This is a genomic window from Streptomyces silaceus (genome assembly GCF_001419745.1).
Lineage (GTDB): Bacteria > Actinomycetota > Actinomycetes > Streptomycetales > Streptomycetaceae > Streptomyces > Streptomyces silaceus.
Genome location: NZ_LIRJ01000019.1, coordinates 196 through 44,648 on the forward strand (window position 1 = coordinate 196; position 44,453 = coordinate 44,648).

Annotated in this window: 38 protein-coding genes, 1 pseudogene and 1 riboswitch; of the genes and pseudogenes, 25 read left to right on the forward strand and 14 right to left on the reverse strand. The window is 72.8% G+C overall.

What is annotated here, in order from left to right; genetic code table 11:
* The first annotated feature begins 1 nt into the window (after position 1).
* The 5 genes from AOK22_RS01655 (at position 2) to AOK22_RS01675 (ending at position 12,528) form a co-directional block, all read left to right on the forward strand.
* Positions 2-7,072 carry a non-ribosomal peptide synthetase gene (locus tag AOK22_RS01655; protein WP_244164660.1) on the forward strand — a complete coding sequence of 2,357 codons (7,071 nt, stop codon included), beginning with the start codon at positions 2-4 and terminating at the stop codon, positions 7,070-7,072.
* Positions 7,069-8,469, forward strand: coding sequence for an MDR family MFS transporter (locus AOK22_RS01660; RefSeq protein WP_055696715.1), 1,401 nt, complete (start codon positions 7,069-7,071; stop codon positions 8,467-8,469). The genes AOK22_RS01655 and AOK22_RS01660 overlap by 4 nt, the downstream gene beginning before the upstream one ends.
* Positions 8,470-8,619: 150 nt before the next feature.
* A complete protein-coding gene (locus AOK22_RS01665) occupies positions 8,620-9,480 on the forward strand; it encodes an ABC transporter ATP-binding protein (RefSeq protein WP_055696716.1) in 861 nt (286 codons plus the stop codon).
* Positions 9,477-10,457 carry an ABC transporter substrate-binding protein gene (locus AOK22_RS01670; RefSeq protein WP_055696717.1) on the forward strand — a complete coding sequence of 327 codons (981 nt, stop codon included), beginning with the start codon at positions 9,477-9,479 and terminating at the stop codon, positions 10,455-10,457. The genes AOK22_RS01665 and AOK22_RS01670 overlap by 4 nt, the downstream gene beginning before the upstream one ends.
* A gap of 4 nt (positions 10,458-10,461) precedes the next feature.
* Entirely contained in the window at positions 10,462-12,528 is a 2,067-nt protein-coding gene (locus AOK22_RS01675) for an iron ABC transporter permease (protein ID WP_055696718.1), read from the forward strand.
* Positions 12,529-12,616: 88 nt separating this feature from the next.
* On the opposite strand, the gene AOK22_RS01680 is transcribed toward AOK22_RS01675, so the two are convergent.
* The 3 genes from AOK22_RS01680 to AOK22_RS01690 are packed head-to-tail and all read right to left on the reverse strand — an operon-like array spanning position 12,617 to position 16,330.
* A complete protein-coding gene (locus AOK22_RS01680) occupies positions 12,617-13,507 on the reverse strand; it encodes a geranyl diphosphate 2-C-methyltransferase (RefSeq protein ID WP_055696719.1) in 891 nt (296 codons plus the stop codon).
* A gap of 4 nt (positions 13,508-13,511) precedes the next feature.
* The gene (locus AOK22_RS01685; protein ID WP_055696720.1) at positions 13,512-14,894 is read right to left on the reverse strand and encodes a family 2 encapsulin nanocompartment cargo protein terpene cyclase; all 1,383 of its coding nucleotides are present in this window, start codon (positions 14,892-14,894) and stop codon (positions 13,512-13,514) included.
* A 23-nt stretch (positions 14,895-14,917) separates the two neighbouring features.
* Positions 14,918-16,330 carry a family 2B encapsulin nanocompartment shell protein gene (locus tag AOK22_RS01690; protein WP_055696721.1) on the reverse strand — a complete coding sequence of 471 codons (1,413 nt, stop codon included), beginning with the start codon at positions 16,328-16,330 and terminating at the stop codon, positions 14,918-14,920.
* 430 nt (positions 16,331-16,760) lie between these two features.
* On the opposite strand from AOK22_RS01690, the gene AOK22_RS01695 reads away from it, so the two are divergent.
* From AOK22_RS01695 to AOK22_RS01705, 3 genes are read left to right on the forward strand one after another with little or no spacing between them, the layout of a single operon-like run.
* Entirely contained in the window at positions 16,761-18,146 is a 1,386-nt protein-coding gene (locus AOK22_RS01695) for an FAD-dependent oxidoreductase (protein ID WP_055696722.1), read from the forward strand.
* Positions 18,147-18,203: 57 nt separating this feature from the next.
* Complete coding sequence (locus AOK22_RS01700) at positions 18,204-19,151, forward strand: DUF1648 domain-containing protein (RefSeq protein WP_055696723.1); 948 nt, start codon at positions 18,204-18,206, stop codon at positions 19,149-19,151.
* Positions 19,152-19,153: 2 nt separating this feature from the next.
* On the forward strand, positions 19,154-19,540 hold the full coding sequence (locus AOK22_RS01705) for a GntR family transcriptional regulator (protein ID WP_055696724.1): 387 nt from the start codon (positions 19,154-19,156) through the stop codon (positions 19,538-19,540).
* A 26-nt stretch (positions 19,541-19,566) separates the two neighbouring features.
* On the opposite strand, the gene AOK22_RS01710 is transcribed toward AOK22_RS01705, so the two are convergent.
* Complete coding sequence (locus AOK22_RS01710; protein ID WP_055696725.1) at positions 19,567-19,986, reverse strand: TOBE domain-containing protein; 420 nt, start codon at positions 19,984-19,986, stop codon at positions 19,567-19,569.
* A gap of 368 nt (positions 19,987-20,354) precedes the next feature.
* Between AOK22_RS01710 and AOK22_RS01715 the strand changes: the two genes are divergently transcribed.
* The gene (locus tag AOK22_RS01715) at positions 20,355-21,104 is read left to right on the forward strand and encodes a dienelactone hydrolase family protein (protein WP_055696748.1); all 750 of its coding nucleotides are present in this window, start codon (positions 20,355-20,357) and stop codon (positions 21,102-21,104) included.
* 222 nt (positions 21,105-21,326) lie between these two features.
* Positions 21,327-21,695, forward strand: a complete 369-nt coding sequence (locus tag AOK22_RS01720; RefSeq protein ID WP_055696726.1) for a hypothetical protein — start codon at positions 21,327-21,329, stop codon at positions 21,693-21,695.
* Here AOK22_RS01720 and AOK22_RS01725 read toward each other — a convergent pair.
* Positions 21,658-22,893, reverse strand: a complete 1,236-nt coding sequence (locus AOK22_RS01725) for a cation:proton antiporter domain-containing protein (RefSeq protein WP_063795176.1) — start codon at positions 22,891-22,893, stop codon at positions 21,658-21,660. The two genes, AOK22_RS01720 and AOK22_RS01725, sit on opposite strands and share 38 nt — an antisense overlap.
* Before the next feature lie 221 nt (positions 22,894-23,114).
* Here AOK22_RS01725 and AOK22_RS01730 point away from each other — a divergent pair, with 221 nt between their 5' ends.
* On the forward strand, positions 23,115-24,131 hold the full coding sequence (locus tag AOK22_RS01730) for a DUF5954 family protein (RefSeq protein ID WP_055696727.1): 1,017 nt from the start codon (positions 23,115-23,117) through the stop codon (positions 24,129-24,131).
* A gap of 31 nt (positions 24,132-24,162) precedes the next feature.
* Here the strand turns inward: AOK22_RS01730 and AOK22_RS01735 are convergent, their stop codons facing one another.
* On the reverse strand, positions 24,163-25,008 hold the full coding sequence (locus tag AOK22_RS01735; protein ID WP_055696728.1) for a polysaccharide lyase family protein: 846 nt from the start codon (positions 25,006-25,008) through the stop codon (positions 24,163-24,165).
* Between the two features lie 225 nt (positions 25,009-25,233).
* On the opposite strand from AOK22_RS01735, the gene AOK22_RS01740 reads away from it, so the two are divergent.
* The 4 genes from AOK22_RS01740 to AOK22_RS01755 all read left to right on the forward strand — a co-directional run bounded on the left by AOK22_RS01740 (position 25,234) and on the right by AOK22_RS01755 (position 27,769).
* The gene (locus AOK22_RS01740; protein WP_055696729.1) at positions 25,234-26,037 is read left to right on the forward strand and encodes a GNAT family N-acetyltransferase; all 804 of its coding nucleotides are present in this window, start codon (positions 25,234-25,236) and stop codon (positions 26,035-26,037) included.
* Positions 26,038-26,121: 84 nt separating this feature from the next.
* Entirely contained in the window at positions 26,122-26,484 is a 363-nt protein-coding gene (locus AOK22_RS01745) for an SH3 domain-containing protein (RefSeq protein ID WP_208606358.1), read from the forward strand.
* A 98-nt stretch (positions 26,485-26,582) separates the two neighbouring features.
* Positions 26,583-26,726, forward strand: a riboswitch (cobalamin riboswitch).
* Positions 26,727-26,763: 37 nt separating this feature from the next.
* Positions 26,764-26,985: a CbtB domain-containing protein gene (locus tag AOK22_RS01750; RefSeq protein ID WP_055696730.1), complete on the forward strand. Its 222-nt coding sequence runs from the start codon at positions 26,764-26,766 to the stop codon at positions 26,983-26,985.
* Between the two features lie 22 nt (positions 26,986-27,007).
* On the forward strand, positions 27,008-27,769 hold the full coding sequence (locus AOK22_RS01755) for a CbtA family protein (protein ID WP_055696731.1): 762 nt from the start codon (positions 27,008-27,010) through the stop codon (positions 27,767-27,769).
* Here the strand turns inward: AOK22_RS01755 and AOK22_RS01760 are convergent.
* Positions 27,741-28,346 carry a histidine phosphatase family protein gene (locus tag AOK22_RS01760; RefSeq protein WP_055696732.1) on the reverse strand — a complete coding sequence of 202 codons (606 nt, stop codon included), beginning with the start codon at positions 28,344-28,346 and terminating at the stop codon, positions 27,741-27,743. The two genes, AOK22_RS01755 and AOK22_RS01760, sit on opposite strands and share 29 nt — an antisense overlap.
* Positions 28,347-28,515: 169 nt before the next feature.
* On the opposite strand from AOK22_RS01760, the pseudogene nrdD reads away from it, so the two are divergent.
* Positions 28,516-28,704: pseudogene (nrdD, locus tag AOK22_RS43940) on the forward strand (anaerobic ribonucleoside-triphosphate reductase); the annotation flags it as partial.
* Positions 28,705-28,753: 49 nt separating this feature from the next.
* On the forward strand, positions 28,754-29,083 hold the full coding sequence (locus AOK22_RS42395; protein WP_055696733.1) for a hypothetical protein: 330 nt from the start codon (positions 28,754-28,756) through the stop codon (positions 29,081-29,083).
* Here the strand turns inward: AOK22_RS42395 and AOK22_RS01770 are convergent.
* Positions 29,067-30,257: a cytochrome P450 gene (locus AOK22_RS01770; protein WP_055696750.1), complete on the reverse strand. Its 1,191-nt coding sequence runs from the start codon at positions 30,255-30,257 to the stop codon at positions 29,067-29,069. The genes AOK22_RS42395 and AOK22_RS01770 overlap by 17 nt on opposite strands.
* An 807-nt stretch (positions 30,258-31,064) precedes the next feature.
* Between AOK22_RS01770 and AOK22_RS42400 the strand changes: the two genes are divergently transcribed.
* The 3 genes from AOK22_RS42400 (at position 31,065) to AOK22_RS01785 (ending at position 33,548) form a co-directional block, all read left to right on the forward strand.
* On the forward strand, positions 31,065-32,159 hold the full coding sequence (locus tag AOK22_RS42400) for a helix-turn-helix domain-containing protein (RefSeq protein WP_055696734.1): 1,095 nt from the start codon (positions 31,065-31,067) through the stop codon (positions 32,157-32,159).
* On the forward strand, positions 32,159-32,647 hold the full coding sequence (locus AOK22_RS01780; protein ID WP_055696735.1) for a hypothetical protein: 489 nt from the start codon (positions 32,159-32,161) through the stop codon (positions 32,645-32,647). The genes AOK22_RS42400 and AOK22_RS01780 overlap by 1 nt, the downstream gene beginning before the upstream one ends.
* A gap of 97 nt (positions 32,648-32,744) precedes the next feature.
* Positions 32,745-33,548, forward strand: a complete 804-nt coding sequence (locus tag AOK22_RS01785) for an SAM-dependent methyltransferase (RefSeq protein ID WP_055696736.1) — start codon at positions 32,745-32,747, stop codon at positions 33,546-33,548.
* 5 nt (positions 33,549-33,553) lie between these two features.
* Here AOK22_RS01785 and AOK22_RS01790 read toward each other — a convergent pair whose 3' ends face one another.
* Together AOK22_RS01790 and AOK22_RS01795 are read right to left on the reverse strand one after the other, a co-directional pair.
* Entirely contained in the window at positions 33,554-34,468 is a 915-nt protein-coding gene (locus tag AOK22_RS01790; protein WP_063795177.1) for a helix-turn-helix domain-containing protein, read from the reverse strand.
* Positions 34,469-34,557: 89 nt separating this feature from the next.
* Entirely contained in the window at positions 34,558-34,794 is a 237-nt protein-coding gene (locus AOK22_RS01795; RefSeq protein ID WP_055696738.1) for a DUF397 domain-containing protein, read from the reverse strand.
* A 194-nt stretch (positions 34,795-34,988) separates the two neighbouring features.
* Here AOK22_RS01795 and AOK22_RS01800 point away from each other — a divergent pair, with 194 nt between their 5' ends.
* Complete coding sequence (locus AOK22_RS01800; RefSeq protein WP_055696739.1) at positions 34,989-35,534, forward strand: ATP-binding protein; 546 nt, start codon at positions 34,989-34,991, stop codon at positions 35,532-35,534.
* A 31-nt stretch (positions 35,535-35,565) separates the two neighbouring features.
* On the opposite strand, the gene AOK22_RS01805 is transcribed toward AOK22_RS01800, so the two are convergent.
* A complete protein-coding gene (locus AOK22_RS01805) occupies positions 35,566-36,411 on the reverse strand; it encodes a helix-turn-helix domain-containing protein (RefSeq protein WP_055696740.1) in 846 nt (281 codons plus the stop codon).
* 56 nt (positions 36,412-36,467) lie between these two features.
* On the opposite strand from AOK22_RS01805, the gene AOK22_RS01810 reads away from it, so the two are divergent.
* The 3 genes from AOK22_RS01810 to AOK22_RS01820 all read left to right on the forward strand — a co-directional run bounded on the left by AOK22_RS01810 (position 36,468) and on the right by AOK22_RS01820 (position 38,579).
* Positions 36,468-36,986, forward strand: a complete 519-nt coding sequence (locus AOK22_RS01810) for a phytanoyl-CoA dioxygenase family protein (RefSeq protein ID WP_079036272.1) — start codon at positions 36,468-36,470, stop codon at positions 36,984-36,986.
* A gap of 117 nt (positions 36,987-37,103) precedes the next feature.
* Positions 37,104-38,216, forward strand: coding sequence for a TolB family protein (locus AOK22_RS01815; protein WP_055696742.1), 1,113 nt, complete (start codon positions 37,104-37,106; stop codon positions 38,214-38,216).
* Between the two features lie 150 nt (positions 38,217-38,366).
* Positions 38,367-38,579, forward strand: coding sequence for a DUF4287 domain-containing protein (locus tag AOK22_RS01820; protein WP_055696743.1), 213 nt, complete (start codon positions 38,367-38,369; stop codon positions 38,577-38,579).
* A gap of 37 nt (positions 38,580-38,616) precedes the next feature.
* Here AOK22_RS01820 and AOK22_RS01825 read toward each other — a convergent pair whose 3' ends face one another.
* Together AOK22_RS01825 and AOK22_RS01830 are read right to left on the reverse strand one after the other, a co-directional pair.
* Entirely contained in the window at positions 38,617-41,331 is a 2,715-nt protein-coding gene (locus tag AOK22_RS01825; RefSeq protein ID WP_167357819.1) for a tetratricopeptide repeat protein, read from the reverse strand.
* A 77-nt stretch (positions 41,332-41,408) separates the two neighbouring features.
* Positions 41,409-41,831 carry a hypothetical protein gene (locus AOK22_RS01830; RefSeq protein ID WP_055696745.1) on the reverse strand — a complete coding sequence of 141 codons (423 nt, stop codon included), beginning with the start codon at positions 41,829-41,831 and terminating at the stop codon, positions 41,409-41,411.
* A gap of 168 nt (positions 41,832-41,999) precedes the next feature.
* On the opposite strand from AOK22_RS01830, the gene AOK22_RS01835 reads away from it, so the two are divergent.
* Positions 42,000-43,001, forward strand: a complete 1,002-nt coding sequence (locus AOK22_RS01835; RefSeq protein ID WP_055696746.1) for an AraC family transcriptional regulator — start codon at positions 42,000-42,002, stop codon at positions 42,999-43,001.
* A 46-nt stretch (positions 43,002-43,047) separates the two neighbouring features.
* On the opposite strand, the gene AOK22_RS01840 is transcribed toward AOK22_RS01835, so the two are convergent.
* Positions 43,048-43,899: an NAD(P)H-binding protein gene (locus tag AOK22_RS01840; RefSeq protein ID WP_055696747.1), complete on the reverse strand. Its 852-nt coding sequence runs from the start codon at positions 43,897-43,899 to the stop codon at positions 43,048-43,050.
* Between the last annotated feature and the right edge of the window lie 554 nt (positions 43,900-44,453).

Genomic DNA, 44,453 nt, shown 5'->3' on the forward strand with positions numbered 1-44,453 from the left:
CGTGTTCGAGCTCGAACACGTCGGCGTGGACGACGACTTCTTCGCCCTCGGCGGCGACAGCATCACCGCGATCACCATCAGCAGCCGGCTGCGCGCCAAGGGCCTCGAACTGCGCCCGCGCGACCTGCTGGCGCGCCGCAGCTTCGCCGCGCTCGCCGCCTCCGCCACCCCGGTCGAGGACGCCGCGGCCCCCGCGGACGACCCGACGGGCCCCGTGCCCGCGCCGCCCATCGTGCGCGGCCTGCTCGACCCGCACCCGGACGTCGACACCGTCGCCGGCTACGCCCAGTGGACCGCCCTGCACGTCTCGGGGCTCGCCCACGACGACCTCGTGGCCGGCGTGCGCACCGTGCTCGACCACCACGACGCGCTGCGTCTGCGCGTGGGCGACGGTCTGGAGGTGCTGCCCCGCGGGGCGGTGCCCGCCGTCGTCGACGAGGTCCACGGCGAGGACGTGACCGCCGTGGCCGAGCGCCTCGCGGGCCAGCTCGACCCCCGCTCGGGAGACCTGCTGCGCGCGGCCCTCGTCCGCACCGGCACCGACGCCGAGGACCGCCTGGTCGTCGTCGTGCACCACCTCGCCATGGACGGCGTGTCCTGGCGCGTCCTGCTGCCCGACCTCCAGACGGCCTGCGCCGGCGGCACCCCGGAGGCGCCCGGCGCGTCCTGGCGCCGGCACGCCACGCTCCTCGCCGAACAGGGCACCTCGGGCGCCCGGCGCGGCGAACTCGACCACTGGCGCGCCGCACTCGGCTCCGCCGCCCGCGTCGGCGACCGGCCGCTCGACCGGACGCAGGACACCGTCGCCACCGCCCACCGGTCGGTCACCGTGGCCTCCCCGGAGGTCACCGACGCGCTGCTGACCACCCTGCCCGCGGCCTACCGCGCGGGCGTCGACGAGGTGCTCCTCGCCGCGCTCGTGCTCACCCTGCGCGAGTGGGGCGTCGGCGGCGACGCGCTCACCGTCACGATGGAGGGGCACGGCCGCGAACACCTCGACCTGGCCCGCACGGTGGGCTGGTTCACCAGCGAGTACCCCGTACGCGTCCCCGCGGCCGGTGACACCGGACAGCTGATCCGCGCCGCCAAGGAGGCCCGGCGCGCCGTCCCCGACGGCGGTGTCGGCTACGGCGTCCTGCGCCACCTCGACCCGGTGGCGGGCCCCGAACTCTCCGCCACCCCGGTGCCGGACGTGCTCCTCAACTACCTGGGCCGGTTCGCCGCGCTGCCCGGCACCGGCTGGCGCCTGCCGGAGGAGGACGCCTTCGCGGTGACCGAACCCGACGCCAAGGCCCTGGAGCAGGTCCTCGCGCTGAACTGCTTCGTGCACGAGGAGGACGCGCCCCGCCTCGCCGTCGAGTGGACGGCCGCCACCAAGGTGCTCGGCACCGACGCCGTCGCCGCCCTGCAGGCGGCCTGGACCCAGGCCCTGGAGACGCTGGCTGCGCACGCCCGGCACACCACCGGCGGGCTCACCCCCTCCGACCTGCCGCTCGTCGACCTCGACCAGGCCGCCATCGACGCCCTGGAACGCACCGGGCCCCTCGCCGACGTCCTGCCCGCCACCCCGCTGCAGGTCGGCCTCTCCTTCCACACCCTGGTCCGCGACGACCAGGACACCGACGTCTATGTCGTCCAGGCCGTGACCACCCTGGTCGGCGAGCTGGACGCGGACCGCATGGCCGAGGCCGCGCGCGAACTCCTGCGCCGCCACCCGGCGCTGCGGGTGTACCTCGGCACCGCCGGGGACGACGTCGTGCAGGTCATCCCCGCCGAGGTCGCCCTCGACTGGCGCCAGGACGACCGCTTCGAGGACGCCGTACGCGCCGAACTGGAGCGCCCCTTCGACCCGGCACGGCCGCCGCTCATCCGCTTCCTGCTGTCCCGCGTCGGACCCGACGAGCACCGCCTCGTCATCACCAACCACCATGCGCTGCTGGACGGCTGGTCGATGCCGCTGGTCGGCCGCACCCTGCTCGCGATCTACGCCGAGCTGGGCGGCGGATCCGCCGCACCCGTCGCCGCGCCGCTCCAGGAGTACTTCCGCTGGCTGGCCGGACGCGACCACGAGGCGTCCCTCGCCGCGTGGCGCGACGCGCTCGCCGGCGTCGACGACGCCACGCGCCTGGCACCCGCCGGTGTCGGCACCGGCGTGGAGCGGCCCGGCCGCGTCAGCGTCGGACTGGGCGAGGAGTTCAGCGAGCGGCTGCGCGCCTTCGCCCGCGAGCAGGGCGTCACCCTCACCACCGTCCTCCAGACCGCCTGGGGCCTCCTCCTCGGGCGGCTCACCGGACGGCGCGACGTCGTCTTCGGCTGCCCGGTCTCCGGGCGCCCCGCCGAGGTCGACGGCGTGGAGTCGATGATCGGCCAGCTCGGCACGACCATCCCGGTGCGCGTACGCCACACCCAGGACCGCACCGCGCGCGACCTCATGGCGGACATCCACGCCGAGAGCGTCGCCCTGGCCGAGCACCACCACGTCGGCCTGCCCGAGATCCAGCGCGCGGTCGGCGTCGGCGAACTCTTCGACACCATGCTGGTGATGGAGAACTTCCCGCTGTCCAGCAGGAAGCGCACGCCGCTCGCCCCCGGCCTCGACCTCGCCGGCGTGGACATCACCGACGCCACGCACTACGCGCTCACCGTCATCGTGATCCCCGACGACGAGATCACCGTCGGCCTCGGCTACCAGCCGCAGGCGTTCGCCGAGGAGACCGTCCGCGACTACGGCCGCTGGCTGCACCACCTCCTGCGGGAGATCGTCGAGGACCCGGCACGCCCCGCGCTCGCGCTGCCCACGCTCGACGCCGACGAGCGGGAGCGGATGCTGCGCACCGGCACCGAGGTCGTCCCGGCCACGCCGCGCGGCCCCTGGCTGGACGAGTTCGCCGCCTGGGTGCGCCGCAAGCCCGACGCCGAGGCGCTGGTCTGCCGCGACCGCAGCCTGAGCTACGCCGAACTGGACCGGCAGGCCAACCGCCTCGCCCACGCCCTGATCGCGCGCGGGGTCCGCCCCCAGGACCCGGTCGCGGTGCTGCTCGGCCGCGACATCGAGATGACCGTCGCGCTGTTCGGCGTCGCCAAGGCCGGTGCCGTGTACGTCCCCATGGACGCGAGCTACCCGCGCGAGCGCCTCGCGTACATGATCGACGACATCGTCCCGGCCGCCGCCGTGACGACCGGCGCCGACGTGCCGAGCGACCTCGACATCCCGGTGCTGCGCCTGGACGACCCGGCCACGCTCGCCGCCGTCCCGGACACCGATCCCGCCGAGGCGCGCGCCCGGCTCACCGACGACGCCCTCGCGTACGTCATCTACACCTCGGGCACCACGGGACGCCCCAAGGGCGTCGGCGTCACCCACCGCGGCGTACCCGACCTGATCTCCCTCCAGGAGGAGGTCGTCGGCGTCACCGAGCACGACCGGTACCTGCACTTCGCGTCGACCAGCTTCGACGTCGCGTTCTGGCAGACCATGGTGCCGCTGCTGTCCGGCGGCACCTCCGTCATCGCCCCCGAGGAGGTGCGCGTACCCGGCGACGAACTGCTCGACTACATCGCCGAGCACCGCGTCACCGGAGTGAACCTCCTGCCGTCGTTCCTGGCCGCGATGCCCGACGACCGCACCGTCCCCTCCGACGTGTTCTTCGTCGTCGGCGCCGAGCGGCTCGACCCCGCGCTGGCACGCCGCTGGGGCACCGGCCGCAAGGCGCTCTTCAACGCCTACGGCCCCACCGAGGTCACCATCAACTCCGTGACCTGGCACTACGACCCGGACGACGAGGGCCCGCTGCCGATCGGCCGCCCCGACCCGAACGTCCGCGCCTACGTCCTCGACCACGGCCTCCAGCCCGTCGGCGTCGGTGTGACCGGCGAGCTCTACCTCGGCGGCCCCAGCGTCGCCCGCGGCTACCTCGGCCGCCCCGGCCTGACGTCCGAGCGCTTCGTCGCCGACCCGTACGGCGCCCCGGGCGAGCGGATGTACCGCACCGGCGACCTCGTGCGCTGGCGCGCCGACGGACAGCTGGTGTTCCTCGGCCGCGTCGACCACCAGGTCAAGGTCCGCGGTTTCCGCGTCGAGCTGGGCGAGATCGAGTCCACGCTGACCCGCCACCCCGACGTCCGCGCCAGCGCCGTCGTCGTCCGCGAGGACCGGCTCGTCGGCTACGTCATCCCGACCGACGGCGCCGACCTCGACACCGCACGGGTGCGCGAGTACGTCGCCGGTGAACTGCCCGACCACATGGTGCCGACGGCGCTCGTGGAGATCGACCGGCTGCCGCTGACCCCCGGCGGCAAGCTCGACCCCACCGCACTGCCCGCCCCCGAGACCGTCGCCGCCGCGCGACGCGCGCCCGCCACCGAGGCCGAGGCGGTGCTCCTCGGCGTCCTCCAGGACGTCCTCGGCACCGACGCCATCGGCCCCGACGACGACTTCTTCGCCATCGGCGGCGACAGCATCGTGTCGCTCCAGGTCGTCTCGCGGGCCCGCCGCCAGGGCCTCGGACTGACCGCCCGCGACGTGTTCGAGGGTGCGACGGTCGCCGGGATCGCGGCCAGGGCCCGTGCCCTGGACGGTGGTTCGGCGCCCGTCACGGGCGACGCGCCGCTGACCCCGATCATGCGGGACCTGCTGCGCCGCTCGGGCTCCGCCGCCGACGGCTTCTGCCAGTGGGTGGAGGTCTGCGTGCCGCCCGGCGACGACGAGACGACCTGGCGGGCCACGCTCGACGCGCTCCTGGCCCGGCACGACGTGCTCCGCGCCCACCTGACCGACGACGCGCTGCGCGTCCCGCCGGTCGGCGCCGTCACCGGTGCCGACGTCCTGACCCGCGTCCGCGCAAAGGACGACCTCCGCGGCACCGTCGACGCCGAGGTCCGGCGGATCCTCGCGGCGATGGACCCGCGCACCGGCCCGCTGCTGCGCGCCGTGTGGGTGGACGCCGGGCCCGAACGCCCCGGCAGGCTCGTCCTGATCGCCCACCACCTCGTCGTCGACGGCGTGTCCTGGCGGATCCTCCTCGACGACGTCCGGCACGCCCACACCGGCGGCGAGCTGACCCGGCACGGCCAGTCCTTCCTCGGCTGGGCACGCACCCTGCGCGAGACCGACCGGCGCGCCGAACTGGAGCACTGGGAGCGGATGACCGCCACCCCGGCGCTCACCCGGCCGCTCGACCCGGCCCGGGACACCGCGGCCACCGCGACGCACCACGAGCTGTGGCTCGACACGGACGCCACCCGCGCCCTGATCACGACCCTGCCCGCCGCCCACCGCACCACCCCCGACGCCGTGCTGCTCACGGCGCTCGCCCGTGCCGTACGCGACTGGCGCGGCAGCGCGGAACTGCTCGTCGCCCTGGAGAGCCACGGCCGCCCGACCCGGGTCGACCTCTCCCAGACCGTCGGCTGGTTCACCGCCGTCCACCCCGTACGCCTCCACGCGGACGACGACGTGCGCGCGGTCGGCGAACGGCTGCGCGCCCAGGGCGACGGTCTCGGCCACGGCATCCTCACCGCCGCCGGACTGCTCGACCCGGTGGCGCCGGAGGTCGCCTGGAACTACCTCGGCCAGTTCCCCGGCGCCCCCACCGAGGAGACGCCGTGGCAGCCCGCCCCGGACGCCGACCCGCTCGGCTCGGGCGGCACCGGCGAACTGCCGCTGCCGCACAGCCTGATGGTCAACGCCCTGGTGCGCGACGACGCGCTCGGCATCCGCATCACCTGGCCGTCGGCACTGTTCACGGCCGACGAGATCGAGGATCTCGCCGGGCATCTGCGGGCCGCGGCGGCGCACATCGCCGCCGCACCGGAGATCAGGGCCCTCGACGGCGGCCGTCCGGTCGCCGAGGTGCAGCCGCTCACCCCGCTCCAGGAAGTGATGCTGCGGCACGCGCGCACCGAGCGCCCCGACCCGTACACCGTGCAGTCGACGTTCTCGCTCGCCGGTCCGCTCGACGTCGACGCCCTGCGCGCCGCCGGCGACGGCCTGCTGGCCCGTCACCCGAACCTGGGCGCCGTGTTCCCCGCCGACCTCGCGGTGATCCCCGAGGCGCCCCGGCCGGACTTCCGCGTGTCCGACGGGCCCGCCGACGAGGTGCTCGCCGCCGACCTGGCCGAACCCTTCGACCTGGCCCAGGGTCCGCTCGTCCGCCTGACCGTGATCCGGCGCGGCCCCGGCCTCGCCGACCTGGTGCTGACCACCCATCACGTCCTCTCCGACGGCTGGTCGGCCCCGCGGATCCTCACCGAGCTGTTCGCGCTCTACACCGCCGAGGTCCGGGGCGAGAAGGCGGACCTGCCCGCCCCCGTGCCGTTCGGCGACTACCTGCGCTGGCGCACCGACCACGCGCCCGATCTGGGTGCCTGGGAGGCCGAGCTGGCCGGTCTGCCCGAGGGCGACCACCTGGTGGGCGACGCCGCGCCCGGCGCGGCCTGGCAGGAGCCCGAGATCATCGCGTTCGACGCGGACCTCGTGGCCGGGCTCACCGAGCTGGCCGCCCGGCGCGGCCTGACGCCCAACACCCTGGTGCAGGGAGCCTGGTCGGTGCTCCTGGCCCGCCGCTCCGGCCGGGCGGACGTCTGCTTCGGCGCCATGGTCGCCTGCCGTCCCCCGGAGCTCACGGGCGTCGAGGAGATCATCGGCCTGCTGGCCAACACCGTGCCCGTACGCGCCCGTCTGACCGGCACGCTCGCGCAGGCGCTCGCCGACCTCCAGGCCGGGCAGCGCAGGCTGGTGGAGCACCACCACGTCGCCCTGACCGACCTGGAGCGGCTGACCGGCCGCAGGCGGCTCTTCGACAGCATCGTGGTGTTCGAGAACTACCCGGTCGACCCCGAGCGGCTGCGCGAACCCGCCCCCGGGCTCAGGCTCGTCGGCACCCGCTTCCGCGAGTCGACCCACCACCCGGTCACCCTCACGGTCATGCCGGACGGCGACGGCTGGACCGGCGTGCTCGCGCACCGGGCCGGCGTGGAGGTGGCCGGGGTCGCCGAGGAACTGGTCGGACTGCTGCGGACCTTGGGCGACCGCCTCGACGCCGACGTGCGCGACCTCCTGGAGCGCCCGTGAGCGAGAAGACCGCCCCGGCGGAGACGAAGGTCGACGCGGCGCTGCTGCGCGTCGCGTTCATCCTCGTCCTCGGCACCTTCATGGCCACGGTGGACGCCACGATCGTCAGCGTCGGCATCGACACCCTGGCCGGTGAGTTCGGGGCCTCCGTCAGCGAGATCCAGTGGGTCTCCACCGCCTATCTGCTGGCGGTGGTGGCCGCCGTGCCGGCGTCCGGCTGGCTGGCCGACCGGTTCGGCGGCCGGCGCACCTGGCTCGCCGCCGTGGGCGTGTTCCTGCTCGGCTCGGCGCTGTGCGCGCTGGCCTGGTCGGCGACCAGTCTCATCGTGTTCCGGGTGATCCAGGGCCTCGGCGGCGGCATGCTGCCCGCGACCGGGCAGGCGCTGCTCGCCCGGGTCGCGGGACGCGAGCGGATGGGACGCGTGATCAGCGTCGTGTCGGTCGTCCCGCTCCTGTCGCCGGTGCTCGGCCCGCTGGTCGGCGGCTCCATCCTCGGGGTGGCGTCCTGGCCGTGGCTGTTCCTGGTCAACCTGCCGATCGGCGCGGTCGCGGTGCTGCTCGCCCGCCGGTACGTGCCGCGGGTGCCGCCCGCCCCCGGGCGCACGTCGTTCGACCTGCGGGGCGCGGCCCTGCTCTCGCCCGGCCTCGCCGTGCTGGTGTACGGGCTCACCGAGGTCGCCCACGGCCGCGCCCTGCCGGCCGGGATCGGCATCACGGCGGGTCTGGCGATGCTGACCGCGTTCACCGTCCACGGGCTGCGCACCAGCCGCACACCGCTGGTCGACCCGCGGCTGTTCACCCGGCCGCCCTTCGGTGCCGCCGCGCTCGCGCTGCTCGTGCTGGGCGCGTCGGTGTTCGGCACGATGTTCCTGCTGCCGCTGTACTTCCAGACCGGCCGCGACCTCTCGGCGCTGCGGGCCGGGCTGCTGCTCGCCCCCCAGGGCATCGGCGCGGCGGCCGGATCGGTCCTGGTCAACCGCACCATCGACAAGGTCGCGCCCCGCACCCTGGTGGTCACCGGCATCGTGCTGATCCTCGCGGGCACGGTCCCCTTCACCCAGCTCGGCCATCACCCCTCGGACGCCGTGATCGCCGCCGCGCTCACGGTACGGGGCGTGGGCATGGCGATGATCGGGGCGCCCGTGATGAACATCGTCTACAGCCGCATCGAACCGGCCCAGCTCCCGCGGGCCTCCGGAGCGCTCAACCTCCTGAACACCGTGGGCGGTTCGCTCGGCACCGCGGCACTCGCCGTGGTCCTGCAGAGCCGCCTCGACGCCCGGGGCCAGGACATCTCCTGGGCGTTCGCCGACACGTTCTGGTGGGTGCTCGGTTTCTGCCTCCTCGCCGCCGCGGGCGCCACAAGGCTCCCACGGACCCAGCCCAAGAGGGCGTGACACCGCCAGGAGACCGACCACCACACGGCCGGGGGCCGGAGCGCCATGCGCGCCCCTGCCCCGGCCGGTGAAGTCGTCCGGATTTCTCCTTGTGGTGAGGGGCAGACCCCCCATTTCGCCGCCTATTAAGGTTAGGCTAACCTCTGCTGCGTGCATGAAGGTGAAGAGACCTCGGCGGCCACGCGTCCCCAAGGCCATGAACTGTCGGCCACGGGCGTCACCGTGGCGTACGAAGGCGTCGACGTCGTCCACGACGCCGCGATGACGCTGCGCCCCGGCGAAGTGACCGTCCTCGTGGGCCCCAACGGCAGTGGCAAGTCCACGCTGCTGCGCACCCTCGCGCGGCTCCAGCGGCCCCGGACCGCCACGCTCGTCATCGACGGCGACACCGACGGCCTCGCGCTGAGCCCCCGCGCGTTCTCGCGCCGCGTCGCCCTGCTCACCCAGGGCCGCCCCACACCCGGCGGCCTGACCGTGCGCGACGTCGTCGAGTTCGGCCGCTACCCCTACCGGGGCCGCTGGGGCAAGGCCGACCCCGAGGGACCGGCCGCGGTCGACCGCGCGCTCGCCCTGACGGGGGTCTCCGAGCTCGCCGAACGCGGCGCCGAGCACCTCTCCGGCGGCCAGCTCCAGCGCGTCTGGCTGGCCGGCTGCCTCGCCCAGGAGACGGGCGTACTCCTGCTCGACGAGCCCACCACGTACCTCGACCTGCGCTACCAGGTCGAACTCCTCGACCTCATGCGGGACCTGGCGGACGACCACGGCATCGCCGTCGGCGCCGTCCTGCACGACCTCGACCAGGCGGCGGCCGTCGCCGACCGCGTCTTCCTGCTCGACGCGGGACGCATCATCGCCGACGGCGCCCCCGAGGACGTCCTCACGCCACAGCGGCTCACCGACACGTACGGCATCCGTATCGAGGTCGACACCGATCCTGCCACCGGCCGGCTGCGCACCCGCGCCATCGGCCGACACCACTCGCGAAGCGAAAGGCTCAGCACCACCTCATGAGACGCCTCCTCCTCACCGCGGCGGTCGCCACCACCGCGGCCCTCACCCTGACCGCCTGCGGGACCACCGAGCCCGCCGCCGACGACGCGAAGAAGAGCGGCGGCGCCATCACCCTCACCGACGGCACCGGCGCGAAGGTGAAGCTCGACGGCCCCGCCAAGAAGGTCGTCGGCACCGAGTGGAACGCCGTCGAGAGCCTGATATCGCTGGGCGTCGACCCGACCGGCGTCTCCGACGTCAAGGGCTACAAGACCTGGGACACCGCCGTCCCGCTGAAGAACGACCCGAAGGACGTCGGCACGCGCGGCGAGCCGAGCATGGACTCCATCGCGTCGCTGAAGCCCGACCTCATCATCGCGACCACGGATCTGCCGGCCGCCGCCGTGAAGCAGATGCGCGAGATCGCCCCGGTCCTGAACCTGCGCCCCGCCGACGCCAAGAACCCGATCGGTCAGATGACCGACAACCTCGACCTCCTGGCCAAGGCCACCGGCACCACCGAGCGGGCCACGAAGCTGAAGAAGGACTTCGAGGCGAAGCTCGCCGAGGGCAAGAAGAAGCTCGCCGGCGCCGACCTCGCGGGCGCCGAGTTCGCCTTCGCGGACGGCTACGACGTCTCCAACCAGGTCACGATCCGGCCCTACACCTCCGGCTCGCTCCTCGGCGCCGTCAACGCCGAACTCGGCCTGAAGAACCCCTGGAAGGTCAAGGGCGACAAGGCCTACGGCCTCGGCTCCACCGACGTCGAGGGCCTCACCAAGCTCGGCGACGACGTCCACTTCGCCTACATCGGCAACGACGGCGACAAGAGCAGCACGCCGTTCACCGACGCCCTCGCCAAGGACAAGGTGTGGACGTCGCTGCCGTTCGTCAAGAAGGGCAACGTCCACCGACTGCCCGACGGCGTCTGGATGTTCGGCGGCCCCGAGTCGATGAACCAGTACGTCGACTCCGTCGTCGCCGCCCTGACGAAGTAGCGCCATGGCCGTCACCGCAACCACCCCCGCCACCCGTCCGCCGGCCACCACGTCCCGCACGGGCGCGGCCGCGGTGACGGCCGCACTGGTCCTCCTCGTCGCCGCGCTCGCCGTCGTCGACATCACCCAGGGCACGGCTGCCGTCGGCGCCCCGGAAGTCTGGAAGGCGCTCACCGGCCGGGCCGAGACCGGCGACGCGTCCGTCGTCATCGCCTCCCGGCTGCCCCGCATGACCGCGGGGCTGTTCGTCGGCGCCGTGCTCGGCATGGCCGGCGCCGTCCTGCAGGCCGTCAGCCGCAACGTCCTGGCCTCGCCCGACACGCTCGCCGTCAACGCGGGCTCCTACGTCGCCCTCGCGCTCGCCGCCGCCACCGGCGTGTCCCTGCCGCTCTTCGCCACCTCCGGCATCGCCTTCGTCGGCGGACTCGCCGCGGCGGCCGTCGTCCTCGGCCTCTCCGGACTCGGCGCGGGCACCGTCCGGCTGGTCCTCGCGGGCAGCGCCCTCACCCTCGGCCTGACCGCCGTCACCGAAGGCCTCCTCCTGCTGTTCCCCCAGGAGACGGAGGGCATCTACAAGTGGAACCAGGGCAGCATCGGGCAGAACGGCTTCGACGCCGTGCTGCAGATGGCGCCCATCGGCCTCGTCGGACTCCTCGGCCTGATCCTGCTCGCCCGCAGGGTCGACGCGCTGGCACTCGGCGACGACGCGGCGCGCGGCGTGGGCGTGCCCGTCCGCTCCACCCGTGTCACGGCCGTCGTGCTCGCCGCGCTCCTGTCCACCGCCGCCGTCAGCCTCGCCGGACCCATCGGCTTCGTCGGCCTGTGCGCCCCGGCGCTGGTGCGGCCCCTCGCCCGCAGGTTCCGCGCGTTCACCCGGTCGCGGGCGCGCCTGCCGTTCGCGGGTCTCACCGGCGCGGCCCTCGTGCTCGGCTCCGACGTGCTGCTGCGCGCCGTCGTGTCGCCGGACGCCGCCGTCGGCGTACCGACCGGCGTCGTCACCAGCCTCGTCGGCGCCGTCTTCCTGATCGTCATGGCCGCGCGCGTCAAGGACACCGCGGGCGCCGCCCCGGCCGACCGGCTGCGCATCCGGAGCAGGGCCGTCTTCCTCACCACGACGGCCGTCCTTGTGGTCCTGCTCGTCGCCGTGAGCATCGCCGCCATCCTGCTCGGGGACAGCAAACTGCTCCTGGGCGACGTGGTGAACTGGGCGCAGGGACGGGCGGGCCAGACGGTCTCGTTCGTGCTCGACACCCGACTGCCCCGCGTCGTCGCCGCGCTGCTCGCGGGCGCGGCGCTGGCCCTGGCCGGCACGCTCATCCAGGCCGTGACCCGCAACCCGCTGGCCGAACCGGGCATCCTGGGCGTCACCAACGGCGCCGCGCTGGGCGCCGTCATCCTGGTGACGACGGTGCCCCTGGCCGGATCGTGGAGCATCGCCGCGGGCGCGTTCGCGGGCGCCGCCGTCAGCTCGGTCCTCGTCTTCGGCCTCGCCGCGCGGGGCGGCTTCCAGCAGAACCGTCTCGTCCTGGTCGGCTTCGGCGTCGCCACCGGCGCGTCGGCCGTGATCAGCCTGCTGATCATCCTCACCGACCCGTTCAACGCGACGAAGGCGCTCACCTGGCTCTCCGGCTCGACCTACGGACGGTCCCTGTCGGACGCGATGCCGCTGTTGGCCGTCCTTGCCGTCGGTCTCGCCGTCGCGGTCGCCCGGCGCACCGAACTCGACCTCGTCTCCCTGGACGAGGACACCCCGCGGCTGCTCGGGCTGAACCTGGGGCGCGGCCGTCTCGGCTTCCTCCTCCTCAGCGTCCTGCTGAGCTCCACCGCCGTGGCCGCCGCCGGCACGATCGGCTTCGTCGGCCTGGTCGCACCGCACGCGGCCCGCGCCCTGGTCGGCCGGCAGCACGTCCGGGTGATCCCGGTCGCCGTGCTGCTCGGCGCGATCCTCGTCTGCACCGCCGACGTGGCGGGCCGGACCGTGATCGCCCCGGCACAGCTCGGCGCCGGCCTGATGACGGCCGTGATCGGCACGCCGTACTTCCTCTACCTGCTCGTACGCAGCCGCCGCTGACGCCCCGTGACGGCGCTCCTCCCCGTGCCCCCACGGCACGGGGGAAGGGCCCGTCCCCGAACGGGACGGGCCCTACGGACGGCCGGGGTCAGACCCGGTCGGCCGCGATGAGCACGTACTGGAAGGACCCGTCCTTGTACGAGTTGATGAACGCCTCCTCGATCCCCGTCACCAGCGAGGACGTGGCCCGCAACTCCCAATAGGGCAGCGTGTCGGGGGTCAGGTCGATGACGGCCTGCGGCACGAGGCGGTTGTCGGCCATGGCGCGCAGGTACTCCCGGCGCGAGTGGATGTTGCACTCGAAGTGCGCGTTGATCTGGGAGACCCACTTCGAGGGCTGGCCGTAGCGCGGATTCCAGCAGCCGGTGATGGTCACGTACCGGCCGCCGACCTTCAGGACGCGGGAGTGCTCCGCGAACAGGTCGTGCAGATCGACGTACATGCTCGACTCGTTGTTCCACGAGGCCGCGGCCTGCCCGGTCTCGAAGGGCATGGCGAGCATGTTGCAGACCTGGGCGCGCACATGGTCGGAGATGCGCAGCTCTCCCGCGCGCCGGTTGGCGAACTCGGCCTGCTTGGCGGAGAGCGTGACCCCTTCGACGGAGCAGCCGAAGCGCTGGTGCGCCATCACCATCGAGCCGCCGCGTCCGCAGCCGGCGTCCACCAGGGTGTCCTCGCGCCCGATGTCCCCGAGGTGCGACAGGAGCACCTCGGCCTGCGCCGACTCCAGCCGGTGCAGCTCGGCGATCAGCTTCTTCTCGCTCTCGCTGTCCTCGGGGGTGCCGAGCGCGGAGTGGTCGACGGCGCCGATGCCGTAGTGGTGGTGGTACAGACCGTCGACATCGCCGAGACGCAGGTTCACGGGCCTGGCCTCCCCGTCCCAATAGCGGGCGATGTCGCCCTGGTAGGGCGTCGCCGGGCCGGGGATGTGCACGCGCGCGTCGGTGGCGGTGAGTTCGGTGGTCACAGATGAATCCATTCTCTTACCAGAAATCGGGCAAGCTGTAGCGGTACGTATTGGTCTGGTGCCAGTGGTGGTTGCCGTCGACCCAGGCGGCCACGCCCCGCAGGAAGCGCTGCACCGTCGGGAAGGGGCAGGCGGCGGCCAGGGCCGCGGCCTCGGTCTCGAAGTCGCGCATCAGGTCGTTGTGGACCTCGACGGACTTCAGATAGGCGTCCCGGTCGGAGAGGCCCTCGCGTTCGGCGATCACGACCGGCAGGTTCAGGTGCCGGCCGGGAGCGTCGAGCTCCTTGGTGTACGAGTACAGGTCGTTGACGATGGTCGTCGCGTTGCCCGCGAGCGCGATGACCTTCTGCATGGCGGCCTGGGCGTGCAGGTCCGCCGGCAGTTCGTAGCCGCCGACGGTGTCGGTGATGGTGGGGCAGGGGCGGAAGTTGTTGAACTGGCGCATCGCCAGGTACTCCCACACCTCCGGGACGCGGTCCTCCTGCGCCCAGGCCGCCTCGGCGAGGTAGCCGAGGTGCAGGCGCGCCATGTCGTGCCGGTACCGGTCGGTCTGGGAGGGGCTCGCGGCCTGCGTGAAGTACTCCATGGCGGAGCGGTAGGCGCGCCGGGGCGCGTCCGAGTGGAGCGACTCGGCCCAGGGCCCCTGGTACTCCGCCGTGGTGTACAGCGGGTCGAGGGCGGTGTGGGCCAGCAGCAGCCGCTCGCCGAGACCGATGGGCGAGCCGCCGTGGTCCTCGCAGTAGCAGTCGTCGACCGCGTTCTCGGCCACCATCAGGCGGGTGGCGAGCATCAGATGGTCGACGGTGGGCGCGTCCGGATGGCAGACGACCATGTAGCGGCCCACGGAGAAGCCGTCGAACTGCTCCTCCCAGTCGTCGGGGAACAGGTGGACCTCGTCCACCGCCCACGACTTGATCCGCCGGCTGACCTCCTCGACCCGCGCCGGATCGGGCTCCGGCACCGGGTGGAAGTAGAGCCCGGGGATCGGCCTGCCGGCCTCCCGCTCACCGGGCGAGGGCGTCGGCGGCTCGGGCGGCAGGACAAGGCGCAGCCCCGCCGTGCCCAGGCCGGTGGGACCGCCCAGGACCCGGGTCAGGTCGGTGTCCGGTGCGGGCACGGCCGCCGCCGGGACGTCGAGGGACGGCAGGGCGGGTGCCGCGGGCGGCGCCGCGGTGACGGCCGCACCGAGCGCGGGCAGGTCGGTCACGGGACCCGCGGCCTGCGCGGGCACGGTGACCGGGACGGGTGGTTCGGGCGTCTCCGGTGGACAGGGCGGGCCGCCGGTGGCGGCCCGGATGTCGCAGGCACGCGCCGCGGCGTCCGCCAGGACCTGCGCCCCGAAACGGGCGGCGGCCTCGGGCACGCTCGACTGCGGTGGCGCCGGGTCAGGCACGGGCATCGATGGCTCCTCGGTGGGGTGGACTACTGGGGCCAGCGGGCGATCTGCACGTTCTCCAGCACGCCGACCGCGTCCGGCACGAGGATCGCGGCGGAGTAGTAGGTGCTGACGAGGTAGGAGGTGATCGCCTTCTCGTCGAGGCCCATGAAGCGCACCGAGAGTCCCGGCTCGTACTCGTCCGGCAGGCCGGTCTGGTGCAGACCGATGACGCCCTGGTTCTCCTCGCCCGTACGCATGCACAGGATCGAGCTGGTCTTCTCCGGCGTCACGGGGATCTTGTTGCAGGGCAGGATCGGGACGCCCCGCCAGGCCGGGACCTGCTGGCCGCCGAGGTCGACGTGGTCGGGGTAGATGCCGCGTGCGTTGAACTCGCGGCCGATCGCCGCGATCGTCTTGGGGTGCGCGAGGAAGAACTTGGAGCCGCGCCGACGGCAGAGCAGCTCGTCCATGTCGTCCGGGGTCGGCGGACCGGCGTGCGGCTGGAGACGCTGCTTGAAGTCGGCGTTGTGGAGCAGGCCGAACTCCCGGTTGTTGATGAGCTCGTGCTCCTGGCGCTCCCGCAACGCCTCGATGGTGAGCCGGAGTTGCTCCTTGGTCTGGTTCATCGGGCCGTTGTAGAGGTCGGCGACCCTGGTGTGGACGCGCAGGATGGTCTGCGCGGCGGAGAGTTCGTACTCGCGGGGGTTCTGTTCGTAGTCGACGAACGCGCCGGGCAGTTCCTGCTCGCCGGTGTGGCCGGCCGACATCGCGATCTCCGCCTCGCCGCGGTGGTTCTGCCGCCGCTGGGAGCGCGCGGTGAACTCGTCGAGGTGGGCCCGCAGTTCCGGCGCCTGGGCCACCACCGCCGCGAAGTCCGCGCGGGAGAGGGTGAGCAGGGTGCCGGCGGTCTCGGCGGTGGCGTTCTGCTCCCAGCGGGCGTCCTCGTCCAGCAGGGCGTTCTCACCGAACAGGTCGCCGTCGGCGAGGACGTCCAGGTCGATCTCGTCGCCGTAGCTGCCCACGGAGGTCTGGCTGACGCGGCCGTGGGCGATCAGATGGAGCTGGTCCGCGGGCGTGCCGCGGGTGACGAGGGTCTCGCCGGCCCGGAAGTCGCGCTGGACGCACCGGTCGGCGAGGGCGCTCAGCACGTCCACGTCGTCGAAGCCGCGCAGCAGTGCCAGTTCGCCGAGTTCACGGGGGATCACCCGCACGGTGGCGCCGTCCTGGACGAACTCCACCGTCCCGTCGCCCACGGTGTAGCTCAGGCGGCGGTTGACCCGGTAGACACCGCCTTTGGTCTCCACCCAGGGGAGCATCCGCAGCAGCCACCGCGAGGTGATCTCCTGCATCTGCGGGGCGGACTTGGTCGTGCTGGCGAGGTTGCGGGCGGCCGCGGTGCCCAGGCTGGACTGCCGGGGCGGCTCCACGCGGGTTTCCGGGCTCGAGTCAACGGTCATCGGACGAGCTCTCCTTGCTCAGGTCGGTGACGCCCGTATGAGGGCGTCATCGGGCAACAGGAGTAAATGGGTGTATTTAAACGGGAATCCGGCCAGATCCAGGGGAACCCTAATGGCGGCCTCGCCCCGTGAACCAAGGAAAGCCGGTGACATTAACTCGATACGATGATCGCGCCCGCGCGATGTTTGCCCGGGTACCCACGGGATTGAGCCGTGCTCGGCGGAGCATCGCGGCCCGTGACCGGCCCTTTCTTGCTGCCCGACGGCACAAACGCGACAGAACCCGCTCGGACCCGCGCGCGGCCGAGGCCATACTCCTGTGTCCACCGTCGCGGACTCGCGGGCCTGCGGACGTCCGGGTCGCCGGGCCTGCCGGCCGCGGACTCCCGGCACCGGCCCACGGGCTTGCCGAGAGGAGCGGGACCCGCCCATGGCCGACCAGCAGCAGAGTGCGCCGCCCGGGACCCGCTGGCAGCGGGCCGTCGTCATCGGCGGGGGATACGCGGGGCTCGTGACCGCGCGCGTGCTCGCCGACCACTTCGCCGAGGTGCTCGTCCTGGAGCGGGACCCGGTGCGCCCCGACACCGGAGTGCACCGCCACGTCCCGCAGGGCTACCACGCGCACGCGCTGCTCGCCCGCGGCGGCGACGCACTGGAAGCCCTCTTCCCGGGCCTGCGCGCCGAGCTCGCCGAACTGGGCGCTCCCGTCTTCGACTACGGGGAGCGGATGAGCTTTCTGCTCCCGACCGGTTACGCGCCGAGGGACCCCGTCGGCATCCCCATCCAGACCTTCACGCGCGACGAGCTCGAACGGCGCCTGCGGCAGCGGGTGTCGGCACTCCCGGCGGTGCGGATGCTCCCCGCGACGCGCTGCGAGACGGTGACGGCGAGCGCACCCGGCCGCCTGGACCGGGTCCGCTACCGCGCCGAGGGCGCGGACGACGCCGAGGAGTCCGTCGAGGTCGTCGCCGACCTGGTCGTCGACGCCTCGGGCCGTGCCACCTCGATCGACCGGTGGCTCGCCGGGGCACGGCTGCCGGCCTCCGCCACGGCCGTGGTCAAGGCGAAGATCACCTACACGTCCGCGTGCTACGAACGTCCGGCGCAGGACCGCCAGGAGTTCGACATCGCCTACCAGATGGCCTTCGCGCCCGGGGTCCCGCGCGGGGGAGTGGTGCTGGCCGTGGAGCACCACCGCTGGATGTGCTCGCTGTTCGGCGTCGACCGGCACGTCCCGCCCACCGGGGACGAGGGCTACCTCGACTTCGCCCACACCCTCGACAACCCCCGCATCGCCGAACAGATCAAGCGCGGCACCCGGCAGGGGGAGATCCACCGCTACACCAACCCCGGCAACGCATGGCGCCTGCACCACAAGAACCGGGGCTGGCCCGAACGCCTGATCGCGGTCGGCGACGCGCTCTGCGTCTTCAACCCGGTGTACGGGCAGGGGCTGACGGTCGCCGCGCTCGAAGCGGAGCTGCTCGGCGGGCTGTTGCGCCGCCGCCGGTCCGGCGCGGGCGGGCTCGACGGCCTCAGCCGTGCCTACCAGCGCGGCGCGGCTCGTGTCATCCAGGTTCCCTGGACCCTGGCCACGAGTTCGGACCTCATGTGGGCGCCCGGCGGACAGCCGCTCTCCGCGCGCTTCGCCCACTGGTACAACCGCCACGTCTTCGCGCTCGCCGTGCGCGAGCCGGACGTATGGGCCCGGTTCGTCCGGGTGTTGAACATGACGGCACCGCCCTCGCTGCTGTTCCGCCCGGCCGTGCTGGCCAAGGTGGCACGTCACGCGCTCCGGCGGTCGGGGAGCGATTGACGTACGCTGTAGTTGTTCTAGTTGAATGCGAACAACTATAAGAGGTGGGGGAGCCAGATGACTGCCTTCCGCAGGGGAGCCCTGACGGGTGCGCCGTTCGTGGTCGCGGCCGTCGCGTACGTCGCTACCTTCCTGGCGCACTACGACCGGTTGCCCGGCCGGATCGCCACGCATTTCTCGGGAGGCGGCACGGCCGACGACTTCATGAGCCGCGCCACGGCCCTGTGGTTCGGCGCCGGGATGCTCGTCGGACTCGGTGTGCTGTTCACGGTGCTGTCCCTGACGGCCAAGGAGCTGTCCCAGGCGCGGACGGCCGTCGCCATCGGAGTGGGCACGGCCGCCACCGTCGCCTATCCGCTGATCGTGACCGTCCTCGCCAACGCGGACGCCACGGATCCGGCCGGTGTGCGGATGCCGATGTGGCACCTGGGCGTCCTGGTGGCCGTGGGCCTGGCCGCCGGTGGGGCGGCCTGGTGGCTGATCGGCCCGGGCCCCGGCCCCGCTCCCGCGTCATCGGCCCCTTCGCTGCCGCTGGCCGAGGGCGAGGCGGCGGTCTGGAGCCGTTCGATGACCTCGCGCATGCTGCTGTTCATCGCCGGTGCCGTCGTGGTGGGCGGCGGGGTCGGTGCGGTGTTCGGCCCCTGGTGGGCGGGCGCGCTGGTGCTCGTCCTCGGGCTGAGCTGCGTCGCGTCGGCCAGGATCCGGGTCACCGTCGACCGGCGCGGACTCACCGTCGCCTCGACGATGGTGCCCCGGCCGCGCCTCGCGCTGCCGCTCGGCCGCATCGTCGACGCCGGCAGCGTCCAGGTCGACGCCATGGGCGACTTCGGTGGGTGGGGCTATCGGATACGGCCGGGCCGGCGGGGCGTGGTGCTGCGTTCGGGGGAGGCGCTGTCGGTCCGTACGGTGGGCGGTCGTGAGTACGTCGTGACCGTCGACGACTCCGCCACCGCGGCCTCCCTGCTCAACGGCCTGGTCGACCGCCATTCCGCGGAGGGCTCCTAGCGATGCTGTTCCGGGTTCTTCCTGGGTCTCCCGTGCCGCTGGGCGAGCAGATCGCCGCCTGCGTACGGGGAGCGATCGCCGACGGCACGGCGGTTCCGGGCGAGCGGCTGCCGTCCGCCCGCGAGGTCGCCGAGTCGCTCAGCGTCAACGTCCATACGGTGCTGCGCGGTTACCAGCGGCTGCGGGACGAGGGGCTCATCGAGCTGCGCCGCGGCCGGGGCGCGGTGATCACCGCCGCGCGGGGCGCCGCCGACCGGGCCCGTCTCACGGAGGCGGTGCACGGCGTCATCGCGCAGGCCCGCGAACTGGGCTTCACGGACGGGGAGTTCCTGGAACTGGTCCGGAGCGGTCTGGACGGAGCGCCCGTCACCGCGCCGCCCTCCTCCTGAGGGTGACGCGGTGCGCCGCCGGCGGATCAGGCGGTGGCGAGGGAGATCTCGGTGGACTTGATCAGCGCCACGACGGAGGAGCCGGTCGTCAGGCCGAGGTCGGCGACGGCGTCCTTGGTGATGGCGGCGGTCAGCTCGCCGCCCTCGACGGACACCTTGACCGAGGCCATGGCGCCACCGGTGGCGATGTCGGCGACCGTGCCGGGCAGCTGGTTGCGGATGGACAGGCCCTGGACCGGGCCGGTCGCCAGCGAGACCTCGGTGGACTTCACGAGGGCCGTCACCTCGGCCCCCTCGGCCAGGCCGAGTTCCTTGACGGCTTCGAGGGTGATCGCCGCGGTGATGTCCTGACCGCCCGCGAGGCGCGTCCTGACGGTGGCCATGACCTCGCCCGGGGTGACGGACAGGACGGTACCGGCGATCTGGTTGCGGATGCTCAGACTCATGAAGAAGTGCCTCACGGAAGAGGGGGACGGTCTGTCGGGTGGTGGGCCCGCAGGGGTACGCCGAACACGCTAATGCCGCGAAACGGACGCGCCGCGCAGGCCATGGCATCCGCGAGTCCGTCGGCCCCGTCCGCCTGGCAGATCGGACGACACCATGGACATGACCTGCACCGGAGCCGCTCCGCCCCCTTCGGGCGACGGTGCGTCAGGGGCACCGGAGGCCCCTGCCGTTCACGTCAACCACCGAAGCGGACGAGCCACGTGCGTACTCCGGCCCCGTAACGGGCTTGACCCCGTGAACGGCGGCGGTGATCGTGGGTCAGCGCCGGAGCGCGCACCGGCGTACGTCCCAGGAAGGAAGTCCCACCATTCCCACCAAGGCACTGCACATACCCACCCCGGACGGCCGGGCCGACGCCTTCGCTGCCTTCCCCGACGACGGCGGGCGCCACCCGGGCGTCCTGATGTACATGGACGCCTTCGGCGTACGCCCCGTGCTGCGGGAGATGGCCCGTGAACTGGCCGGGCACGGGTACTACGTACTCCTGCCCAACGTCTACTACCGGCAGGGACCGACGCCGGTGCTCGAACTCCCCGAGCACATCGGGGAGGACGCCCGGCCGCAGGTCTTCGCGCAGGTGATGCCCCTGATCGAGGCACACACCTCGGAGCGCGCCCTGAGCGATGCCGACGCCTACCTCCACTTCCTCACCTCGCAGCCCGAGGTGAGCGACGGACCGGTCGCCGCGATCGGCTACTGCATGGGCGCCGTCCTGGCCATGCGCACCGCCACGGCCCACCCCGATCGAGTGGCAGCCGTCGCCGGATTCCACCCCGGCCAGCTGGTCACCGACGCACCCGACAGCCCGCACCACTCCGTCCCCCGGCTCACCGCCGAGGTCCACCTCGGCCTCGCCGAGAACGACATGTCGCCGGAGGTCATGAGCACGTTCAACAAGGCGCTGGACAGCGCGGGCGTCGGCTACACGAACGAGGTGTATCCCGGCACGATCCACGGCTTCACCATGGCCGACACCGACGCCTTCGACGCCGAGGCGCTGCGGCGCCACTGGGACCGGCTGCTCCCGCTCCTCGGCCGCACCCTGGACGCCGGCTGAACCAGCGGTTCCCCCGCCCGTCCGGCCTCCTCTTCCCCAGCCGCCGCGAACGCCTGACCGGCACGTCAACACAGCGTACGGAAACGGCGAATGAGACGTGTACGCAGGGCGTCGCGCGGAGCAATATGGGAGCAACGACGTCGGTACGCCGCCACCGGATCGGTGGCGGCGTACCGACGCGGACGACAGGACAGCCCACGACGGGACCTGGGGGAGCACAACATGACAGACGTCTCCGATGCGGCCGTGGAACCGCTGGCCGCACCCACGATCGACGAGGCGGTCGGCAGTGCCGTGGTCGTGTACGACGGCACCCCGCAGCTCGTCATCCGCGTCGAGCCGTACGCGGGGATGAGCGGCGGAGACCAGGTGCAGCTGCGGTGGGACACCGGAGTGCTGCGCACCTCGCGGATCGAGACCCATGTCGTCGACACCACCGAGGTCGGCCAGACCACCCTCTTCACGATCCCGCACCCCAGGCCCGGCTCCGCGCGGGTCAGCTATCTCATCAGCCGCGTCACCGGCGAATGGCGGGCCTCGGAGCGGCTGGACATCACCCTGCGGGGGGCCGGCGCGCGCCCGGCCCCCTGAGCGGACGGCCGCCGCCGGCCTCGTGGAAGCGGCGGGCGACGGGTTCCACCGTGATGCCGTGCAGGACGATGCTGAGCAGCACGGTCGCACACGTCAGCTGGAAGACGAAGCCCGCCCCGTCCGGCGGCAGTTGGGTGTACGCGAGGATCGCGAAGACGATCGACGTGACGCCGCGCGAGCCGAGCCAGCCGATCGCGGCGCGCTCGGACCGTGCGAAGCCGAGGCCGAAGAGCGCCGCGTAGACCGGCACGAACCGCGCGACCGTGAGCGCGAGCAGCGCGTAGACGACGACCTTCAGGGGCAGGCCGTCCAGCGCGAACTCGTCGGCGGTCAGCTTGCCGAAGGTGAACCACACGGCCAGCCCCATCACATGACTGGCGTCGTGGGCGAGTTCGAGGTTGTTGTGGCCGACGGCGTGCGCGGTGTGGGCGTACCACAGACCGGCGACGAAGGCCGCGACGAAGCCGTTGCCGTCGATCAGCACGGCCGCCGCGTACGTCAGGAACGGCAGGGTGAGCGTCGCCAGGCGCAGCTCGCCCGGCTTCGCCCAGCCGGCGTCCAGGGCGCGCCGCACCAGCCAGGACGCCGCTCCTCCGACGGCCGTCCCGACGAGCACGGCGAACACCGCGCCCTTCAGAGCACTCAGGACCAGATCGGTGAAGGAGTCGCCCTCGGCGGAGACGATGTTGGCCACGCAGAACACGAACAGCGGTGAGATGAGACCGTCGTTGAAGCCGCCCTCGATGTTCAGGGCCGCCCGCACCCGCAGCGGCACCCGCTCGTCGCGCAGGAACGTCGCCACCGGGGCGAGGTCCATCGGCATCACCACGAGCGCGGCCACCGCGAGCAGCCACCAGCTCGTACCGGGGAACAGCACCGCGCCCGCCAGCGTCGCGAGGCCCACCGAGGCCGGCAGGGCCAGACCCAGGAGGCGTCCCTCGCCCACCGACCTGTCCAGGCGCTCGTAGTTCCTGGCCTCGGTCGCGTCCGTGAACAGCATGACGGCGAGGACGAGTTCCACGCCCCGCTGGAAGGCATGGGTCTCCAGGTCCAGGGGGACGGCGGGCTGCTGCCCGCGGGTCAGCACGATCCCGGCGACGGCGAACGCGATCGGCGCGGTGATGCTCCACCGCGCCAGCCGGTCCGACACCAGGGTCCACACGAACAGCAGGGACACGAGGACGAGAAGAGCGAACACAGGGACTCACAGGCAGGCGCGGGAAGATCGTCACGAGTACTCCGCCGGATGCTAGCCCGCGGGCCACCGCCCCCGGCGGCGCTGCCCGAGCCACGCCCGGCGGTCACCCGGAAGGCCCTCGTGATCGCATCCCGATGCCATTCGACCACCGGCGCCGAGGGATTCTGATCATTTGCGGCCTTCGGCCTCGGCACCCGCCTCGGTGGCATCACCATGAGCACATGACCGACGACTGGAAGCGGCACCTGGCCCGGCTCCACGCAGGTCTGGTGGACCGGGACGACCCCGCCGAGCTGGTGACCGAGTCCGACGCGGTGGACGCCTCGGTGCGCTATCCCCATCTGGCGCTGCGCGGACCGGTGTTCGGACTCGCGGTACGCGATCCGGCGGACGAGGCGCCGTGGCGGGTCCTGAAACCGGTGGTGGACGGCATGCCCCAGCAGGTCCGCGACGAGCTGAACTCCCATCTGTGGTTCCGGGCCAAGGACGAGACGGACGACCCCGCCGAGCGGCGGCAGCTCCTCGCGGCGGTCGCCGTGCTCGAACGCGAGCCGGTCGACGAGCTGGAGGTGCTGGGCGCCCGCTACCGCGTGGTGCGCGGGGACGAGTTCGCGCGGATCGGCGAGGACGGCCTGGAGCCGCCCCGGCCCACCGACCGGGACGCGGCCGACCGCTCCTGGACCGAGCCCCGCCGTGCCCCCGCGTCCTGCGACGCCGACTGCGTCCTGCGTGCCGAGGCGCCGACGGCCGGCCCGATGACCGGTGCCCTGCTGGCGGCGCTGCGGGGATTCGCGTACAGCGGAGCCCGCTTCCCCGACGCCGTGCGCACCGACTCCGAGCGGGCCGTGACCACCCACCCCGACGTCACCCTGCTGCCCGTCGGCTTCGGCGTGGCCGAGCGCGACGAGGAGGGCTGGCAGCCGCTCAGCGCGCTCAGGCCCACGCCGCACGAGGCCCGGCGGGTGCTGTACGGCGCGATGACGCAGACCTGGCCGCTGCTCTACGAGTTCAACGAAGCCCAGAAGGCCGCGTACGCGCGCGCCGCCGACCGCTTCCGGGCCGCGGGGCGCGCCAACGAAGTACGCGTGGGCAAGCGCCTGTTCCGTATCTGCCGCATCCAGCGCCTGGTCCGGCTCGGCCCCGACGGCCCCGAGCCGCCCCGCCCCAGCGACCGGGACACGTACGGCCCGACGAAGATGCATCCGACCATGGACGAGGACGGCACCATCCACCAGTGAGCCCGGCCCGCCGGGCTCCGCGTGGGGCGACTCAGACGAGCTGGTAGGCGCGGAGCCCGGTGAGCAGCAGATGGCAGTCCTTGAGCGAGCCCGAAGTGTCGCCCAGGGAGCGGTAGATGCCCCACTTGGGCCGGACCCGGTCCGCGAGGAAGGTGTCGACCCCGGACGCGGTCTTGTCGATCACCGTGCTGCCACCGCTCTTGAGGATCCAGCGCACGGAGCCCGACGACCCGTCGCCGATCTTGATCTGGAAGTCGACGTCGGTCCACTTGTCGTGCAGCGGGGAGAGCGCGGTGCGCCCCACGAGCGTGTCCGACGTGAACACCTTCAGCTCGATGGTCTGCACCCCGTCCACGCGCCGCAGCGACTGCACCACGATCGGCGAAGTGCCCTGGCCCGGCTGCTTCATCTGCATGATGTGCGTGAACGTGCTGGTCGCCCGCAGCGAGTCCGGGATGTACATCGAGTACGTCAGCCGCCAGGTCTGGCCCGGCAGCCAGCGCAGGAAGGAGTCCCCGTCACGGCATCCCGTCACCTCCTGGCGCTGCCGGTCGCCCGCGGTGTCGCGGTCGACGGTGTGCATGGTGAAGCGCCAGTTGTCGCCCTCGGTGCGGATGTGCGGCTTCGCCGCGGGGTGCGAGTTCGCGCGGTCGTCCTCGACGGTCTCCCAGGCCCGCATGCCGTCGTCGCGGGCGCTCGGCGACCAGCGCAACCGCCACTCGGCGGCGGGCGCCGCGAGCGCGCCGGGGGCGGCGCCGCCCGACAGGGCCGAGGCGGTGCCGGGCAGCGCGAGGGCCGCCGCGCCACCGAGCGCGGCTCCCAGAAGTCCCCTTCGGGACGCGCCCCTTCGCTGCGTGCCGTCCTGGAATCCGCTCATCCTTCGCCACCTCTCGTCCATGTACATGAATGTTGTTCGCGAGTGTGTGACAGAGTTCCGTCATGACGGAGCATCGTCAATAGGGCGCGTGCGGAGGCCGGATCACTATCGCGTCAATCCTGTGGCAGGGAAGCGGCGGTGGCGCGCGAGGTGGCCGAGGCGGCGCCGTCCGTGCGGGACACTTCAGGATCAATCCCCGAACCGCCCCACCACCCAGGAGGTCCGATGACCGCTCGCACGGAGTCGATCGAATCGATGGAGCAACTGGCCGCGGGCTGGCGCACCCTGGTGCTCGACCGCGACGCCGACGCGGACGTACGGGACCTGCCGGGCATCGCCGTACGCTGGGCCGACTGCCGGTTCGCCTTCTGGAACTGCCTCACCCTGACCGAGGCCGACACGGGTCCGGAGCTCCTGGAGGAGCGGCTGCGTCAGGCAGCCGACCTCATGCGCGCGAAGGAACACCCCGGATTCCTCTGGCTCTTCGAGGATCTCCTCGCCGACGAGGCGCGGGACGGACTGGCGGCGGCGGCCGACACGGCGGGCCTCGCGTACGCCTTCCCCGGCACCGGCATGGCCGGGGACTTCCTGCCCATCCCCGATCCGGTCCACCCCGACCTCTCGTTCGAGCGGGTGACCACCGACGAACAGCTGCGCGCGTACGCGGATCTGAACTCGCGCGCCTACGGATTCCCGCTGGAGGACGGCCGCGACGGGCTCCTCGGGTCGCCCCTGTGGAAGCAAGAGGTGCACGCGTACCTCGGCGTGCGGGACGGCGTCCCGGTGACCTGCGCCGCCACCGTAGAGACGGACGGCCGCCTCTTCGTCGTGCTCGTCGCCACGGACCCCGAGTGGGAGCGCAGGGGCTACGGCGAGGCGGTGACCCGCAAGGCCCTGCACGAGAGCGCCCGCGCGACGGGCCTGACCCGCGCCACCCTGCACGCGACCGCGGCGGGCGCGCCGGTGTACCCCCGGATCGGCTTCAAGCCAAACTCGCCGGTGCACTTCTACGCGCTGAAGAGCGACTGACGCATCACGCGCGCGTCGCCCGCGCGGAGTCGATCAAGCATGTGACCGGCCGGGCACGCGGTGGACCGAGCATCTGGAGGACGCATGACGAGTACGGAACCCCTGAGACAGGTGACGGCGCGGTCGTCCCACGAGATCCCCGCACGCACGCCGCTCCGCCTCGCCTCCGGCGACCGCGTCGAGGCCGGTGAACGCAGCCCGGACTGGCCGGAGTTCGTCTTCGTGACCGCCGCGCACGGCACGGGCTGGGTCCCGGCCCGGCACCTCTCGGGCCCGTCCGGATCGGTGCGCGTGGAAACCCCGTACGACACGACGGAACTGCCCACGGCCGCGGGGGACACCCTGGAGGTCGTCGCCGAGGACCTCGCCGGCGGCTGGCTGTGGTGCCGCAATGCCGACGGGAGGGAAGGGTGGGTGCCGGTCAGCAGTCTGACGACCGAAGGGTGACCGACGCATGAGCGGCCGGTGGCCGGTGCGCGACCGGACGCGGCGGCTCGCCGCGCGTGCGCCGGGCGCGCGCCTGCCGTGCACCCGGCACCCTCTTGGCCATGAACGCGACACACGGTAACGTCGTGCTGTTGTCGACGACGGTCGACGGAAGCCGGTGGGAATCCGGCGCGGTCGCGCCACTGTGTGCGAGAGCCTCCGGGCCTCGTGAGCCAGACCCGTGACGGTCGTCCTGTGCACCACCGAGACGGGACGCGAATTCCCGGAGGAGGCTCCGCCATGGCCCAGCACGTCGCCCCGCCGACCGCCACCACCCCTGTCGTACCGGCCAAGCTGCCGCTGAAGGTGATCGCCCCCTGGGCGGCCTTCTTCGGCATCCTGATGCTGGTCCTGCTGTACTTCGTCGGCGCCGAGCAGGGCGCCGTCTCCGTGTTCAGCGGCGCGGAGGTCCATGAGTGGGTGCACGACGCCCGCCATCTGCTCGGCTTCCCCTGCCACTGAGCCGGCGGAACGTCGCGCGCTCATGAACTCGACCACCGTACGCAACCTGCTCGTGCGGGGCATGCTCGCCGGTCTGGGAGCCGGCGTGCTCGCCCTCGTGATCTCCTACTGGCTCGGCGAGCCGAACGTCGACGCCGCCATCGGCTTCGAAGAGGCCCACGCCGCCCACTCCCACGGCGACGAGGCCGAACTCGTCTCGCGCAGCCTGCAGTCCACGGCCGGTCTCGCCACCGGCATCCTCGTGTACGGCGTGGCCTTCGGCGGCATCGCGGCGCTCGCCTACTGCTGCGCGCTCGGCAGGGTGGGCCGCTTCGGCCCGCGGCCCACGGCGCTGCTGCTGTCGGGCTGCGCCCTGCTCGCGGTGTACGTCGTGCCGTTCCTGAAGTACCCGGCCAATCCGCCCGCCGTCGGCAACCCCGACACGATCGGCGAGCGGACCACGCTGTACTTCCTGATGATCGTGCTCAGCGTGCTCCTCGCGATCGGCGCCACCCTCCTCGGCAAGCGGCTCGCGCCCCGGATCGGCACCTGGTACGCCACGGTCGCGGCCGTGCTCGGCTTCGCGGTCGCGGTCGGCGTCGCGTTCGCCGTGCTGCCGGTGGTCAACGACGTGCCGGGGAACTTCCCGGCCGCGCTCCTGTGGCGGTTCCGGCTCTCCGCGCTCGCCACGCAGATCGTGCTCTGGGGCGGATTCGGCCTGATCTTCGGGGAGTTGGCGCACCGGTACCTGCGGCCGGAACCCGCGAGGGACACGGTCAGTCGTGGGGTGTCCGCGGGGCAGTGACCGGCCGCCCCATACGTACGTTCCAGCGTCCGCCGCGCCCGCTCAGCTCCGTGACCGTCAGCGGGGCGACATCGCAGCGCCAGTACGCGGACGCGGGCGCGCCCAACGCGTGAACCACGGCGGCGCGGACGATCTCCGGCTCGACGACGGCCACCACCGGACCGTCGCCTGCTCCCGCCGTCGCCGTCGCCGTCGCGTCGAGCCAGCGGGCGACTCGGGCGCACACGTCGCCCACGGACTCCCCGCCCCCGGCCGCGAAGTCGGGCTCACCGAGCCACCGGGCCACGTCATCCGGCTCGGCGGCGCCGACCTCGGCCAGGGTCCGGCCACGCCACCGGCCCACATCAGGTGCGGCCAGCTCCCCGGGTGAGTCCGCCGCGTCGAGGCCGAGCGCGACGGCCGTCTCGCGGCAGCGCCGGGTGTCGGACACGACCACCAGGGCGGGCGTCGCCAGCGCTCCGGCCGCCGCGCGGGCGGCCGCCCGGCCCGAGGCGTCGAGCGGCGCCCCGTCGTCGAAACGGGCCTGCCGCAACGACTCGTTCACGGCGGGGGAGACGAGCAGGACGCGTCGGGTCACGGTGGAGTCCTCGGGGCGGGTCGTCCAGGGCGGGCCCGGCTGCGCGGGCGAGGCGGTGGGCGCCTGGGAATCTAGCATCCGCGTGTTCCACGGAATCCCGGGGAACGACCGCGCCCGTCAACGGGGGCATCGCCCGCCACCGGACGGCCCGACGGGACCAAGGTCACCCGTGCGCGGACCAAGGTCACCCAACATCTTCCACCGGCATGGCTTCAACGGAGTGGCCGGGCAGATCGACTCGGCGCCGCCCCGGCACTTCGCCTCGGCGGCCGGTCAGATCGTGAACTTCCTCGGCACCCTGCAGAACGAATGGGCGGGCGCGCAGGCGTTCAGCTCCTTCGACACCCGCATGGCGCCGTTCGCGCGTCACCTTCGAGCTGCGCGAGGCCCGCGATCTCGGGTACGCCGTGGGGCTCCACGCCGGCGGCGCCTATCCGCGCCGCTTCGGGGCACTGCTCGCCGCCGGACTCCTCGACTGGGTCGGGTTCGACGTGAAGGCGCACCCCGGCACGTACGCACGCGTCACCGCAGTGCGCAACAGCGCCGCTCCGGCGGTGCGCAGCCTGCGCCTGCTGTTCGACTCGGGCGTCGAGCACCGGATACGGACGACGGTCGACCCCACGCTGCTCGACGAGCGGGACGAGCGGGACGAGCGGCGGCTGGGGGCGTGGCTCGCCGGGCAGCGAGTGCGTGCCCATGAGAGACAGGAGGCCCGACCGGTCACCCGTCCCAGGTGACCGGCAGGCTCCTGACGCCGTAGATGTCCGCCAACTCCGGACGCAGGTCGACCTCGTCCGCCGGCACGGCCAGGCGCAGGGTCGGGAAGCGGTCGAACAGCGCGGGGAAGGCGACGCGCATCTCGACGCGCGCCAACTGCTGGCCCAGGCACTGGTGGATGCCGTGCCCGAAGGCCAGGTGCCCGCCGGTCTGCCGGTCGAGGTCGAGCACATGGGGATCGGCGAAGCGGTCGGGGTCGTGGTTGGCGGTGTGGTACGACAGCACGACCGTCGTGCCTGCCTCGATCGTCCGGCCGCCGAGGTCGATGTCCACGAGCGCCGTCCTCATGAACGACTTGGCGACGGTCAGATAGCGCAGCAACTCCTCCACGGCCCGGTCGGTGAGATCGGGTTCGGCGCGCAGCCGCGCCAGCTGCGCCGGGTGCTGGAGCAGCGCGAAGGTGCCGAGGGCCAGCATGTTCGCGGTCGTGTCGAAGCCGGCCGCGAGCAGGATCAGCGCCATGCCCTGGAGCTCTTCGTTCGTGAGGTCGCTGTCGGTGAGGTCGCTGAGCACGTCGTCGGTGGGGTGCGCGCGCTTGGCGGCGACCAGTTCCGCGAGGTACTGCTGGGTCGCGGTGTAGGCCGCGATCAGCTTCTCCTCGTCCGGCTCGCCGCTGAGGAACGTGTCGATCTGGTCCTGGAAGGAGTCCCGGTCCTCGTACGGCACGCCCAGCAGCTCGCAGATGATGATGGAGGGGATGGGCTTGGCGAACGCGGTCACCAGGTCCGTCGGCGGCCCGGCCTTCGCCATGGCGTCCAGCTGGGCGGCGGTGATCTGCTCGACGCGCTCGGTGAGCTGCCGCATCCGCCGCACGGTGAACTTGCCCATCAGGGGCTTGCGGTAGCGCCCGTGCCGCGGCTCGTCCATGAGCAGGAACTCGCCGGGCGGCGCCGGAGGAACCTCGAAGTCGCCCACGTTGATCAGTTCCTTGCGGGCGCTGAACCGCGGGTCGGCCAGCACCGACCTCACCAGGTCGTAACCGGTGACCAGCCAGCCGGGCCGGCCGCCGGGGTGGGTGAAGCGACTGATGGGGCCGTGCCGGCGTGCCTCGCGCAGTTCCTGGGGCGGGTCGAACGGGCAGCCGTGCTGACGTGCCGTCGGGAGCGCCGTGACGGTGTGGAGGGATTCACCCATGACCATGCCTCGTCTCGCGATATGACGTGTTTGAAACGCCTCGAAAGCTACGTTGCGTTCAGAAGGGCCGTCAATCGACTGAAACCCGTATCTCCAGCTCAGGGGCGGCAAATTGATGCAATGACGCTGGGGTCAAACGCAACGATGTGTTGCAATGGTCGGACGCGAAGGCAACAGTGGCGGTCGTGTGCCACGTGCTGAGCGCGACGGGGTGGTCCATGGCCTCGCCGACGACGAGATGGCCGGGGCCGACGGGCCCGTGGGGCAGTGCCTCGCGCGGGCGGTCGTCGGGGTGCGCCGGAGTGCGCCCTGTGGGTTTTCACGTGACGCCGTGGCCCCGGTGGCGGCCATTTATTTGATAGGCGCGATCGGGGCCGCTCCAAGGTGAATCGGAGCCGTTCCGAATCGGTCAGAAATGAACTCCTCTTTGCGTGATAGGCGCGAAGAGGAGGAGGTACAAAGGGATTTCGTACGCCGGTGCGCCCGCTTACCCGTTAGTGACTCACTCCGATGGTCGAGCCCGCGCGCTGAGCGCTAGGGTCGCGCCGGAGAGGTGGCCCCGGTCCCAGGCCGGCACCTATCTACGGACCAGGGCCCCTCCCTTTTCTGGCCAGTCGACCGTCCCCGAGGGGAAAGAATGACTGAACACCACGTCGCCCACGGGACCGTAGTTCCAGGGACGAACCCGGACGCTAGCAATACCGCCCGGTATTTCGCACGTCTCCGTGCCTTCGCTGGCACGCCCGGTCCCGGCCTCTTCTCCGTGCCGATCCCTGACGGTGGACGGCCCGAGAGGAGGCTGCGCCGATGAGCGCCACGGCGCGACCGACGCGCTGCGCGGTGTGCGGCGCTCCCCTGACGCAGAAGCCGGGAGCGGGGCGGTGGCGCACCTACTGCAGCGCGGCCTGCCGGGGCAAGGCCCAGCGGCGGCGGCAGGCGCGCAGCTCGCCCGCGGCGGACCGGCAGGGGCCGCTGGGGCAGGCGGTCGCCCTGGAAGTGCAGCGCCTGGCACGGCAGCTGGTGGACGGGGAGATGCGCGAGGAGGTCCTCGGCACCCTGCTGGAGCGCGCGGAGGCGATCCGCCGGGAGCTGGATATCTACACCGCGGCCGCGGTGCAGGACGCCCGCCACCGCGGAGAGAAATGGGAGGCGGTCGGCCAGGCGGCCCACGTGGCGCCGGAAACGGCGCGGGCGCGCTGGGGCCCGGAGCGCGTGGCCCGGATGATCGACCGGCACGCCAACGAGAAGCGGATGGCGCCCGCCCGCCAGGGCCGCGGACGGCTCGCTCCGCACCCGGACGGGGAGAGCCGGAGAACCTTCCCGCCGGCCGAGGAGTCCGGCGGCATACGGGACGCGGACTCGGTGGGCCAACTGGCCTCGGCCCTCTCCCAGTTGCAGGCGGACAGCCCGCTGACCATCAAGGAGGTCGCGGAGTCCACCCGGCTCTCGGCCTCCTTCATCTCCCGCGTCCTGTCGGGGGACCGGATTCCCTCCTGGGACCTGGTGTGCTCCCTCGCCGTGCTCTTCGAGGCGGACCCGGCCGACCTGCGCGTGCTGTTCGAGGCGGCGCACGGCATCGCGGCGCCCCTGAGGCAGCCCGCGGTGGGGGCCATCGCGCAACTGCACGCGGCGGTCCGAGGCCTCTATCTGGCCGCGCACAGCCCGTCGGCGGAACAGATCGAGCGGCGCAGCCGGCGCGCGGTGAGCGCGGCGGTGGCCCGCCGCACCCTGGCCGGCGTCGACGTCCCGGAGTGGGAGGTCCTCGCCGCGCTGATCGCCGCCCTGGGCGGCCGCCCCGCCGACGTCAAACCACTGTGGGAGGCGGTGCACTACGCCTTCCTCATGTGTGACGACCCCCGCCTTCCCGACGGCACCGCGCACCGGCGCCGGGAGAGGATGTGATGACCTCGGACCGCGCGCGCCGGAGAGCGGCACCGGCGGCGAGTGAGCAGGGCCCGCGGCCGGACCGCGGATCCCGGAGCCGTCGGGCACGGTCCCAGCGCGCCGCGCTGGCCGCCTTCGACGCCTTCCGGCAGCGCCACTATCAGCCATACCTCGGGTACGCGCTGCTGAGGCTGGGCCGTCCGGCCGCCGCCGAGTCCGTGGTCTCGGCGGCGTTCACCGAACTCGCCGTGTCCTGGCACCTGGTGCTCGGAAGCCCCGAACCGGCGGCCATCGCCTGGCGCATCCTGCACGAGCACGTCGACGGCGCGCTCGGTCCGGCGGCGGCGCGCGCCGCGGACGAGCCGCGCAGGGGAGCGCTGCGGCGGGACGCCTGTCTGCTGCACGACCAGATGCACCTCAGCTGCGAGCGGACCGCGGAGGTGATGGGGATCTGTCAGGCCGACCTCGCCGGGCTGCTGGCGCCGGCCGGCTGCCCCCAAGAGTGATATTCGGCCCACGGCCGGTGCCGTGCTGTGGTCGTGCTCCTACACTCTGTCGCTGTGGCGCACGTCACCGGGCGTGCCGTGGACATCGGGGGCGGACATGGACCTGCCGTACGGAGTGGACGTCAACACGCCGAGCGTGGCGCGCATGTACGACAGTCTGCTGGGCGGGAAGGACAACTACCCCGCCGACCGCGCGGCCTGCGAGGGCCTGCTGGAGCGCGTGCCCAGCATGCGTGAACTCGCCCTGAACAACCGGCAGTTCCTGCGCCGTGTCGTGCGGACCCTCGCCTCCGAGTACGGCATCCGGCAGTTCATCGACCACGGCTCCGGCCTGCCGACGCAGGACAACGTCCACGAGATCGCGCAGCGCGTCGATCCGGACAGCCGGGTGGTCTACATCGACAACGACCCCATCGTCCGGCGCATCGGCGGACTGCTCCTGGAGCGCAACGCCAACACGGCCGTCCTCGAAGAGGACATGCGCGAGACCGAGAAGATCTTCGACAGCGAGCCGGTGCGCCGCCTGATCGACCTCAGTGAGCCGGTCGCCGTGCTCTTCGTGTCGGTCATGCACTGCATCCCCGACAGCGACCGGCCCGCCGACCTGGTCGCCCGCGTCGCCGACAGGCTCCCGGCGGGCAGCATGATGGTCGTCTGCCAACTCGTCAGCGACTCACCGCAGATCCGTCAGTTCGTGACGGACTTCATGGCGGAGCAGACCCTCGGGCACTGGGGACGGGTCCGCGAGAAGAGCGACGTCGCCGACTTCTGCGCCCCGCTCGACCTGATCGACCCGGGCCTGGTGGAGGTCTCCACCTGGCGCCCCGGCCAGGACGACGTGCCCGCGCAGCTGACCTGGGAGTGGGAGGAGTACGGCGGCGTCGGCTTCGTGCGGCGCTGAGGGCCTCACCGCCAGTACGTCAGCGCCTCCGTCAGGAGTGACCGCGTGTGCTGGCTGAGCGAGGCCACGCCGCACAGGTTGTTCAGAACGGCCAGGTACCGCTCGGAGTTCGCCGGCTTCTCGTCGTAGAGCGCGCCCTCGTACTGCTCCAGGTAGACCATGTCGGGCAGGTACTCCGCGGCGAAGAAGCGCAGATGGACGATGGGGTGCCCGATGGCGCCCGCGGCCCCCGCCTCCAAGGGGGCGATGCGCAGGTGCAGTTGGAAGGGCAGCTCGTCCAGCAGGTCGAGCAGATACTGCACCTGACGGAACATCACTCCGGGCGATCCGACCTGTCGGCGCAGCACCTCGGAGTCCATCACCGCCAGCAGGACCGGCGCGTCCCCCGGCCGGCGCAGCATCTGGAGCCGCTGCAACCGCAGCCGGGCCCGCTCCGCGATCTCGTGGGCCGGAGCCGTGGGGTGCGCGGCGCGGATCACCGTCTGCGCGTACTCCTCCGTCTGCAGCCACCCCGGGATCAGCTGGGGCTCGTAGGAGATGATGCGCCGGGCGGCGGGCTCCATGGTCAGCAGGGGGCGCAGGTACGGGGCCGTGGCATGGGCGAAGGGCTGCCACGCCTCCGGCTGTGCCGCCTCGTGCGTGAGGAGCGCGATCCGCTCCCGCTCCCTGGGGTCCCGCACTCCGTACAGGTCCAGGAGCTGCTCGATGTCGCTCTGCTTCAGCGGGGCCAGGCCGGTCTCCATGCGGCTGAGCGTCGACTCCGACGCGGCGATGCTGCGGGCCGCCCGCCGTGAGGGCACCCCGGCGTGGTCACGGCAGCGCCGCAAGTGCCCGGCCAGCGCCTTTCGGTGCGCGCCGGGGCCCCATTGCGGTCGATGCGGAAAACCGAGAATCGACGGCGCCGTCAGCTCGGCTGCCATACCGATAACACCCCTCCAGACTCTGCAGGGAGTCGAGTATGGCAGCGCGAGTCGGGCATGTCAGGAACTACCCATGGCCTGTCCCTGAGTTACGGCAGTGTGAAATCGAATTCGCCGTCTTTCACCCCTCCGAGGAACGCCGAGATCTCACCCGGCGTGAAGACCAGCGCGGGACCGTCGGGGAAGCGCGAATTGCGGAACGCGACCTCCCCGCCGTCCAGCTTGGTGACCTCCACACAGTTTCCGTTCCCTCCGCTGCGTACGGACTTGCGCCAGGCGGCGCCCTCGATCGCGCTCGCGACCATGCCGTTGTGCACCTGCTGCATCGGTCTCACCCTTTCCTTCGCGGCTCTCCGGCCCGCCGGTCTCCCGCCGGCGGAGCAGGCTCGGCCTTCTGTGCGAATTCCAGGTCTCTGCAATTGCAGGGACCTGCTTGCCGTAACGAGCGTTCGACCGGAATAGTGACGGCAGTGACAGCACGTCGTGCGCCACGCACGGCAACGCTTTCGGGGGACGGACGATGACGCCGCTTCACAACGACACCCTCTGGCCGGACCGCCGACTCGCCCCGCCCGCAGGCGCAGAGGCGCCGTTGTTCCTCGGCGAGCCCCTGGCCACCACCACGAACCTCGCCGTCGACGCCGGCTTCGGCAGCACCCCCTTCGCCGCCCGGAGCATTCCCGCCACCACCGAATGCTGCTACGTCGCACGGCAGTTCACGCGGAGCGTCCTGCGGCGGTGGAACCTTCAGGGGGTCAGCGACGACACCGTGCAGATCGCCTCCGAACTCGTCGCCAACGCCGTGCGCCACGGCCGCCGCCGCAGTGTCGCGGACACCGGGCTGACCGGCGTGTGGCTCGCCCTCGCCCCCCGTCCCCACACGCTCCTGTGCGTCGTCCGCGACTCCAGCCGCCGCCGCCCCCAGTACGCGCCGCCGGCCCCGCTGGCCGAGCGCAACCGCGGACTCCCCATCGTCGAGGCGCTCGCGGCCAGTTGGGGCTGGACCACGGACGCGGACGCGCAGGGCAAGACCGTGTGGGCGCGGGTGGCGCTCCCCGACGCCTAGGGCGCGCCTCGGCTGGCACACAGGGCGTACGTCAGTCGCCGCCCGCCTCCCGATGGGCCGACGGCGAGTGGCCCACCGCGCGTCTGAACCGCGTCGAGAAGTACAGCGGGTCCCGGTATCCGACCTGGCGGGCGACCTCGCGGACCGTGAGCGAGGACAGCGTCAGGAGACGGCACGCCACCTCCATGCGCCGTTCCTCCACGTACGCCATGACGCTCGTCCCGAACCGTGCCCTGAACAGCCGGGAGAGCCGGGACGCGGACAGCCCCGCGACGCGCGCGAGGGAGCGTACGGTGTGCGGGTCGGCCAGACGGTCGCTCAGGTGCTCGAGGACGGCCAGGAGACGGGGATCGGTGCGGTCGCCGCGCGGGTTCTGCGTGTCGCACCACAGCAGCGCCTCTTCCACCGCGTTGATCCCGAAGAGCGCGGAGTTCGGCAACGCGCTGTTGCTCAGGGACACCGCGCGGGTCAGCGCCGCCGTGACGCGCTCGGCGAGCGGGTCGGGCAGGAGCACCCGCCCCACGCCCGGCGCGACGCGGGGCCAGTCGGGGAGGGCGGGCCACTCGGGGCGCGGCCGGACGTGGGCCCAGAGCAGGAGCCAGTCGCCCGTGGCGGCGTCGGTGCCGTAGTCGTGGGGCGTTCCCGGCGCGATCGCGACGAAGGAGCGGCCGTCGGCGTGCACGTCGGCCGCGCCCGCGCTCCTGATCCTGCCGCGTCCCCGGCAGGTGAACATCAGGAGCCAGTCCTCCGTGCCGCCATGCCGCACGGTCCGGTAGGTACGCCCGGCCGCGAGCCGGCCCGCGACGATCCGGTTGCCGGCCGTGGCGACGACTTCCGGACGAACCCGTGCCCCGCGTCCCGCGGCAGCATCTCCCATGTGAAGTCCTCGAAGTCCGATTCCCGGCCGAGGGGCCGCTGAACACGATGGAGAACATGACACTTCACGCAGCACAGGCATCGCAACGGCCCCGATCGGCCGCGGCGCGGGCCGGTCGCTACGCGGCCGACGGCGTCGTCCGGGTGGACGGCCTCCTGCCCACGTCCGAAGTCGACCTCATCCGCGCCGCGTTCATGGACCAGGTCGTACGCGACCGGCACGGCCTGGCCGCGCGGGACGGCCTCGCCGAGGACGACGTCCAGTCGCGCTACCCGCGGTTCATGCAGCCGCACCGGCGTCCCGGCCTTCCGGTCGGCGTGATCGCCCGCCGGCTCATGACCGACCGCCGTGTCCTGGACGTCGTCACCGAACTGATCGGCCCGGCCTTCGGCGCACATTCGATGTTCTACTTCAAGCCGCCCACGGCACGCGGCCAGGCACCGCACCAGCACAACTACTTCCTCCGCGCCCACCCGGAGACGTGTCTCGCCGTCTGGATCGCCGTCGACGCGGCCCCTGCGGTGACGGCTGGGCGGGTGGGGCGGAGTGAGCGAACGAGCAATGGATGTGACTGAAACCGTGCCTCTCTATACGTCATGTGACGCATTGACCCCACAGCCTCGTCCCGGTTGCATGCATGTGGGCCTCCGGTGGGGAACCGGAGGAGAGACCGTGTCCTGCATGGGGGGAAAATGAGGGGAAAGATCAACTGGCGCACCACCAGACGGGTGCGGGTCGCCCTGAGCGCGGCGGTCGTGGCCTGCGCGGTCACGGCGGTGCTGCCCACGGCGGCCTCGGCCGATCCGGCGGGTGCCACGGTGGACGCCGGATCCAGTGTCGAGCGCATCAGTGTCGCGGCCGACGGCACCCAGGGCGACGACAACTCCTCCGGCGCCTCGATCACGCCCGACGGCCGCCACGTCGTCTTCGCGTCGTCGGCGAGGAACCTCACACCCGACGAGACGACCGGCGGCGACAAGGTGTTCGTCCGCGACCAGGGGACGGGCCAGACCCAGCGGATGGGGCACCTGACCCCGCTGGAGCCCCCGGTCATCAGCGGTGACGGGAAGTACATCGCCTATCCGGTGCAGTGGATGACCGGCGACCGGATCCGCCACTACCAGGTGAGCACCGGAAGGACGATCACCGGCAACTGCTCGCTCTTCACGTGCAACCAGCCGTCGCTGAGCACGGACGGCCGCTACACCGCCCACAACAGCATCTCCTACCGGCAGCAGACGTACGGCCAGCGCGTTCAGGTCGAGGACTCGCAGACCGGCACCATGGCTACCGTCGCGACCTTCGACCACACCGTTCAGTCCCGGCCGTTCATCAGCGGCGACGGCCGCTATGTCGCCTACCAGAACGGCAAGACGAAGGACGTCTTCGTGTGGGACCGGACCGACGGCAGCACCTCCGCACCGCTGGAGGGTCCGGCCAAGGAGGCGACGCTCGTCCACCTCAGCGACGACGGCAGCAAGGTCGTCTACCTCTCGGGTTCCGACACCTACGTCCACGACGTGAGCACGGGCACCGCCCAACTGGTGCCGAACGCAAAGGGCGTGGCCATCGATCCGACCGGCCGCCATCTGCTGTACGCCCCGAACGGCACGAGCGGGCCCTCGCTCGTGCTGCGCGACCTGCAGACGGGCGCCGACGAGACCGTCTCGGACCAGCCCGCCACGGCCGGCCCCGACGCGGTCAGCGCGGACGGTCGTGACGTGACCTTCCACTCCACGGCCGACGACATCGTGCCCGGCGACACCAACGGCAAGTCGGACGTCTTCGTCCGCCACTTCTCCTGACCGTCCGGGGTGCCGCGCTCCCCGGGCGCGGCACCCGCGGGAGACGGCGGTCGCGATCCGTCGGTTCATGGACGCCGAGGACCTTGCCGATCCGGCCGGGTGGATCAATAATCCATGATCACCACGTACGGACAGACAGGACAATGAGACATGACCGAGCCGGTCAAGGGCCCTGCCAGCTATTTCCCCTCGATCGAGAAGAAGTACGGCCGCCCGATCGCGGAGTGGAAGGAGATGATCCGCTCCTCGCCCCTGACCAAGCACATGGAACTCGTCTCCTGGCTGAAGACGGACCACGGCCTCGGTCACGGCCACGCCAACGCCCTGGTGGCGCACACCCTGGCGGAGGACAGCGGCAAGTGAACCGCCTCCGCACCGGCCGGCGGGGCCGGCCGCGGAGTCAGTCGGGCTTGTCCGCGGCCTCCGTCGTGGCGGCCCCGATGCGGTTGTAGATGCGGGCGGCCCGCCGCAGGTCGGCCATCGCGGCCTCCAGATCGCCCATCAGGACCTGGCTGCGCGCCGCGCCCTCCAGCGCGGTGGCCTCGTCCAGCGGGCTGCCCGCCTCGCGCGCGAGTTCGAGGGCCCTGCGATGCGCGGCCAGCCCCTCCCCGGCACCCGACGCGGTGGTCAGGAGGGTCCCCAGGCTGTTCCACACCTCGGCCTCGCCCTGGGGATCCCCGACGCTCTGGAAGATGTCGAGGGCCTGGGCGTAGAGGTCGGCCGCGCGCTCGTACTCACCGGCCGCCCAGTGGGTGCGTCCCAGGTCGTGGAGGGCGTTGCAGCGTCCGTGCGGGTAGCCGATCTCCTCGAACAGCGCCAGGGCGCGCCGGTGCAGGTCCGCGGCCGTCACATGGTCGCCGGTCGCGAAGCGCACGCGCCCCAGGTTGTTGAGCCCGTTGGCCTGGCCGTGGCGGTCCCGCAGTGCCTCGAACAGCTCCAGCGCGCGCTCGTGGAGGGACGCCGCCTCCGCGTAGTCACCCAGGACGAAGTGCACGCGCCCGAGGTTGTTCAGGCCGTTCGACTGGCCGTGGCGGTCGCCCAGTTCCTCGAACAGCGCGAGCCCCCGCTCGTGCAGCGACCTGGCCACGGGATAGTCCCCGGTCACGAAGCGGACGCGCCCCAGGCCCTGCAGCGCGTTGGCCTGTCCGTGGCGGTCGCCGAGATCCTCGAAGAGCGCGAGCGCCCGCTCGTGGAAGGCGGCCGCCGCCGTGTAGTCGCCCGTCATGTAGCGGACGAAGCCCAGGCTGAGGTGGGTGTTGCTCTGCCCCCGGCGGTCGCCCAGGGCGTCGAAGAGCGCGAGGGCGCGTTCGCTGAAGTCGGCCGAGGCCGTGTAGTCCGCCCTCATGTACTGGACGCGGCCCAGGCCGTGGAGGGCGTTGGCCTGGCCGTGCCGGTCGCCGAGCCCCTCGTACAGCTCCAGAGCCCGCTCGTGGAAGCCGGTCGCCGCCACGTAGTCGTCGGCGATGGCGCGGACGCGGCCCAGGCCGTGGAGGGCGTCCGCCTGGCCGTGGCGGTCACCGAGCTCCTCGAACAGCGCCAGCGCCCGCTGGTGGAAGCCGGTCGCGACGGCGAAGTCGCCCGTCACGTACCGGATGAAGCCCAGCTCGTCGAGGGCGTGCGCCTCGCCGGACAGGTCACCATGGGCCCTCGCCGCCTCGACGGCCCGCTCGTGCAGCGCCACGGCCTGCGGCCAGGGGCCCTCGCGCAGCAGGAACGGGGCCATGGCCGCGGTCAGCCCGACGACCTCCGCTGCCCGGTCGTGGTCCGCCGCGTGATCGAGGCAGGCCAGGACGTTGGCCCGCTCGGTACGCAGCCAGGTCAGCGCCCTGGCCGCGCTCGGCAGCTCGGGCGTGCCCGGGGCACGGGCCGAGATGACCTCCTCGGCCGACTCGACGGTGCGCCGGTAGTACGCGACGAGGCGCGCCACGGCCAGGTCCCGGTCGTCGGCGGGGTCCTCCTCGGCGCAGCGGCGCGCGGCGAACTCCCGCAGCAGGCCGTGCAGTCCGTATCGGCGGGGCGCGATCTCCTCCAGCAGGTGGTCCGTGTACAGGGCCTCCAGACCGTCGCGTGCCTGGGCGTCGGAGATCCCGTCGAGGGCGGCCGCGGCGCGCGCGTCGATGTCCGGCCCGGGGTGCAGACCGAGCCGCCGGAAGAGCCGCCTCCTGGCCGGGGGCAGGTCCCGGTAGGAGAGCGTGAACGCCGCGTCGACGGCACGCTTGCCGGCCACCAGGTGGGCGAGCCGGTCCGCCGTCGCCGTGAACTCGGCGGCGAGGTCGGCCAAGGTCCAGGTGGGGCGGTGGGACAGGCGCCCGGCGAGCAGCACGATCGCCAGGGGCAGGCAGCCGCAGAGCTCCACGATGGTGTCGACGACTTCGGTCTCGGCGTCGTCCTCGCCGGCCTGGGCGGCGGTGGCGTGCGCGGCGCCGTGGGCCGTGGTGGTGCGGTGCGCGAGGCGCATGAACAGCGTTCTGGCCTCGTCGCGGGTGAGGGTGCGCAGGGACCACGGCTTGCCGCCGTCGAGGGAGACCAGTCTGCTGCGGCTCGTCACGAGCGTGAGGCAGCCCGATCCGCCGGGCAGCAGCGGCTCGATCTGGTCGCTGTCGGCGGCGTCGTCCAGGACGAGGAGCACCCGCCGCCCGGCCAGTTGGTCGCGCCACAGCCCGCTGCGCCCGTCCAGCGACGTCGGCAGCCCACGGGGGTCGATGCCGAGGCCCGCCAGCAGCGTGGCGAGGACGTCCACCGGGTCGGCGGGGGCCTGCTCCGGCGCGTGCGCCCGCAGGTCGACGAAGAACTGGCCGTCGGGGAACTGGTCGGCGAGGAGGTGCGCCGCGCGCGTCACGAGCGCGGTCTTGCCGACCCCGGCCATGCCGTCGACGGTGTGGATCCTCGCCCCGCCCGGCGCGGTCGCCCCCAGAAGTTGTCCCAGCTCCTCGTCGCGTCCCGTGAAGTAGAGGGCGTCCCTGCGCAGTCCGTGGATGACGGACGGCCGCACCGGCGCCGCCGCCTCGTGGACATGCGTGGTCCGGTGGACGTCGCGCCCCGCCTGGTTGGCCTCGCCCGCACCCGCCGCGGCGGCCTGCTGCCGCACCCCCGACAGCTCTCCACCACCTCTCATGGACAGGTGGTCTCCGGCGTCGTGCGCGGACGCGCTGTGGCCGGCACGTGGCGCGGGCTCGCGCTCCCCGGCACCGGTCATGGCTCGCTGGGAGGGGTGTAGTGCACGTCCCTGCCGGCCTGGATGCTGGTCCCGCCGGACACCCTCGCCCTCTGCTCGACGGTCGCCGCGGGACTCGCCCCGGCCTCGCGCGACGCGGGGCCGAGCCGATGGTCCAGAAGGTGTCGCAGCTCGGCGGTCAACACCGTGTCCTGCCCGACCAGTTCGTGCAGCCGCAGGCGCCACAGGGCGACGAGCGCGGCCTCGATGTCCGCGTCGCCGCGACCGCGGGCGGCCACCACCTGAACTCGGAGCTCGTCGAGCCGCACCGCGACGGCATCGGCCTGCTCGGGATGCGGCCGACGCCACAACGCGACCACCGCGTCGCGGACGTGTGCCCAGGCATCCGTGGCCATCGCCCCCACCAGAGCGGTACCCGCCGCCACCGTCACCGGATCCATCTCCCACCCCCCAGTGGTGCAGCTCCGCTTCCACTGTAGAAGGCCGGGGGAGGGGACGGGAGGACACCGGAGAAGCCGGACGCGCGGACGGGCTCACCCAGGTCCCGCACGCCTCCCAAGACACCCTCTGGCCAGGGCACAGCCCCGCGTGAGCCGTAGGCTGAACAGGTGGACGACCCGCTGAGCGATCTCCTCTCCCGCGTCCGGGGACGCGGCGCCGTGCTGTCCCGCGCCGCGCACGGGCAGCGGTGGGGCGTCCGGCAGCTGGACCCGGCGGCCTCCCTGACCCTGGTGGTTCCGGTACGCGGCACCTGCTGGGTGACCGTGGACGACGAACCGGAACCCGGCGTCACGCCTGTCGACGGCGCCGAGCGGAAGCCGCTCCTGATCGGCACCGGCGAGGCGGCCCTGATCGCGGGTCCGCGCCCGTACACCCTCGGTCACGCGCCGGACGCCGAGCCGGAACTCGTCGTGCACGGCCCGGGCCGTTACAGCGACGCCGCCGGGCACCCCAGCGCGGGACCGGAGGTCACCGGCGTACGCACCTGCGGTTACCCGGACCACCCGGGAACCTCGCTCATCGTCACCGGCTCGTATCCGCACGCCGGAGCCGTCGACGCGCGCCTCCTCCAGGCGCTGCCGTCGCTGCTGCGGGTGCGCTCCGACGAACTGCCCCGCCCCGTCGTCGAGTTGCTGACCGAGGAGGTCGCTGTCGCGGCGCCCGGCCAGCAGGCCGTCCTGGACCGGCTCCTCGACCTGACGCTCGTCCGCGTGCTGCGGGCCGTGTTCGCCCGGCCCGACGCCCCTGCCCCCCGCTGGTGGATGGCCCGCACCGACCCCGTGGCAGGGCCGGCGCTGCGCGCCCTGCACGCGCATCCGGAGCGGCCGTGGACCGTGGAGGTTCTGGCGCGCGCCGCCGGGGTGTCCCGGGCGACGCTCGCCCGCCGCTTCGGCGACCTGCTGGGAAGCTCACCGATGGCCTACCTCGCCGAGTGGCGGATGAGCCTGGCCGCCGACCTTCTCGACGCGCCGGACACGACGCTGGCCGCGGCGGCACGAGCGGTCGGCTACCGCGACGAGTTCGCCTTCTCCACCGCGTTCAAGCGCCACCGGGGCACCACCCCCACCGAGCACCGTGCCCGGACGGGCGGACGGAGTGATGCCGGGTGAGGGGCGGCGAGCCCTCGTGACCGGGGCGGGCGGGGACCCGGCGGACTCAGTTCCGCCGCCAGGCTCCGGCGCGTACCGCCTCGTCGAGGTACGCGGACAGGGAACGCGGCTCCCGGCCCAGCAGGCGCCGGATGTCGTCGCGGAGGTGCGCGTACTCCCCGCGCCGCTGCCCGGCGGACGCCGCGAGCCCCCATTCCACCCACCCCGGCGTGACACCGGCCGCGCGGGCGGCCTTGGCCCACTCCTGCCGGGAGACCTCCCGGTACGTCAGGGGCACGCCGGTCCGGCCGCCGACGAGGTCGAGGGTCTCCTGGCTGGTGAGGGCCTCGGGACCGTCGAGATAGTACGTACGTCCGGCGTGCTCCGGGGCGGCCGAGGCGAGGATCTCCACCGCGACGTCGGCGATGTCGCGTACGTCCACGTAGGCCACGCGCGGGCCGGGCGCCGGGCCGAGCGGCCTGCGGTAACCGCCGTCGGCGAGAAGAGTCGGCTCCCTCGCGGGGAAGTTCTGCGCGAAGACGTTCGGCCGCAGGACGGTCCACGCGAGGTCGTCCTCGTCGATGGCGCGCAGGGGCTGTTCGCGCGACAGGATCGGTACGCCGCCGAACTCGCCGCTCGCCCCGGACAGCAGCACCAGCCGCCGGACCCCTGCCGCTCGGGCCCGGTCGAGGAAGTCCCTCACCAAGGCGGCGTCGAAGTCCGGCAGCAGAGGGGTGACGAGGTAGACGGCGGTGACTCCGGCGAGGACCGGGTCCCAGGTGCCGGAGTCGTCCCAGTCGAACCGGGGCTCGGTCCCACGGGCGACCGCACGCACCGGCACCCCGCGCTCCCGAAGCCCGGCGGCGACCAACGAGCCGGTCTGCCCACCGGCGCCGGTCACCAGGACCAGATCCGACACGGGGGCCAGGGGGGAGGGGGAAGAAGCGGATGTGTTCATGGGCCCAGCGTCGTCCGGGCGTTGACGGCCGACCATGGGCGCGGCGCGCACGCTCCTTTGTGATCGTCTCAACGGTGCGGACCCTCATCAGGATCGCCCGTACAACGCACGAGGCCCCATCCCGTGTGTACGGGATGGGGCCTCGTCCTGGAGCGCCGGGCAGGCCTTGCACCTGCATTTCCCCGCAGGAAGCGGGGCGTCTTTCCTTGGACCACCAACGCATCGGCCTCCGCCGGGATTTCGGCGGCGAGCTCAAGATCAAACATAGCATGCCGCGCGGGCCTCGCGCTCCGCCGTCTTGCGCTGCCGGGCCGTGATCCGCTGCCATGGCGTGTGGTGGATTGTGCTTGAGGTGACGGCTGAGGGAGAGGCTGTGGTCGCGGCGGCCGCACGGGCGCCGCCGCGGAGGCAGCCGTCGAGGGACGGACGCGCGCGTCCGGGAACGGGGACACCGGTGCGGTCGGGTAGGGAACTGTCGGGGGTGGTGCTGGCGGGCCGGTACCGGCTGGAGCGGA

Coding starts and splice junctions, on each gene's coding strand:
- AOK22_RS01670 (WP_055696717.1), top strand. CDS start 9,477: ATGAGACGCCTCCTCCTCACCGCGGCGGTCGCCACCACCGCGGCCCTC.
- AOK22_RS01675 (WP_055696718.1), top strand. CDS start 10,462: ATGGCCGTCACCGCAACCACCCCCGCCACCCGTCCGCCGGCCACCACG.
- AOK22_RS01680 (WP_055696719.1), bottom strand. CDS start 13,507: ATGGATTCATCTGTGACCACCGAACTCACCGCCACCGACGCGCGCGTG.
- AOK22_RS01685 (WP_055696720.1), bottom strand. CDS start 14,894: ATGCCCGTGCCTGACCCGGCGCCACCGCAGTCGAGCGTGCCCGAGGCC.
- AOK22_RS01690 (WP_055696721.1), bottom strand. CDS start 16,330: ATGACCGTTGACTCGAGCCCGGAAACCCGCGTGGAGCCGCCCCGGCAG.
- AOK22_RS01695 (WP_055696722.1), top strand. CDS start 16,761: ATGGCCGACCAGCAGCAGAGTGCGCCGCCCGGGACCCGCTGGCAGCGG.
- AOK22_RS01700 (WP_055696723.1), top strand. CDS start 18,204: ATGACTGCCTTCCGCAGGGGAGCCCTGACGGGTGCGCCGTTCGTGGTC.
- AOK22_RS01705 (WP_055696724.1), top strand. CDS start 19,154: ATGCTGTTCCGGGTTCTTCCTGGGTCTCCCGTGCCGCTGGGCGAGCAG.
- AOK22_RS01710 (WP_055696725.1), bottom strand. CDS start 19,986: ATGAGTCTGAGCATCCGCAACCAGATCGCCGGTACCGTCCTGTCCGTC.
- AOK22_RS01720 (WP_055696726.1), top strand. CDS start 21,327: ATGACAGACGTCTCCGATGCGGCCGTGGAACCGCTGGCCGCACCCACG.
- AOK22_RS01730 (WP_055696727.1), top strand. CDS start 23,115: ATGACCGACGACTGGAAGCGGCACCTGGCCCGGCTCCACGCAGGTCTG.
- AOK22_RS01735 (WP_055696728.1), bottom strand. CDS start 25,008: ATGAGCGGATTCCAGGACGGCACGCAGCGAAGGGGCGCGTCCCGAAGG.
- AOK22_RS01740 (WP_055696729.1), top strand. CDS start 25,234: ATGACCGCTCGCACGGAGTCGATCGAATCGATGGAGCAACTGGCCGCG.
- AOK22_RS01745 (WP_208606358.1), top strand. CDS start 26,122: ATGACGAGTACGGAACCCCTGAGACAGGTGACGGCGCGGTCGTCCCAC.
- AOK22_RS01750 (WP_055696730.1), top strand. CDS start 26,764: ATGGCCCAGCACGTCGCCCCGCCGACCGCCACCACCCCTGTCGTACCG.
- AOK22_RS01755 (WP_055696731.1), top strand. CDS start 27,008: ATGAACTCGACCACCGTACGCAACCTGCTCGTGCGGGGCATGCTCGCC.
- AOK22_RS01770 (WP_055696750.1), bottom strand. CDS start 30,257: ATGGGTGAATCCCTCCACACCGTCACGGCGCTCCCGACGGCACGTCAG.
- AOK22_RS42400 (WP_055696734.1), top strand. CDS start 31,065: ATGAGCGCCACGGCGCGACCGACGCGCTGCGCGGTGTGCGGCGCTCCC.
- AOK22_RS01780 (WP_055696735.1), top strand. CDS start 32,159: ATGACCTCGGACCGCGCGCGCCGGAGAGCGGCACCGGCGGCGAGTGAG.
- AOK22_RS01785 (WP_055696736.1), top strand. CDS start 32,745: ATGGACCTGCCGTACGGAGTGGACGTCAACACGCCGAGCGTGGCGCGC.
- AOK22_RS01790 (WP_063795177.1), bottom strand. CDS start 34,468: ATGGCAGCCGAGCTGACGGCGCCGTCGATTCTCGGTTTTCCGCATCGA.
- AOK22_RS01795 (WP_055696738.1), bottom strand. CDS start 34,794: ATGCAGCAGGTGCACAACGGCATGGTCGCGAGCGCGATCGAGGGCGCC.
- AOK22_RS01800 (WP_055696739.1), top strand. CDS start 34,989: ATGACGCCGCTTCACAACGACACCCTCTGGCCGGACCGCCGACTCGCC.
- AOK22_RS01805 (WP_055696740.1), bottom strand. CDS start 36,411: ATGGGAGATGCTGCCGCGGGACGCGGGGCACGGGTTCGTCCGGAAGTC.
- AOK22_RS01810 (WP_079036272.1), top strand. CDS start 36,468: ATGACACTTCACGCAGCACAGGCATCGCAACGGCCCCGATCGGCCGCG.
- AOK22_RS01815 (WP_055696742.1), top strand. CDS start 37,104: ATGAGGGGAAAGATCAACTGGCGCACCACCAGACGGGTGCGGGTCGCC.
- AOK22_RS01820 (WP_055696743.1), top strand. CDS start 38,367: ATGACCGAGCCGGTCAAGGGCCCTGCCAGCTATTTCCCCTCGATCGAG.
- AOK22_RS01825 (WP_167357819.1), bottom strand. CDS start 41,331: ATGAGAGGTGGTGGAGAGCTGTCGGGGGTGCGGCAGCAGGCCGCCGCG.
- AOK22_RS01830 (WP_055696745.1), bottom strand. CDS start 41,831: ATGGATCCGGTGACGGTGGCGGCGGGTACCGCTCTGGTGGGGGCGATG.